44 protein-coding genes and 1 tRNA gene (1 of these 45 running past the window's edge) are annotated in these 57671 nt (G+C 28.0%); 30 read left to right on the plus strand and 15 right to left on the minus strand.

Features of this window, described 5'->3' with window-relative positions; translation table 11 throughout:
• Window positions 1-14: 14 nt before the first annotated feature.
• Entirely contained in the window at window positions 15-623 is a 609-nt protein-coding gene (locus QIA00_RS02810) for a BAPKO_0422 family outer member beta-barrel protein (protein WP_316257350.1), read from the minus strand.
• A gap of 211 nt (window positions 624-834) precedes the next feature.
• Between QIA00_RS02810 and QIA00_RS02815 the strand changes: the two genes are divergently transcribed.
• From QIA00_RS02815 to QIA00_RS02840, 6 genes are read left to right on the plus strand one after another with little or no spacing between them, the layout of a single operon-like run.
• A complete protein-coding gene (locus QIA00_RS02815; protein WP_316257352.1) occupies window positions 835-1377 on the plus strand; it encodes a chemotaxis protein CheW in 543 nt (180 codons plus the stop codon).
• A gap of 12 nt (window positions 1378-1389) precedes the next feature.
• A complete protein-coding gene (locus tag QIA00_RS02820; RefSeq protein ID WP_231014209.1) occupies window positions 1390-1701 on the plus strand; it encodes an STAS domain-containing protein in 312 nt (103 codons plus the stop codon).
• Between the two features lie 15 nt (window positions 1702-1716).
• Window positions 1717-3861: a chemotaxis protein CheA gene (locus QIA00_RS02825; protein WP_316257354.1), complete on the plus strand. Its 2145-nt coding sequence runs from the start codon at window positions 1717-1719 to the stop codon at window positions 3859-3861.
• Window positions 3862-3918: 57 nt separating this feature from the next.
• Complete coding sequence (locus QIA00_RS02830) at window positions 3919-5076, plus strand: CheB methylesterase domain-containing protein (protein WP_316257356.1); 1158 nt, start codon at window positions 3919-3921, stop codon at window positions 5074-5076.
• A gap of 2 nt (window positions 5077-5078) precedes the next feature.
• Window positions 5079-6854, plus strand: a complete 1776-nt coding sequence (locus QIA00_RS02835; RefSeq protein WP_316257358.1) for a BB0569 family chemotaxis protein — start codon at window positions 5079-5081, stop codon at window positions 6852-6854.
• 39 nt (window positions 6855-6893) lie between these two features.
• Entirely contained in the window at window positions 6894-7268 is a 375-nt protein-coding gene (locus QIA00_RS02840) for a response regulator (protein ID WP_002557158.1), read from the plus strand.
• Window positions 7269-7545: 277 nt separating this feature from the next.
• Here QIA00_RS02840 and QIA00_RS02845 read toward each other — a convergent pair.
• A tRNA-Leu gene (locus QIA00_RS02845) sits at window positions 7546-7629 on the minus strand.
• A gap of 8 nt (window positions 7630-7637) precedes the next feature.
• Entirely contained in the window at window positions 7638-8327 is a 690-nt protein-coding gene (gene pyrH / locus QIA00_RS02850; RefSeq protein WP_316257359.1) for a UMP kinase, read from the minus strand.
• A 199-nt stretch (window positions 8328-8526) separates the two neighbouring features.
• Between pyrH and QIA00_RS02855 the strand changes: the two genes are divergently transcribed.
• From QIA00_RS02855 to pyrG, 4 genes are all read left to right on the plus strand, one after another.
• Window positions 8527-9603: a glycosyltransferase family 2 protein gene (locus QIA00_RS02855; RefSeq protein WP_316257360.1), complete on the plus strand. Its 1077-nt coding sequence runs from the start codon at window positions 8527-8529 to the stop codon at window positions 9601-9603.
• Between the two features lie 61 nt (window positions 9604-9664).
• Window positions 9665-10474 carry an ATP-binding cassette domain-containing protein gene (locus tag QIA00_RS02860; protein WP_316257361.1) on the plus strand — a complete coding sequence of 270 codons (810 nt, stop codon included), beginning with the start codon at window positions 9665-9667 and terminating at the stop codon, window positions 10472-10474.
• 3 nt (window positions 10475-10477) lie between these two features.
• The gene (locus QIA00_RS02865) at window positions 10478-11329 is read left to right on the plus strand and encodes a hypothetical protein (RefSeq protein ID WP_316257362.1); all 852 of its coding nucleotides are present in this window, start codon (window positions 10478-10480) and stop codon (window positions 11327-11329) included.
• A 186-nt stretch (window positions 11330-11515) separates the two neighbouring features.
• The gene (gene pyrG / locus QIA00_RS02870; RefSeq protein WP_316257363.1) at window positions 11516-13117 is read left to right on the plus strand and encodes a glutamine hydrolyzing CTP synthase; all 1602 of its coding nucleotides are present in this window, start codon (window positions 11516-11518) and stop codon (window positions 13115-13117) included.
• Window positions 13118-13133: 16 nt separating this feature from the next.
• Here pyrG and QIA00_RS02875 read toward each other — a convergent pair whose 3' ends face one another.
• Entirely contained in the window at window positions 13134-13658 is a 525-nt protein-coding gene (locus tag QIA00_RS02875) for a DUF1761 family protein (protein ID WP_316257364.1), read from the minus strand.
• 139 nt (window positions 13659-13797) lie between these two features.
• Between QIA00_RS02875 and QIA00_RS02880 the strand changes: the two genes are divergently transcribed.
• The 5 genes from QIA00_RS02880 (at window position 13798) to recG (ending at window position 22021) form a co-directional block, all read left to right on the plus strand.
• On the plus strand, window positions 13798-14385 hold the full coding sequence (locus QIA00_RS02880; RefSeq protein ID WP_316257365.1) for a hypothetical protein: 588 nt from the start codon (window positions 13798-13800) through the stop codon (window positions 14383-14385).
• 240 nt (window positions 14386-14625) lie between these two features.
• Window positions 14626-15792 carry a methyl-accepting chemotaxis protein gene (locus QIA00_RS02885; RefSeq protein WP_316257366.1) on the plus strand — a complete coding sequence of 389 codons (1167 nt, stop codon included), beginning with the start codon at window positions 14626-14628 and terminating at the stop codon, window positions 15790-15792.
• Between the two features lie 83 nt (window positions 15793-15875).
• The gene (gene dnaE / locus QIA00_RS02890; RefSeq protein WP_316257367.1) at window positions 15876-19361 is read left to right on the plus strand and encodes a DNA polymerase III subunit alpha; all 3486 of its coding nucleotides are present in this window, start codon (window positions 15876-15878) and stop codon (window positions 19359-19361) included.
• 11 nt (window positions 19362-19372) lie between these two features.
• Window positions 19373-19951: a YggT family protein gene (locus tag QIA00_RS02895; protein WP_316257656.1), complete on the plus strand. Its 579-nt coding sequence runs from the start codon at window positions 19373-19375 to the stop codon at window positions 19949-19951.
• A gap of 9 nt (window positions 19952-19960) precedes the next feature.
• Entirely contained in the window at window positions 19961-22021 is a 2061-nt protein-coding gene (recG, locus tag QIA00_RS02900; RefSeq protein ID WP_316257368.1) for an ATP-dependent DNA helicase RecG, read from the plus strand.
• Here the strand turns inward: recG and QIA00_RS02905 are convergent.
• Window positions 22018-22806 carry a M15 family metallopeptidase gene (locus QIA00_RS02905; RefSeq protein WP_316257369.1) on the minus strand — a complete coding sequence of 263 codons (789 nt, stop codon included), beginning with the start codon at window positions 22804-22806 and terminating at the stop codon, window positions 22018-22020. The two genes, recG and QIA00_RS02905, sit on opposite strands and share 4 nt — an antisense overlap.
• Before the next feature lie 118 nt (window positions 22807-22924).
• Here QIA00_RS02905 and QIA00_RS02910 point away from each other — a divergent pair, with 118 nt between their 5' ends.
• The 3 genes from QIA00_RS02910 to murD all read left to right on the plus strand — a co-directional run bounded on the left by QIA00_RS02910 (window position 22925) and on the right by murD (window position 27158).
• Window positions 22925-24274: an MATE family efflux transporter gene (locus tag QIA00_RS02910; RefSeq protein WP_316257370.1), complete on the plus strand. Its 1350-nt coding sequence runs from the start codon at window positions 22925-22927 to the stop codon at window positions 24272-24274.
• A gap of 163 nt (window positions 24275-24437) precedes the next feature.
• Window positions 24438-25784: an MATE family efflux transporter gene (locus QIA00_RS02915; RefSeq protein ID WP_316257372.1), complete on the plus strand. Its 1347-nt coding sequence runs from the start codon at window positions 24438-24440 to the stop codon at window positions 25782-25784.
• Between the two features lie 18 nt (window positions 25785-25802).
• A complete protein-coding gene (gene murD, locus QIA00_RS02920) occupies window positions 25803-27158 on the plus strand; it encodes a UDP-N-acetylmuramoyl-L-alanine--D-glutamate ligase (RefSeq protein WP_316257373.1) in 1356 nt (451 codons plus the stop codon).
• Here murD and QIA00_RS02925 read toward each other — a convergent pair.
• Window positions 27155-28198, minus strand: a complete 1044-nt coding sequence (locus QIA00_RS02925; protein ID WP_316257374.1) for a lipid II:glycine glycyltransferase FemX — start codon at window positions 28196-28198, stop codon at window positions 27155-27157. The two genes, murD and QIA00_RS02925, sit on opposite strands and share 4 nt — an antisense overlap.
• A 9-nt stretch (window positions 28199-28207) precedes the next feature.
• On the minus strand, window positions 28208-30412 hold the full coding sequence (gene metG, locus QIA00_RS02930; protein ID WP_316257376.1) for a methionine--tRNA ligase: 2205 nt from the start codon (window positions 30410-30412) through the stop codon (window positions 28208-28210).
• 154 nt (window positions 30413-30566) lie between these two features.
• On the opposite strand from metG, the gene QIA00_RS02935 reads away from it, so the two are divergent.
• Together QIA00_RS02935 and pta are read left to right on the plus strand one after the other, a co-directional pair.
• Window positions 30567-31364, plus strand: coding sequence for a 5'-methylthioadenosine/adenosylhomocysteine nucleosidase (locus QIA00_RS02935; protein ID WP_316257378.1), 798 nt, complete (start codon window positions 30567-30569; stop codon window positions 31362-31364).
• An 86-nt stretch (window positions 31365-31450) separates the two neighbouring features.
• Window positions 31451-32506, plus strand: a complete 1056-nt coding sequence (pta, locus tag QIA00_RS02940) for a phosphate acetyltransferase (RefSeq protein ID WP_316257657.1) — start codon at window positions 31451-31453, stop codon at window positions 32504-32506.
• Here the strand turns inward: pta and rsmA are convergent.
• Together rsmA and QIA00_RS02950 are read right to left on the minus strand one after the other, a co-directional pair.
• Entirely contained in the window at window positions 32489-33334 is an 846-nt protein-coding gene (gene rsmA / locus QIA00_RS02945) for a 16S rRNA (adenine(1518)-N(6)/adenine(1519)-N(6))-dimethyltransferase RsmA (RefSeq protein ID WP_316257379.1), read from the minus strand. The genes pta and rsmA overlap by 18 nt on opposite strands.
• A gap of 26 nt (window positions 33335-33360) precedes the next feature.
• Window positions 33361-34620, minus strand: coding sequence for a ComEC/Rec2 family competence protein (locus QIA00_RS02950; protein ID WP_316257381.1), 1260 nt, complete (start codon window positions 34618-34620; stop codon window positions 33361-33363).
• 116 nt (window positions 34621-34736) lie between these two features.
• Between QIA00_RS02950 and QIA00_RS02955 the strand changes: the two genes are divergently transcribed.
• On the plus strand, window positions 34737-35450 hold the full coding sequence (locus QIA00_RS02955; RefSeq protein ID WP_316257383.1) for a CPBP family intramembrane glutamic endopeptidase: 714 nt from the start codon (window positions 34737-34739) through the stop codon (window positions 35448-35450).
• A gap of 25 nt (window positions 35451-35475) precedes the next feature.
• Window positions 35476-37413, plus strand: a complete 1938-nt coding sequence (locus tag QIA00_RS02960; RefSeq protein ID WP_316257385.1) for an AMP-binding protein — start codon at window positions 35476-35478, stop codon at window positions 37411-37413.
• A gap of 28 nt (window positions 37414-37441) precedes the next feature.
• Here the strand turns inward: QIA00_RS02960 and argS are convergent, their stop codons facing one another.
• The 3 genes from argS to QIA00_RS02975 are packed head-to-tail and all read right to left on the minus strand — an operon-like array spanning window position 37442 to window position 41987.
• The gene (gene argS / locus QIA00_RS02965; RefSeq protein WP_316257387.1) at window positions 37442-39199 is read right to left on the minus strand and encodes an arginine--tRNA ligase; all 1758 of its coding nucleotides are present in this window, start codon (window positions 39197-39199) and stop codon (window positions 37442-37444) included.
• Window positions 39192-39818, minus strand: a complete 627-nt coding sequence (locus QIA00_RS02970) for a hypothetical protein (RefSeq protein ID WP_316257389.1) — start codon at window positions 39816-39818, stop codon at window positions 39192-39194. Before QIA00_RS02970 ends, argS begins: the two co-directional genes overlap by 8 nt.
• Window positions 39819-39839: 21 nt before the next feature.
• Window positions 39840-41987, minus strand: coding sequence for a methyl-accepting chemotaxis protein (locus tag QIA00_RS02975; RefSeq protein ID WP_316257391.1), 2148 nt, complete (start codon window positions 41985-41987; stop codon window positions 39840-39842).
• A 277-nt stretch (window positions 41988-42264) separates the two neighbouring features.
• Between QIA00_RS02975 and QIA00_RS02980 the strand changes: the two genes are divergently transcribed.
• Entirely contained in the window at window positions 42265-44472 is a 2208-nt protein-coding gene (locus QIA00_RS02980; protein ID WP_316257392.1) for a methyl-accepting chemotaxis protein, read from the plus strand.
• A 9-nt stretch (window positions 44473-44481) separates the two neighbouring features.
• Here the strand turns inward: QIA00_RS02980 and murB are convergent, their stop codons facing one another.
• Window positions 44482-45390, minus strand: a complete 909-nt coding sequence (gene murB, locus QIA00_RS02985) for a UDP-N-acetylmuramate dehydrogenase (RefSeq protein ID WP_316257394.1) — start codon at window positions 45388-45390, stop codon at window positions 44482-44484.
• A 51-nt stretch (window positions 45391-45441) separates the two neighbouring features.
• Here murB and QIA00_RS02990 point away from each other — a divergent pair, with 51 nt between their 5' ends.
• The 4 genes from QIA00_RS02990 to QIA00_RS03005 are packed head-to-tail and all read left to right on the plus strand — an operon-like array spanning window position 45442 to window position 50475.
• The gene (locus tag QIA00_RS02990; RefSeq protein ID WP_316257396.1) at window positions 45442-46884 is read left to right on the plus strand and encodes a cysteine--tRNA ligase; all 1443 of its coding nucleotides are present in this window, start codon (window positions 45442-45444) and stop codon (window positions 46882-46884) included.
• A gap of 3 nt (window positions 46885-46887) precedes the next feature.
• Window positions 46888-48444: an IPT/TIG domain-containing protein gene (locus QIA00_RS02995; RefSeq protein ID WP_316257397.1), complete on the plus strand. Its 1557-nt coding sequence runs from the start codon at window positions 46888-46890 to the stop codon at window positions 48442-48444.
• Window positions 48444-49697, plus strand: a complete 1254-nt coding sequence (glyA, locus tag QIA00_RS03000; RefSeq protein WP_316257399.1) for a serine hydroxymethyltransferase — start codon at window positions 48444-48446, stop codon at window positions 49695-49697. The genes QIA00_RS02995 and glyA overlap by 1 nt, the downstream gene beginning before the upstream one ends.
• Before the next feature lie 25 nt (window positions 49698-49722).
• Window positions 49723-50475 carry a J domain-containing protein gene (locus tag QIA00_RS03005; protein WP_316257401.1) on the plus strand — a complete coding sequence of 251 codons (753 nt, stop codon included), beginning with the start codon at window positions 49723-49725 and terminating at the stop codon, window positions 50473-50475.
• Window positions 50476-50533: 58 nt separating this feature from the next.
• Here QIA00_RS03005 and QIA00_RS03010 read toward each other — a convergent pair whose 3' ends face one another.
• Together QIA00_RS03010 and QIA00_RS03015 are read right to left on the minus strand one after the other, a co-directional pair.
• Window positions 50534-52393 (minus strand): integrin-binding adhesin P66, encoded by a 1860-nt coding sequence (locus QIA00_RS03010; protein WP_316257403.1) that lies wholly within the window; start codon window positions 52391-52393, stop codon window positions 50534-50536.
• A 249-nt stretch (window positions 52394-52642) separates the two neighbouring features.
• A complete protein-coding gene (locus QIA00_RS03015; protein WP_316257404.1) occupies window positions 52643-54148 on the minus strand; it encodes an L-lactate permease in 1506 nt (501 codons plus the stop codon).
• Between the two features lie 69 nt (window positions 54149-54217).
• On the opposite strand from QIA00_RS03015, the gene QIA00_RS03020 reads away from it, so the two are divergent.
• The 3 genes in view from QIA00_RS03020 to QIA00_RS03030 are tightly spaced (at most 4 nt apart) and all read left to right on the plus strand, a layout consistent with a single transcriptional unit that may run on beyond the window.
• Window positions 54218-55435: a D-alanyl-D-alanine carboxypeptidase family protein gene (locus tag QIA00_RS03020; protein ID WP_316257405.1), complete on the plus strand. Its 1218-nt coding sequence runs from the start codon at window positions 54218-54220 to the stop codon at window positions 55433-55435.
• Window positions 55436-55439: 4 nt separating this feature from the next.
• Window positions 55440-55931 carry a chemoreceptor glutamine deamidase CheD gene (cheD, locus tag QIA00_RS03025; protein WP_316257407.1) on the plus strand — a complete coding sequence of 164 codons (492 nt, stop codon included), beginning with the start codon at window positions 55440-55442 and terminating at the stop codon, window positions 55929-55931.
• A 2-nt stretch (window positions 55932-55933) separates the two neighbouring features.
• Window positions 55934-57671, plus strand: the 5' portion of a protein-coding gene (locus QIA00_RS03030) for an ATP-dependent helicase (protein ID WP_316257408.1). 242 nt of this gene lie beyond the right edge of the window; 1738 of the gene's 1980 nt are visible here — the first part of the coding sequence; its start codon is at window positions 55934-55936; its stop codon lies beyond the right edge, outside the window.

Here is a 57671-nt window from a genome sequence, read left to right on the forward strand (position 1 = left end):
CTAAAAAGTGAAAACTATATCTTAAGAGAGCCTTTTATTCCAATAGAAAAGTTACCTTTTATTGGAAAAATTAAATTTCCGTTAGGCATTTGTCCAATAAAAATTGATGGTGTTGTTTTTATTATTATTTCAATAATGTCATAATAAGCTTCATATATTATTCCTAAGGGCAGACCTACTCCGATTTTATAGGTAATCCCAGAAGAAACATTTATTGAATTTGATGGGCTTGTAATTTTGCCTATTTCAAAAAATAGGCCAGATCCCAAGAAAAAGAAAAAATTTGAATCTTTAATTCTTGAATTTAAAAATATATAATCACAATATGTTTTAAATAGCAATGCTATTGGTGATTTTGGAAAAAATTCTGAGGCACTCAATATTGTTACTCCTACCCCAATGTCAAAGTTATTAATGCTGAATTCTATTGCAGTAGGGTAAGGCAGAATAAAACCAAATTTTATTTCAGTTTTTGTTTTTAAGCTTTCTATTTTTGGAGCAGGTATACTGTTTTGATCAGTTATATTGTTTTTAGATTTTTCGTTTGTGAAAATATTTTCAACATTGAAAAATAATGTAGTAATAATTATTAATAATCTGATTAGTTTGTTTTTACTTTGCATTGTTAACTTTTTTATCTGAAATTTAATTTAAATAAACCACAACTTTCTACCTTAAATTATAAGATAGAATTCTTCTAAAATTATATTTTTTATTGTTTTTGGGAAATTAAATTTTATTAACTTCTAATTTGTATTTATGAATATATGAGGTAATATTAATTTTGATATTAGCATTCTATTTGTGATTTAAATTACATTTAAAGGGGCGTTTATGGGCATAGATTCAGATTTGCAAGATTCTTTAAGCCAGTATCTTTTATTTAGTTTGGACGAACTTTATGCTATTGAGATTAAATATGTTGTTGAGGTTTTAGAATATACTAAGATATCAAAAATCCCAAGAACTCCCAATTACATGGCAGGAATAATAAATAATAGGGGTAAAATCGTTCCAATAATTGATATTCGAAAACAATTTGGAATGAGAGATCGTGCTGTTGATGAGGATGAGAAAAAGAGAAATAAGGGAGTTAACATTTCAAATATTATTATATTAAATTTAGTTTACGAGGGAGATGAATTTAATCTTGGAATTTTAGTAGATTATGTCAATGAAGTTCTTGAATTAGATCCATTTAGTATTGATGATGCTCCCAAGATTGGATCAGGGTTTAATTCAAAATTTATTTCAGGAATTGGTAAAAGTAATGATAAGTTTATTATTATTTTAAATGTAGAAAATTTATTTGATGTTAGGGAGCTTTCTAAATTTAGAAATACAACAATATATGATCCTGAGTATCAGCAGCAATAGGAGTTTTTAGTCATGATTTATAGGCCGGAAGGAGAGCTTGTAATAAATAGTATTTTTAAGGTAAAAGAAGATTTGTTGCATATTTTTAAAAAAATGAAAGAAGGGGATACTCTTACTATTGATCTTTCAAATGTTGAAAAAATAGATATTACCTTTATACAAATTTTGTATGCATCTAATAAATATGCTAAGAATAGAAATTTGTTTGTAAAAATTGAGTATCCATCCGACGAGGTTTTAAGTTCATTAATATATGGTGGGTTTTTAGTCGATATTGAGGATGTTGATAGCTTTGATTTGGGACTTAATTTAGTTGGATTTTAGATTTAAGGAAAGCTTATGGATAGTAGTGATGTTATTGACAAATTTAAGAATTCCTTTAAGGAAGAATCAATAGAAAATATTTCAGATATTGAGCAAGCACTTCTTAATCTTGAGGTAAGCTCAGATCAAGATATTATTAATTCTATTTTTAGAAATTTACATACCATAAAGGGAAGTTCTGGTATGTTCGGCTTTAATTTTACAGCATCGCTTGTCCACGAAATAGAAACAGTTCTTGATGTTATAAAAAATGGTAAAGCCACTTTTAATCAGGCTGCTATTGATGCTACCTTAATGTCTGTTGATTTTATTAGAGAGCTTATTGAAGGTGATGAAGTAATTTCTGAGATTGACTTTGATAAGCGCAAACAGTTTTTGGTAAATGAAATTAAAAAGGGTTTTGAGAGTTCTAATGATGTTAAGGGCGCTTTTCAAGAAGTTTTAGAAAATGATTTTTCAAAGTCTGATAACAGTTTGGTTTTAGAAGAATCTGTTAAATTAAATTCAGAGGATAAATTTGATGATGAGGCTTTGCGGTCTGAATTTAAGAGCTATAAAATTCTTTTTTCTCCGGCTAAGGGTATTTTGTTTCATGGTCACAAGCCTATAAATTTATTGAGCAAGTTGATTAATTTAGGTAGTGGTTATGTTAGGGCCAAAGTAGATAACATTCCTGATTTAGAGCTTATCTCTCCTGATAATGTTTATGTTGATTGGGAAATAAAGCTAGATACAGAAGAGAGCAGAGAGAGCATTGAAGATATTTTTACATTTTTAGATTCTCAATCAAAAATTGATATTCAAGAGTTGGATAAATGTTTAGAAGCAGATGAAGGCAATAATATAGAGTCTAAAAATTTTAATTTATTAGGCCTAGATAGAAGCAGCAAAGATTCTGCTAATTCTTCATTGGAAAAATCGGAATTTGTTGGGAAATCCTTTTTCAATGGAGATAAAAATAGGTCTAATGTTCAAGATGATACTGCTAGAAGCAAGGTTAATATTGCTAGTATTAAGGTGGATTCTAAAAAACTTGATCATTTGGTAAATCTTGTTGGAGAACTTGTTACAATACAATCAAAACTTTCAAAAGAAGCTGAAAATAGAAATAGCAATATTTTAAATTCAATATCAGCAGAATTTTCTTTGCTTATTAATGAGCTTAGAGATTATACAACAGGGCTTAGAACAGTTCCTATTGAAATTTTGTTTGTAAAATTTCAAAGGATAGTAAAAGATTTATCTACTAGTCTTGGGAAGTCAATTCTTTATCATTCTTATGGAGGCGACACTGTTCTTGACAAAAGTATTATTGAAAAGCTAAATGAACCTTTAGTTCATTTAATTCGCAACTCAATAGATCATGGAATTGAATCGTCTCAAGAGAGAGAAAGCTTAGGCAAAGACCCTAAAGGCATTATTAAGCTTTCAGCGTGTCAATCTGGAGATTCTGTTATTGTTATTATTGAGGATGATGGAAGAGGTCTTGATAAGAATAAAATACTTAAAAAAGCTATAGAGCGCAATATAATTTCTGATTCAGTTGCTAAAACTTTATCAGATATTGATGTTTATAATTTAATTTTTGAGCCTGGATTTTCAACTGCAAGTTCTGTTACTGATATATCAGGTCGTGGAGTTGGCATGGATGTTGTTAAAAAACAGGTTGAATCCTTAAGAGGAAATGTTTTACTTGAAAGTGAATTTGGCAAATATACTAGAATTAAGTTAATTTTTCCATTGACCTTAGCTATTATTGAGGGTTGGCTTGTCAGAGTAAAAGATGAGCATTTTATTGTTCCTCTTTCTAATGTTGAGTCTTGTTTAGAATCTAATAAGCTAATTTCTCAGATAGATGGGATTGAGACTAAAAGCAATGTAATGAATTATAGGGGCAGTATGATTAGTTATATTAGGCTTAGAGAGTTTTTTCAGGTTTCTAGTGAGAAAAATTTAAATGAGCAAGTTGTTGTTGTAAATACAAATAGCGGGAAAATGGGCATTGTGGTTGACGAAGTTTTAGGGCAACATCAAACTGTTATAAAATCTTTGGGAAAAATTTATTCTCGAGTAGAAGGGGTTTCTGGAGCTACTATACTTGGTGATGGAAGTTTGGCTTTAGTTGTTGATATAGATGCAATAACTAAACTTATAAAATAAAGAAAATAGAAAATGCAGATTTTTGGTTTTAAAGGTTAAAAATATTAAAATATAATAATGAAGATATTGGTAATTGATATTCAAGGTCTTATAAAGCAGGTTTTTGTTAGAGCTTTTTCTAAAGATAATGATGTTGAGATATTAAATGCTGGTTTTAATTCTTTAAATCTTATTAATGTATTTTTACAAAAGTTCCCAGATTTAGTTATTATTGATGAGAATACTGCAAGATCTAATTTTGGGAATTCTTTAAACAATGTTCTTAATAACATATCTCTTCCGGTTGTATTTATTGCACAAAATGAAATGTTTCCAAATTTTGGATGTCTTGAGCAAAGCAAGGAAAAGGTTAGATTAATAATAAATAAGCTTAATTTTAAGCTTACAGTTAATTTATTTCGCAGTAAGTATTTAGCTTTAATAAAGCTTGAGTTGAAAAATCTAGGCAAAAATAAATTTATATCTTCTTTTGAAGTTAAAAGGATTCAAGCACCCGATTTTTCTAGTAATTCTAAAGTAGAGCTGGGGGAAAATAGTTTAAATGATTCAAGTATAAGAAAAAGTTATAGAGTTTCTGATGTTATTAATTTTGCTCCCAAAAATGATCCGGATGTTATTATTAAATATCAAGGGCTTATCAATAAGCATAAAACCGGTAAAATTATTGTTGTAGGCTCTTCAACGGGTGGTACAGAGGCTTTAAGAATTTTTTTAAGGTCTTTTAAAAAAGATTCTCCCCCAATTATTATTGTCCAGCATATGCCTGGAGGATTTACAAAATCTTTTGCGAAAAATCTAAACAATGAATTTAATATTGATATTAAAGAAGCTGAGGATGGAGATATTCTTCGTCCAGGTCTTGTAATAATTGCTAATGGAAGTTATCATTTGATTGTAAAATATAGTAGCGGAAATTATTTTGTAAACCTATTAGATGGACCTCTTGTTAGTAGACATAAACCTTCTGTGAATGTACTTTTTAGGTCTGCTGCAATGTATGCCGGTTCTAATGCTATTGGAGTTATCCTTACAGGCATGGGAGATGACGGTGCTGTTTGTATGCTTGAAATGAAAAAAAATGGCGCCTATACTATTGCTCAAGATCAAGAAACCTCTGTTGTTTTTGGTATGCCAATGGAAGCTATAAAAATAGGGGCTGTAGACAAAATCCTTCCTTTAAGTGCAATAGCAGATCATGTTCTAAGGAGATCTTAATAATGGATAATGACAATAATGGTTTTTTTGATGTCAACGGTTATTTGGCAACCTTATTTCATAAACTTGAAGCTTTTGATGAGAGCACAAGGCATATTTATTCAAATTTAAGTAAATTAATTCCTAAATTAATAGAAAAAATTTCTAAAGATTCTAAGGATTTATCTTTTAGCATTGATTTGATTTCCAATCTTGATCTTGATAATGATGCTTCTTTGAATAATTTTATAGCTAAAATTATAGGAGCATTAGATGATTTTGTTGCTTACTTTAATTCTTCAACAACTTCTCTTGAATCTCAATTTAGCATAATACAGAGCAAGGTTAAAGATATAGAAATACTTGAAAATGTGATTGAAAGAATGAAAAAAAGCTCTCTTGATATGGAAATAATGTCTATTAATACACTAACAGTTGCTATGAGAGCGGGTAAGGCTGGTGGAGCCTTTTCTTATATTACAAGTGAAATTAAGGTTTTAACCCAATCTATGATCAAACAGGCAGACCAACTTACAAGCAAAGGGCGCGAAGTTAAAATTGGTTTAGATAGAGCTAAAAATCAAGTATATGAAAGCAATACGGCTGAAAATAAAATTCTTGAAGAATTTAGAGATAATTTAATGAAAAAAATAGATGCTTTTTCAGATGGAATAGGAAGCGTTATTGCTCTTTACGATGATATTTTAAAAGTTTTATCTGAATTTAAGTTTAAACTTGTAAATTCTATTTCTTATCTTCAGTTCCAAGATAGGCTAACTCAATCTTTGCAACATTTAAATATTATGTATTCTAATATTGATGTTTTTAAATTTAGAGATATAAGTGAGATCCAAAAATTAAAAATTTTATCAGTTTTTACTGATACGTCAAAAGTTATAGTAAAAGATGTTCTTGAAAAGCTTGAAAAAAATTATACTGTTTTTGAGAAATTTATTGATTCCTCTCTTAGTTCTATTCAAACTATTAACGATTTAAGGTCTGATAATTCTTTATACATAGACATTCCTAAAATAATAGAACAATTTTCTAGCATTTTGTCTGATTTGCTTAGAAGAATTGATGATGTTGAGAAGAATAATTCTAATTTTTTGAATTTATATTATGAACAGGTTAAGCTTATAAAATCGTTAGAATTAATGTTTTCAAATATTTCAGCTATTTCTTCTAGGTTTCAAAATATTAATATAGCCTCAAAGATAGAAGTTGTTAAAAGATCAGAACTTAAAGCTATGGAGGGGAATATTTCAGAAATGTCTAAGATTATAAAAGAAATTGATTCTAATATTACTAAGGGAATAGAATTTTTAGATCAAATAATCTTTTTTCTTGAAAAAGTTGTTAAAGATTATGACAATAGATTTTATCTTGAAAAGAATTATTTTAATAAATTTAAAAAATTATTTATAGAAATTAAAAATGATATTCTTGATATTAAGAATATAGCTATTGATAATATATTGTCTTATGAAGTTTTTTCAGTTGAATTTATGGAAATATTTGAAGAAATGAAATTAGAAGTCTACAATGTTAGAAATTTAAAAAATTCTCTTTTAGATATAGATAACTTTTTAAGCAATATGGAAAGTAAAATAAATTTTAATCTTAATCTAGAATTATCTAAAATTGGAATTCAATCTATTGAGATTGAAGATAAAGAATTTGTCAATAGAATTGCTAATCGATTTACTTTATTTGTTCATAAAAAACACTTATTATCTTTGATAGAGGAAGCTGAGGATGTTCATTCCTTTGATGAGGGTAGTGTAATTTTGTTTTAATTCTTATATACTTTTGGGAGGGTTTTAGGAGAAAATTAGATGAAAAAAAGAATTTTGGTTATTGATGACAATAGAGCAATAAGGCAAAGCGTTGCTTATATTTTAGAACAAAACGGTTTTGGAGTCTCAGAAGCAAAGGATGGTTTAGAAGGGGTTTTAAAATTTAAAGAAGCAGTTGGACAAGGAGATAAAGATTTTGACCTTGTTATTACAGATATCAATATGCCCAATTTAGATGGCATTGGGGTTATTAAGCAGATAAGAGAATTTGGCAGCTTTGTTCCTATACTTGTTCTTACCACCGAATCTGAGCAATCTAAAGTTGATGAGGGTCGTAAAGCGGGTGCTACTGGTTGGCTTGTTAAACCTTTTAATCCTGAAGCTTTAATGAAAACAATCTCAAAGATATTTTAAGTTTATATTTGCAATTAATCTGTAGACTTTAAAGTTTTATTATTTTTATTATAATTAAAATGATTTTCAATATTTTATTTTAAGATAAAGATAACATATTGAAAGAGATGTTTTATCTTTATTTTAATAATATTTAATTTCATTAACCACAAGGTTTATATGTAAATTTTTATTAGTATAAACAAGTAATTTATGAAAGAAAATTTTGTTTAAAAGAAGCAATTATTTTATTAATAATGCCTAATAATTTTGAAGTTTCTAAAAAAATCAATTAAAATACCGGTAGTCGGAGTCGAACCGACACGAAGTTGCCCTCACCAGATTTTGAGTCTGACGCGTCTACCAATTCCGCCATACCGGCACTAACTTTTATTTTACTATAACAGTGCCAAAAAAATCATTATTTTTGTTAAAAACTTTTTCTAAGTTTTCAATGTTATTTCCATTTACTATGTAAAGGGTAAGTCCAAGTTTTGAAGAGAGTTTTGTTGCTATTGGATCAAAAGGTAAATTTAAGCCTGGATTCCACTTTTGTCCCACAATGTTTTGTAATTGTTTCCAATTTAATTTGTTAAAAGCCGTTGCGTTTTTAAATTTTTTTGGATCTTTATCATAAACTTGATTTACGTTTGTTATATTTATAATATCTTTTTTATTAAATTTTTCTGCAAACTTTACGGCAATGTAATCTGTTGAAAATCCCGATTTCCATCCGGAAGCAATTAGTATTTTCCCTTTAAAAGAAAAATTTTTTAAGGGATTGGTAACAATTTTGTCTTTACAAAGGGGATTCATTACTTTACACAGAAATTCTGCGTTTAACTTTGTTGACATTATTCCAATCTCATCAAGTTCATGAACTTTAAAATCAGGATTGATTTTTTTATAAGCGTCTTGGTATTCTCTTGCAACTCTTCCTCCACCAACTATTAAAATGATTTTTCTTTTTTCATTTTCTAGTAGCCATTTAAAAATGAAGCTTTTAAAGTTTTTGATAAATTCTATGTTAATTTGGTTTGAATTTATTACTCCTCCTCCAAGACTTATTATTTCAAGCATTCAAGCTCCTTATTTGGGTTGATGTTTTTTAAATTTTTTACTTTTAATAATATAGCAATTTCTGCTAAACTTTTCATTAAAATAAGTTTGAAACAATACAAACTTGTTAATTATATATTACAATTTAATTGTTATGCAAAAAATTAAAAGAATTTATTGTGAAGTGTTTTAGCGTTGATTTTGCTTAGCAGTTTTTATTTTGGAGGATATTGTGCATAAGTATAAAGTTTCTGTTATTATTTGTTTTTTTAATTCGGCTGAAACTCTTGATGCAATGATAAAGGATGCTGTTAATCAAACATTAAAAGATAAAGAAATTATATTAATTGATGATGGTTCTTATGATGGTAGTTTAGAGATAGCAGAAAAATATGCCAATAAGTATAGCTTTATTAAGATTTTTAGTCAAAAAAATATGGGTCTTTCTGCTTCTAGAGACAAAGGACTTTCTGAGGCTCAAGGGGAATATGTTATTTATTGGGATGGTGATGATTCTGTAGAGAGCACCATGCTTGAAGTTCTATATAACAGAGCAAAAGCAGATAATTCTGATGTTGTTTGTTCTCAATTTTATATTTATTTTCTTGCAATAAATGTAAAAAGAAAATCTCTTCTTCCTTTTCCCAATTACCCATTAACAGGCAAGGAGGCGTTTAAAAATTTGCTTTTTACTGTTTATGCGACTTTTGGAAGGAAAAATTTTGTTGTTGGAACATTATGGGATAAATTGATTAGACGGGAATTAATCTTAAAGAATAATATTCGTCAGCAAAATGTAGTATTTGAAGATATAGTTTTTGTTATGCAAATTTTTTTAAAAGCTTCTAAAGTTTCTTTTGTAAATAATTATTTTTATACTAATTTTCAAAGAATGGGAAGCATGAGTTCTTCTATTAGTGTTTTACATAAATCTAAATTATCTCTTAATACAATGGAAACTTTATTAAAAAGAGAAGGTATTTTTAACGAATGCGAACATTTGTATAAAAGATTTTTTTTGCAATTTTATTATTTTATTTCTTTTAAGCAAATTTATATTATTAGTTGGAATATTCCCGATAAACTTGTTTATAAGGCTTATAAAGAAAAGCTTATTTCTGTTCTTGATGAGATTAAAGGGTTATCTGAATTTCAAGATTGTTATGAATATGCAAAAAGTTTTGGATTTAATGAAATTCAAATTTTACCTAGAATTATGCTAAAAGTTTGGAATTTTAGTTCAAGACTTTATGTAAATTTTTCTATATTTATTTATAGGTTTTTCATAAAAAATTGAATTTATATTTTTAATTTAATTATTTTTTATGTTTTGATTTTTAATTTATTAAGGAGTGTTTATGGCTATTGAGGCTGTTAATGTAAAATTTTCCTATAAGAAAAAAGAAGTATATTCGGATTTAAATTTAAACATTAATACTCCTCAAGCCTATTTGCTTCTTGGGAAAAATGGGGTTGGAAAAACAACTTTGCTTAAACTTGTAAGTGGATTTTTGGAGCCTCTAAAAGGGAAAATTTTATTTAACTCTTTGGCAACTTTTCCAAGAGATCCTTTGAATTTAGTAAATTTGTTTTTTATTCCTGAAGAATTTTCACTTCCTAGATTGTCTTTAGCCGAATATAGTAAAGCTTTATCTATATTTTATCCAAATTTTAATAAAGCAGATTTTAAAAAATATTTATCGAATTTTGATCTTGACATTTCTCTTGATCTATCTTCAGCTTCTTTTGGACAGAAGAAAAAAAGTATTATCGCATTCTCTCTAGCTTCAGATGTTTCTTGTTTGTTGTTTGACGAGCCAACAAATAGTCTTGATATTGTTTCAAAAAATGTTTTTAGGAATATGCTTTCTAATTTAAAAGATAGAATCATTTTTATTACGGGCCACAATGTAAGGGATTTGGCAGGAGTTGTGGATCATTTAATTATTGTTGGGGAAAAATCAATTCTTTTTTCCAATTCAGTATCTTATATTAATAAAAATTATAAGATTAAAATTATCAGTGAACTAAACGGAAATGAATTATATTATGAAAAAACTAAGGATGGATTTAAGGCACTTTATTTTGAAAGCAGTAATGGAACTGAAGCTGTTGATATTGAGTTTTTCTTTTTGTATATTACTGAAAATAAAAGGGAGAAGCAATAAAATATGTTTAGCTTAAAAAGATTTTTAAGTTTATTTTATTTTGATTTTATTTATAATAAAAAATTCTATACTTTGTTGATAATTCAAATTTTAGGAATGATATTTATATCTTATTTACTTGTTAGATTTTATTGGAATTTTTCAGCAATTGATTTTTTAAAATTTTTTGCTCCTAAAATTTTCATTTTAACCTTGATTATATCAATTTTTACTATGTGTGATTATTACAAAGTAATTCACGATCCGTTTAGAAATATTCTTTATTTATCTTTACCTGTTTCAACTTTTGAGCATTATTTTTTCAATTTAATTAAATATTTATTTGCACTACCTTTGATTTTAATATTTATTTATTACTTTGGGGTTAATATTTTTTTATTCCTAGATAATGTCTTCTTTTTAAGGGGCGAGAATACTGTATTCTTAGAATTAAGATATTTTTCTGATTTTTTATTTTTTCGTTATTTTAATTTTTTATCTATTTTTCCAATCTTTATGTTTTTTAGAATAGCTTTTAAAACGCATCCTTTTGTTAAGATTTTGATATTCTTTTTAGGGACCATTGTGTTATTGTTTTTTTTTACCTCTTTTTTTTATTTGGGTTTTAAATATGTTCCATGTTCTTCAGATTTAATTTTTTCTTTTGATAGATTTTTATTTGACCTGTTTTTTAAAATAGTTTATAGTTTGGGATTTTTTTTGTATTTAGCTTCATATTTTAAGATAGTAGAGCTTGGAAGTATTAGGAAAAAAAGCAATTTGTTTGCTATTATTGGGTTATTGGTTTTTTTGGCAATGTTTAATTATTACTATTTAACCAAAGGTTCATTATATTGTTTTGTTGATTATAACTAAAATAGTTCAAAAGATTTAAAACAATGGCTTAGAAATAGCTTTGTAGCCAGGCATTAATAATTTTTATTTTAGTTTAATGTTTTTGTTTGTTTTAATGCGGGTAAGTATTTTTATTATGATTTGTGAGCTCTTCTTAAGTGTAAGTTTATTTGGATTGAAATTTAAATTTTTAATTTTGGGGTATACATGAAAAAAAACTTAAAGATTTTAGTAATAACAGGAGGCGTGATCTCTGGAATTGGCAAGGGAGTTACATCGGCAAGTATTGCAAGGTTATTTAGATATGATTTTAGAGTTACTCCAATTAAATGTGATGGGTATTTAAATACTGATCCTGGGACTATTAATCCTGTTGAGCACGGAGAAGTTTTTGTGCTTGATGATGGAGGAGAGGTTGATATGGATTTTGGTCATTACGAGAGGTTTTTAAATCTTAATGCGAAGTCTAGTTGGAACATTACAATGGGCAAAATATACAAAAAAATACTTGAAAATGAGCGAAAGGGCAAATATTTAGGAAGAACAGTTCAGCTTATTCCTCACGTTACTGATGAGATCAAGTCTACAATTTTTCAGATTGCAAGTTCTGAGAATAGTGACATGTTGATAATTGAAATTGGTGGAACTGTAGGAGATATGGAAAATATTTTATTTATTGAAACAGTAAGGCAAATAAGACAGGAGATTGGAAGTGGCAATATTTCTTTTATCCATTTAACCTATGTGCCAAGTCCAGCTGGAATTAATGAGCAAAAGTCTAAACCCACTCAACAGAGCGTTAAAACCTTAAATAAAGCAGGTATTTTCCCCGATTTAATTATTGCTAGAAGTTCGCAAGTATTAACAGATCAAATCAGAAAAAAAGTGGCAATGTTTTGTAATGTTGAGAGTACCTCTATTATTGATAATGTTGATGTTTCTACTATTTATGAAATTCCTATATCTTTTTACAAGCAAGGCGTACATGAAATTTTAAGCTCTAAGTTAAATATTAAGGTTGATCCAAAAGTAGAAGAGCTTTCAAAGCTTGTAGGAGTTATAAAATCCAATTTTTTTGCGCCTAAAAAAATTATTAATATAGCTGTTTGTGGTAAATATGCTGAACTTGACGATTCTTATGCATCAATTAGAGAGTCCTTGGTTCATGTTGCAGCCCATTTGGACTTGCTTATTAAAAGCACTTTAATTGATTCTAATGATTTAAATGAGAGCTGTTTAAAAGAGTTTGATGGCATTATTGTTCCTGGTGGCTTTGGAGGTAAAGGATATGAAGGTAAAATTATGGCCATTAAATATGCTCGTGAGAATAATATTCCCTTTCTTGGAATTTGTCTTGGTTTGCAACTTGCTGTAATAGAATTTGCTCGTAATGTTTGTGGAATACTTGATGCTGATACGGAGGAAAATTTAGTAAAAGACAAACCTTTAAAACATCCTGTTATTCATTTACTTCCTGAGCAAAGGGGAATTAAAGATAAGGGCGCTACAATGAGGCTTGGGGGATATCCTGTGATTCTTAAAAAGAATACAATAGCTTTTAAACTTTATGGCCAAGACCGAATAATTGAAAGATTTAGACATAGATATGAAGTTAATAATGATTATATAGATTTATTTGAAAAAAATGGGCTTATAGTATCTGGATTTTCAAGTGATTTTAAAATGGCAAAATTAATAGAAATTCCTAAAAATAAATTTTTTGTGGCTTGTCAGTTTCATCCAGAACTTATTACAAGAATAGAAAATCCAGCTAAGCTTTTTTTAGGACTAATTAAAGCTTGTATTTGAGTGTGTATTTGGTTATTTAGTGAGTAGGCAGGTTCTCAAAATTAATGTTTGTAGCTTTCTCAAATTGTAATATTTTGTAGCTTAAAAATAATTTAAAAAATATGGTTAGTAATATTATTATTAAAAGGTCAAAAAAAGCATTAGCTATTGTTAAATTAAATGGTCTTTTTTCATAGATTATATCGTTTATTACTTTGGGCAAGCTAAATGCAAGCCAAGTTATGCTAGATATTAGTATTGCAGATAATATATTGTAATTTAAGCCCGTTAAGCTTCCAAGAGAGTTGTTAGTAAAAATTATTAAATTGTTGAATAAATTGATAAGAGCATTTATTAAAAAACTTTGTAATAAATGATTTAAAGCTAAAACAAAGATAACAATTATTTTATATTGTTTTTTTTGAATATTTAATGTGTCAGCGCCAGTAATTATTTTTCTTAATAATATTTTTCGGTATATTATTTCTAATAATATTTTAAATAAAGTCATACTGACTATTAATATTAGATTAATATTCGAGAACATAATTTTGATTAACATAATTTTTCCTTTCATTTTTGGCAATGATTTAATTATAATTAGTATATAATAAAATATTTTGATTTCTTTAATAAGATTTGGATTTTATTATACTTATATAATAGCTTTAATTTTTGGCAATTTTTGTTAGGAGGATTGAATGAAAGAAGAAGACATTAGAAAAACAATTTTAATTAAAAGGCTAGTTAAATATTTTTTTGATGAACTTAAGTATAGAATGAAGATTCCTTGTCTTAGAATAAACAATAAAGAGATGAGTACTAAGTATATACTTCTTAATCTTTTTAGGAAAATTGCAAATCTTCCCTTTAATAAGCAATATGAGATAGAAGAGCAGTTTGCTCTTGAAGTTGGCGAGAGAGTTGTGCTTACAGATGCTGTTTTGATTAAAAGAATTGGTCATGAAAGATGTGTTATTGTTGGAATTATTGAAGCAAAAACGGACCAAGTTGATCTTGATTATGAATTTAATAGATTTTTTATTCAGGACAAAAAAACCAACGTTCTTTTTTGGCAGCCCAAAAAAGTTATCCTCAAGCAAGATGATAAATTATTTAAAGCAGAATCAGACGATATTTTTAATTTTGACAATGATTTTAACTTGCCAAAAGTTAAGGCTAAATTAGAAGAGTTTATAGATATTTTTTTATGCTTTTTTTCTTACAGAGATGTTCTTTTTGAGTATAATAAGGTTAGTGGGCGTTATTCTTGGGTAAAAAGAAAGTAACTTTAATTTAAAGTTAGTTTTAAATTTTATTAAATGAGGAGAATGATTTGTATCTTTAGATGGTTTTATGGTTTAAGATGAAAGCTTAAATTTATTTCAAAGTGGTTAATTTTTACCATTTAAATGTAAAAATATTTTTTGTTTATTGAGTATTTGATTTGATATTAAAGTTGGAATAATGTGTCAAATTAAGTACTGGAGACTCTATTCAAAAAAAAAAAAATATGATAAAATCCCTTTATGAAAAAATTTTCGTTTTTTAAAAAAAAGAAAAAAGTTGTTGATTTAAATCTTTTAAATGTTGTTGAAAACAAAAAAGATTTGAGTACTTATGAATATAAGGCTCCTGTTAAGGAAATGCTAAAGGGATTTTATCATACCAAAGCTTCCATTTCTACTCTAAAAGTAGGATTTGAGTCATTACAAAGAATTTTGTTTTCTGGAATAGAAGATTTTGATCGGATATTTTCCACTCTTGTTGAGATGACAAATAATGCTCGTGATCAGATAAGCGTTATTTTTAGTGATCTTGGTAAAAATAATAAGGAAAAATTAAATCAAATATCTTCTGTTATTGTTGGAATTCAAGGCAGCTTAGAAACAATAAGTAATTTTTTGGGTGCTACTAATATGATCTCTCTTAATGCAAAGCTTGAGGCTGCAAGAGCTAAAGAATATGGTAAAGGATTTTCTGTTGTTGCAGATGAGATCAAGCGACTTTCTGATCAGGCAAAAGGTGTTATGAATATGATTTCTGTAAAGGAAATTGAGGAGGTTTCTAAAGATTTAATTTCTCATAACCTTAAGGATTTGCAGATTGATATTGATAAGTTCTTTGCCGAGATTCTTGAACAGCTTAATTATCTTGAGGGCATATTTAAGCGCTTTTCAAAAAGTCAAGAGGAATTTTCTTCTTTGATTGAAAGTCTTGAGAGTATAGATACCAATATGGCTTATTATTCAAGAAATTGTGATTCTTTGATTGGTTCTGATACTTTTATGCTGTCTAATGATGAATTTTTAAAAACGCTAGAATTTATCATCTCAGAGCAATTTTCTTGGATTAATAATTTAAGATTACTTGTTGAGGGGCAAAGGACAATATTCATTCAGACGGATGCTTCCAAGTATGGGTTTGGATTGTTTTATAAAGCATTGTCTCCCAAGAATGATGCTATTAGGCAGTTGTGGGAAGAAGTATACATTCCTTATTTAAATATTAATAAGCTTGCAGCTGAAATTTTGATTATATTTAGGGCAGAGAATCGTAATGATAGCAGTTTAAGGCAAGCTAAAGATTTTTTGTCTCAAGCTGAAAATTTATCTGAAGAAATTGTTAGAAAGCTTGAGCACATTAAAAAGATGGTAATTGAATTAGATAATCAAGGAATTAGTATTTTTTCTTGATTATTTTAATAAGATTTTTTGTAAAAATTTAAATTAGAGATTTAAAATTATGATAACTTTTTAAGTATTTATTTAACTAAGGTTTGTTAAAAATCAAGTTTTATTTTGATAAAATAATTTTAGGTATGAGTTTTAGGGCTAGATTTATTCATCTCCATGTTCATTCAGATTATTCTCTTTTGGATGGAGCTGCAAAAATATCAGATATTATATCAAAAGCAAAAAAATGTAATATGTCGCATATTGCATTAACAGATCATGGCAATCTTTTTGGGGCTATTAAATTTTATAAAGAAGCTAAAAAAGCAGGGATTAAGCCAATAATTGGCATTGAAGCCTATATGGCAAAGACTTCTAAGTTTTTTAAAAAACAGGATGATCTTGGAAAAATGTCTTACCATTTAATTTTGCTTGCCAAGAATGAGCTTGGTTATAAAAACTTATTAAAGTTAACAAGCATTTCTTATCTTGAAGGGTTTTATTATCGTCCAAGGATAGATAAAGAGGATCTTGAAAAATATTCAGAGGGTTTGATTTGTACTTCAGCTTGCATTGGGGGACTTATTCCAAGACTTATTTTGGCCAATAGATTTGAAGATGCTAAGAATGAAATTCTTTGGTTTAAAAAAATTTTTGGCAATGATTTTTATCTTGAGCTTCAAAGGCACGGCATTAAAGATCAAGACATTGTAAATGAAAGATTGATTGAGTATTCTAGGGAGCTTGGACTTCCTTTAACAGCAGCTAATGATTCTCATTATGTTAACAAAGAAGATGCAGCTGCTCAAGACATCATTGTTTGTATTGGTACTGGTGCTAAGAAAAGTGATGAGAATAGATTAAAAATGGAAACCAATGAATTTTATATTAAATCTCAAGAGGAAATGTGTGAACTTTTTAGTGATTTGCCTGAAGCTTTAGAAAATACCGTAAGGATTGCAGAAAAGTGCGATGATTTTAAAATAACTTTTCCAGGCCCTATTTTGCCTGATTATCAAATTCCTGTTGAATTTAATACTCTTGGTGAATATTTGGAATATCTCACTCTTGAGGGGTTGAAATTTAGATATAAAAATTTGACAAGCAAAATAAAAGATAGAGCTTTTTATGAATTGAGTGTAATAATTGGAATGGGTTTTGAAGGGTATTTTTTGATTGTTTGGGATTTTATTAAATTTGCTCATGATAACGATATTCCTGTTGGAGCTGGGCGTGGTTCTGGTGCTGGTTCAATTGTAGCTTATGCTCTTAGAATTACTGATATTGATCCTTTAAAGTATAATTTGCTTTTTGAGAGGTTTTTAAATCCTGAGCGTATTTCTATGCCCGATTTTGATATTGATTTTTGTTTTGAAGGCAGAGATGAGATCATAAAATATGTTACCAACAAATATGGAGAAGATAAGGTAGCTCAAATAATTACTTTTGGAACTTTAAAGCCTAAGGCTGTAGTTAAGGATGTGGCTAGAGTTTTAGATATTCCATTTGCTGAATCAAATGAACTTACTAAGTTTATTCCCGATGGTCCTAAAGTTTCTTTAAAAGAGGTTTTAGATGACAATTCTTTAAAAGAGTATTTTACTAGCAAGCCTGTTTATAAAGAATTAATGAATGCTGCATTGGTTCTTGAAGGAATGAATAGGCATGCTTCAACTCATGCTGCAGGAATTGTAATTTCTAAAACCCCTTTAACCGACTATGTGCCTCTTTATAAGGATTATAAACAAGGTTCTGTTTCTACTCAATACACAATGGATTTGCTTGAAGAATGTGGGCTTGTTAAGATGGATTTTCTTGGTTTGAAAACATTAACGTTAATAAAAAATGCGGAAAATCTTATTAGAAATGTAAATCCAGATTTTAAAATAAAAAATATTCCAGACAATGATGTTAAAACTTTCAAGATGCTAGGAGAAGGGAGAAGTGCATCTGTTTTTCAGTTTGAATCTGAAGGAATGCAGCAAATTCTAAAAGACGCAAAGCCTGACAGCATTGAAGATTTAATAGCCTTAAATGCTCTTTATAGGCCAGGCCCTATGCAATTTATTCCTCAATTTATTGCTGCTAAAAAAGGTGTTAAGAGAATTAAATATCCTCACCCAGATTTAAAGGAAGTTTTAAGGCCAACTTATGGGGTTATTGTTTATCAAGAGCAGGTAATGGAAGTCGCAAAAATAATTGGGGGCTTTTCTCTTGGCAAGGCCGATATTTTAAGACGCGCTATGGGTAAAAAGAAAGAAGACGAGATGGATGAAATGAAAGTCGATTTTTTAAGAGGTGCTATTGAGAAAGGATATGATAAAGAAATTGCTAGTGAAATTTTTGAACTTTTAAAACCTTTTTCGGGGTATGGATTTAACAAATCGCATGCGGCGGCGTATTCTTTAATAGCATATCAAACTGCTTATCTTAAGGCTAATTACCCTGAATATTTTATGGCTGCCAATTTGACTAATGAAATTAATAATAATGATAAGCTTTCTTATTACATTGAAGAGTCAAAAGCCATAGGTATAAACGTACTCAAGCCCGATATAAATCGATCATTTAGGGAATTTCGTGTAACTGATTCTGGAATTTCTTATGGGCTTAATGGGATTAAAAATCTTGGAGGAATTGTTGTTGATTTAATAATTGATGAGAGAGAAAAAAATGGCAAATATAGTTCTTTTGAAGATTTTATAAGACGTGTAGATGATAAAGTAATTAATAAGAAATTTTTAGAATCTGCAATAAAATCTGGACTTTTTGATAGTTTGGGTCAAAATAGAAAGACTTTATTTGAAAATCTTGATCGTTTGATTGAAGTTGTTTCAGAAGATAAAAATAATAAAAAACTTGGTCAAAACAGCTTATTTGGTGCTCTTGAAAGCCAAGATCCAATTCAGCAAAGTTTTAATTATCAAACTTTTAAAGAGTATTCTTATTCTGAGCTTTTAGGATTTGAGAAAGAGCTTTTAGGATTTTATGTGTCGGGCCATCCTCTTGATCCTTATAAAAAGGCAATTGATAGTTTTTCTAGTTTAAATATTTTAAAAGATCTTGCTGCCAAAAAAGATAACATTGTTCAATTTGCTGGCATTTTAAATTCAGTAAAAGTTATTCAAACTAAAAGAAATAATGCAAAAATGGCTTTTGGTATTATAGAAGATTTTAAGGGTGCAATAGATATTGTAGTTTTTACAGAAAGCTATGAAAGGTATAGAAATTTTTTACTTGAAGGCAATGTTATTGGGGTTGTAGGTAGGCTTACGTTTAACAGAGATAAATTTTCAATTGTAGTTGAAAAAGTTGTAAATATTGAGAGACTTTCCGAAGATAAAATAAATAATATTCATATTAAATTTTTAAATAATAAATTAAATGACCTACAATTACTTAATTCTTTAAAGGAAAGTATAAGTAATTTTGAGGACAATTCTGGATTTTCAAATGTTTATTTTTATTTAAGGGAAAATGGTAAGGATTTAAAGTTAAAAATGAATTCAATTTTAAATTTTGTGCCAGATGAAGACAAGCTTGATAAGCTGAGAAAGTGTGTGATAGTTGAAGATGTTTGGGTTGATTAGGAGGTGCTGTGTTGGTTGTTTTAATAGAAATTTTGATGGTATTTTTGCAGATTTATAGGATTTTAATTTTAATTAGGATTCTTCTTAGCTGGCTTGTGTCTTCAGGGATTAATACTAACGTATTTTTCAGATTTATACATATTGTCACAGAACCATTTTTATCTTTTTTCAGAAGAATTCCTTTTTTTACATTTGGTATGTTTGATTTTTCTCCAATTGCAGCTTTAATAACTTTAACTATTTTTGAAAGAATGTTGGCTTATGGGAATTATAAGCTTTCCACATTTATTATTTTATTCATTGTTGAAGTTTGGGGGATATTTAGAAGCATTTTTATTGCTATAGTTTTCTTTTTATTGTTGAGATTATTATTGTTGCTTTTGAATTTGTTCCAAGGCTCAGACTTTTTAAAAACAGTCGATTCATTTTTACTTCCTTTATCCACCAGGATAAGTGGTGTGATTACTGACAAATATATGTCTTATGCTTTACGTTTGATTGTTGGGAGTGCTTTAATGGTAGCATTTATAATTATTATTGAACAGGTTGTATTTGCTATTAGAGTTTTAGGAACATATTTGCCTTTTTAGGAGATTAAAATGTTTTTACATGAGTTTGAATATGAGCTTAAAGGGATAGGTGGGCTTGGTGAAAAAGGGGTTGAAAGGTTAAATAATCTACAAATTTTTAATGTTAAAGATCTTATTGAATTTTTCCCTGTAAAATATGAAGATCGTCAAAATATACAAACTTTTCCGGATTTTTCTAAGGTGAAAAGTTGCGATATGATGACGGTGTTCACTGTTGTGGGGCATAAAAAATTTGGGGATAGTTCTAAAAAAAATTTAAAGCTAACTGCTATAAGTGTAAATGATGAGTCTTTTGAAATTTTACTTTTTAATAGGGCTTTTTTAGAGAATGTTTTTAAAATAGATAAAAAATTCTATATTTACTCTAAATTTACTTATAACGATTATAGTGGTTTGTGGAGTTGTTCTAATTTTGACAGTGAAGTTTATAGTGACAAACCCGAAAGGTTTAAAAAAATTCTTCCTGTTTATTCTTTGACAGAGGGATTAACATCAAAGAAAATTTCATTATATGTAAGAGAAGCTCTTGAATATTTTTTTAAGTTTGGTCAAACAGATATTCCTAAATTTTTAATAGAAAAGTATTCTTTATTATCGTTAAGTGATGCTTTAAAAGAGATTCACTTTCCAAGTTCATTAGAAATGCTTGAAAAGGCAAAAAAAACTTTAATTTATAGAGAAATTTTCTTGCTTCAGTTTTTTTCAAGGTACAGATCATCCAAGGTTCTTTTTCGAGAAAAAAGGCATTTATCAAAAAATTTGCTTGAAAGGGTTATTTCGAGTTTGCCCTTTGAACTTACAGAAGATCAAAAAATTTCTGTTGATGAAATATTCTCAGATCTTAACTCTTCTAAGCCAATGAATAGGTTGCTTCAAGGTGATGTTGGAAGTGGCAAAACCCTTGTTGCTTTACTTTCGGGGCTTCCTTTAATTGAAGCTGGATATCAGGTAGCGTTTATGGCTCCTACCGATCTTTTGGCTCGTCAGCATTATGATAATTTATCTAACATACTGTTGTCTTTTAACATTTCAATGACTCTTTTGACTGGCAGTTTGAAAAAGAAGGATAAGGAGCAAGCACTAGAAAGCATTAAAAATGGTGCTTCTGGCTTAATAGTTGGAACACACGCTATTTTTTATGAAAGTACAGAATTTAAAAGACTAGCATATGTTATTATTGACGAGCAGCATAAATTTGGAGTTGTTCAAAGAGAAGAGCTCAAGAACAAAGGAGAGGGGGTAGACATGCTTTTAATGTCTGCAACGCCTATTCCTAGAAGTTTTGCGTTAACACTTTTTGGCGATCTTGAAGTTTCTTTTATTAAAACCTTGCCTAAGGGTCGATTGCCTATTACTACTTATTTAGCAAGGCATGGCAATGAAGATAAAGTTTATGAGTTTTTAAGAAAAGAGCTCTTAAAAGGGCATCAGGTTTATTTTGTTTATCCATTAATTTCATCTTCAGAAAAATTTGAATTAAAAGATGTTAATAATATGTGTTTAAAATTAAAAGAAGTATTTAGCGAATATGTTGTAGATATGCTTCATTCCAAGTTGCCATCCGATTTAAAAGAAGAAATTATGAAAAATTTTTATTCAAAAAAAGTAGATATTTTGGTAACTACTAGTGTTATTGAAGTTGGAATTGATTGTCCAAATGCAACTTGTATGGTGGTAGAACATGCTGAGCGTTTTGGACTTTCTACTTTACATCAAATTAGGGGTCGTGTTGGTAGAAGTAATTTACAATCTTTTTTCTTTTTACTTTATAAAGAACCTTTGACAAGTGCTGGAAAATTTAGATTGAAAACTATAAAAGAAAATTTGGATGGATTTAAAATAGCAGAAGAAGATTTAAGGTTAAGAGGGCCCGGTAATTTATTTGGACTTGAACAAGCAGGATATTTAAAATTAAAAATAGCTAATTTTGTTGATGATAGAGATGTTATAGTATTGATTAGAGAAGAACTCGATTTATTTTTTTATGATAATTCTGCTTATGACAAGCTTGATATTGATTTACTAGATAATCTTTTTTGCTCTTATTTGAATGTCGGACGAAGTATTTAGTTTGCGTATTTTTCAATTAGGTTAATAAGATTTGTTTTGTTATGGTGCCAAAATTCAAGAAGTTTATGTTGTAAGTTATTAAAATATTTTTGCTGAATCAAGCATGGCTTAGGCCCTATGTATAAGTAGTGCCAAGGCTCTGCTTTATATCCGGTTTCTATTTCATATCCTTTTGGGTATGAAATAGAAAATCCATATTTTAAAGAATTTTCATAAAGCCATTTTCCTTCTTTTGTGTTTAGTAAATTATCATCTAGATTGATAAAATCTATTGCTGTTCCCATATGATGTTGAGAATGGCCTGGAATTGCTGATTGAGTTTCTGCAACTTTTTTGCCATAAGTTTTGACATTGTAATCAAATAAAAAATTTTGGTATTTTTGTGTTCTGTAAGCGGATTTAATTTTAATTTCAATTCCAATTTTTTTTGCATCTTTTATTAGTTGAATTAAATCTTCTATTAATATTTTTCTTACTTTAATAGTCTTTGTTCCAATATTTTTAAGATCTTTAAAATCATCAATATTTACCAGATCAGGTATTGTATAATTTATAGGAATTGGTATTTTTTTATTTATTAGAGTTAGAAGGTTATTTTTTTCTGCATCTACTAAGGGTTTTATTTCTTTTAAGAACTGAATAGGATTTTTTTTAATAAAATTTTTGCATTCCTTATTCATTGTTTGGACAATCTTTAGCAGTATTTCTAAATCTTTTTTTGAAATGTTGTTAGCTAACAAAGATAGGTTAATAAATAGAAGTAGTAAAACATAAATTGATTTCATATTATTTAATTATAATATATTTTAGTATAATTAATAGTTGATTCTAAATATATACATATTCTATATTGGATTAAATTTAGTTAAAAGTAATAAATAAAGGAGACTGTATATACGTAATATGATCAAAAAGTTTAAAAATTATAATCAGATAATAAAAGAGTTATTTATTATAGCTATTCCCACAGCTTTTGAATCGCTTTTATTTCAAATGGTAACTTTTTTTGATAATTTTATGATCTCCTATTTGGGCTCTTTTCACGTTACGGGAGTTTCTTTGGCAAATAGAGTAACTTTTCTTTTTTTTATTATTGTATTTGGACTTGGTACAGCTTTAAGCGCGTACGCGTCCCAAGCAATTGCAAAAAAGAAGTTTCTTCAAGTAAGACAATCTTTTGCTTATATATTGTCAATTGGAACTGTAATAGGAATAATTTTTTTTATATTTTCATTTCTTTTTCCAAGAAACATTATAAAGCTATTTACAGCTAATCAAACTTCTTTAAATTTTGGATCAGAGTATTTAAAAATTATTTCGTGGTCTTACTTGTTAATGGCATATTCTTTTTTATCGGCTATGGGTTTTAAGAGTGCCAAAGAAGTAAAAATACCCTTATATGTTACTTCTATTGTTGTTTTAATAAATATTGTTTTTAATTATATTTTGATTTTTAGTTTTAGTATGGGAATAAAAGGTGCTGCATATGCTACTGTGCTTTCTAGAATTGTTGAGTTTGTTTTTTATTTTTTATATAGTCTGATAAGCAGTAATTCGTATTATAAGGTTAAGTTTGGCGATTTTTTTGCTTCAAAGGTAGTTACTAGGGCTAATTTAAAACTGATTATACCTGTTTTGTCTCACGAGATTTTTTGGGTCTTGAGTATAACTATTTTGCATGCATTTTATGCTCGTGTTGGGAGCATTGAATACGCTTCATTTGCTGTTGCATCAAATCTTTTTGACATTTGTTTTGTATTGCTTCATGGTATGGGACTTGCAACAGGGGTTGTTATGGGGCATTTAATGATTTATGATAAAAAACATGTCAGATCGGTTGGATTTTTTTTATCTTTTTTGGGATTTCTTTTGGGCATTTTTGTAGTTATTTTGCTTATTGGAATATCGAGATTTGCACCTTATATTTTTAGTAATTTAGATTCTCCCGAACTTGTTAGCGTGTTTATTTATGTTTTTGCAAGCATTGTAGTTTTTAAAGCTTTTACGGCACAAGTTCTTGTTGGGGTTTTTAGGGCTGGGGGGATACCAAATGTTTGTTTTTTTATTGAATCGGGAGTAATTGTTTTTTATACGCTTCCAGTTGCTTATTTATTGGTGTTTTATACAAATTTAAGTTTACCAATAGTAATTTTTATTGTAAATCTGGAAGAGATCATTAAAAATATATTTATCATAATTGAATTTTTTCACGATGATTGGATACGAGAGATTGAGTATGAAGAACTTGCTTGAGTATGGGGCAGCGTGATATATTTAGTGTTAATATAAACTTTAATAATCTTGGTGAATCTAAATTCATTCTGATTATGCTGATTTAAAAGTAATTCCTTTTGTTTTATTATAGGTCCTTGTATTTGTCTTTTTAAAAATATTGATTTTTTATTTGGAGAATTTTATGTATTCATTAAGTGCATCAAAAAAGGATAAAATTTATAAAGATCTTTTAAAAATCGCAATTCCAACTGCCATTGAGTTTTTTTTATTTAATTTTATTTCTCTTACAGATAATGCCATGGTTGCATATCTTGGTGATTATCCTGTTGCAGGAGTTTCTCTTGCAAATAAATTTTTTGAACTGTTTGTTACTATTGGGTTTGCTATGGTAGGAGCTTACAATATAATTGCTACAAGGCAATACAATCAGGGCGATTTTAAGAGCTTTAGAAATACATTTTTTATTAGTATATTAATTATTATTTTATTTTCTTTTCCATTTATAGTTATTTCTAGATTGAATCCCCTTTTTTTACTCAGATTGATTTCTAATGATGCGAAGGCAGTTTATTATGGGGCTATATATTTAAACATAGCTATTTTTTCTTTCGTATTTGCAATTATAAAAGGGCTTGTTGCTAATGCTCTTAAGGTTATTGAAATTGTTAAATTCCAAGTTTACATTTCTATTTTTGCAGTTTTTTTAAATTTAATATTAAATTATATTTTTATTTTTGTTTTTAATATGGGGGTAGTTGGGGCTGCTATTGCAACAACAGTTGTTCGTACTGTAGAGCTTATTGTTTATCTTTTTTATACAGTGTTTAATAAGAATTCGATTTTAAACCTTAAGCTTGATGATTTAAGTGTTAATGTTAATTTGTTTTTTCAGCTAATTAAATTTTTTATTCCAATTATTTTAAATGATTTTATTTGGTTTTTTGGCTACCTTGTACTGACATCAATTTTTATAGGAATTGATGTTCACAGGTATGCTGCTTACAGTATATCTTTTTCTGTTTATTTTATTATCTTTAATATAATTAATTCCTTTTGTATTTCTTTGAATATTATGATGGGCTATGAAATGCATAATAGTAAAAAAGAAGTTATGAAAGTTGCAATTTATTTAGGTAGAATTGGCTTAAAGCTTGCTTTTTTAACATCTTTTGTATTGTTTGTGTTTTCATTTTTTGCTCCATATATTTTTTATACATTAAAATATTCGCACCTTATAGGAATTATTTTAAGGTATTCTTCTGTTTCTGCCTTTTTTATGGCTCTTGCTTTTCAATATCTTTTTGGATTTTTTCGCGCAGGAGCATCTCCAAGTTTTGGCGCTATTATGGAAGGCTCTGTAACTTTTATTTATACTATTCCTATTGCTTTTGTTTTAGCAAATTATACAAATTTGCCTTTTGAAATTGTTGTTTTTATTCCAGCTCTTGAGGATGCAATCAAACTTGCTATTTCACTTCCTTATTTTTATAGTGAAAGGTGGATTAAATCTATTAAAACAGGCTGGTAAGTTTGATATAATCTTATTGTGCGTTTAGACGAAATTAAAGATTTAAAATTTTTAGTCATGGGTTTAGGTATTAATGGGGGAGGAGTAGCTCTTTCTAGATTTTTATTAAAGCATGGGGCAAAGTTAGTAATTACTGATCTTAAAAGTGAGGCAGAATTAGCTTTAAGCATTGATTCTTTAAAAGATTTTGATAATCAAATTAGGTATGTTTTGGGCAGACACGATATAAACGATTTTAAAAGTGCTGATATTGTTGTGAAAAATCCCAGTGTGGAACCCAATAATAAATATTTAAAGCTTGCAAAACGAGTTGAAACGGATATTAGCTTATTTTTGATGTTCAACAAGAATCCTATAATTGCAGTAACAGGCACCAAAGGTAAATCTACTCTTGTGTCTCTTTTGTATCAAGTTTTGAAAAAAAAATATCCAAAAACAAAGCTTGGAGGAAATATTGGCGTGTCTCCTTTGAGTTTTTTTGATCAACTTGACGGAAGATTTCCTGTGATTTTAGAGCTCTCTTCTTGGCAATTACAATCTTTAGATAATTTTAATCCTATTCTTAGCATTATTACAAATGTTTATAACGATCACCAAAACTATTATATAAATTTTGATGACTATATTATCGACAAGTCAAAAATTTTTGTAAATCAAACTTCAGGAATTGTGATTATTCAGGACAGGGCTTATTACAAATATTTTTCAAAATTCAAATCAAAAGCCAAAGTTGTTTTATTTTCCGAATCCAATCCTTATGATCTTGATCAAGATATTTTTTATTGCAATAAAGGCAAGGTATATTTTAATGACAACCTGATTGGAAGTTTTTCTGATTCACAAGTTGTTTTTATGATTCCCAAATTTATTTCTTTTTTTGTTTCATATTATTTAAATATAGACCTTAATCATACGTCTCAGATTTTAAATAATTTTAAAGGCATTGAGCATAGATTAGAGTTTGTTAGATTAGTTCAAAATGTAATGTTTTATAATGATACAGCTTCAACTATTCCTGAGTCTACGGTTTTATCTGTTAAAAGTTTAAAAACAAAAGATAATCACATTAACTTAATTGTTGGAGGAACCGATAAAGAACTTGATTTTTCAAGTTTTAGTAAGATAATAAATATTGTGAAAACTTGGATCTTAATAAAAGGTAGTGCAACTGTAAAAATTATTAAAATTTTAGAAAAAAGTAGCATACAATATTTTGTATTTGATTCTTTAAAAGACGCAGTAAATTATTCTCTTAAAATTTCAAATTCAGGTGACATTGTATTATTTTCTCCTGCTAGTGCTTCTTTTGAGCTTTTTAATAATGAGTTTGATAGAGGCTTGCAATTTAAAAATTTAGTTAATATGCTTGGTTAAATTTTTTTCCTTAATACTTTGTAATAAAAGTATCTAAGTTTTTCAAGATTTGCATAAATTTTATAAATAAAATTTTTGTAAGTAAAATCATAGCATCCAATTCTGTGAATAATATTTCCTCCAAATCCTGTTTTAAAACCAAAAAGACCATATAAAGGATGTTTTTTATTTGCAATTGGGGGAATTCCTAATAAATCATATTCTTTTATTCCTAATTTTTTTAAAATTTGTATTGCTTTAAATTGTACTGCGTAATTGGGCATTAAATTTCTATGTTCTTTGCTTGAAGCCCCGTAAAGATAGACGGCTTTTTCTTTGTAAATTCCCACTATTATTCCAGAAATAATTATGTTGTTGTAAAATGCAATTATCAATTTTATTTGGGCATTTTTATCTTGTTTGAATATTTGAACGAGGTTTTGTATATATTCTTCTGAGTGAATAGCAAATTTATCTCTTTTACTAGTTTCTTTATAAAGTGTATAAAATTCATTTAAATGTTTGAATTTATCATCTATTAATATGTTTAGATTTTTTTTTGTGCTGAGCTTTATGTTGTATCTTGTTTTTTTTTTCATGTTAAGCAAAATATTCTCAAGAGAATTATTTAAGTTTAATATTGTTGTGTTTGAAGGCTGTATGTCATCAAATGATTTTTTTAGGTATTTGATTTTAATTTTTATTGGAAAGTATTTGTCATTCAGTTTTCTTTGATAGTAATACATTAAATCAAATCTTAAAAAGATTGTATTTTTATGTAAGTAGGGTTTTATTTTTATGCTAAATTCTTTAATACTTTTGCTGATTTTATCAATATTAATGTTGTCAAGAGTTTTGTTTGAAAACTCTGGATGTGGAATATATGCTAAGTAAAAATTTTTAAACAGCCTTCTTTGCATTACAACAATTTTACCAAGGACATCACTCTCAAATGCTATGGCTTTCCAATTGTTGTTTTTTGTTGTTTTTATTAATGTCCACAGCTCGCTTTGAAGATAATTTTCTTCCATTTCTTTTGTTTTTATTTTTTTAATGGTCATTAATAGCTCTTAGCAAACTGTTCCGTTTGTAATATCTTTAGACAAAATTTTTTTCTTAGAATTTTCTAATATTAAATTTATTCCGTTTATTTTAAGTTCTCCGTTTTCTGCTACTATATTTGCTTTTAAAAATTTATTTATGTCAATTCTAGGCGGACAGGCAAGATCTTTATTCTGATCATTTTCAAGGATTACTCTCTCTCCAGCAATAGGATTTTGTATTGAATCTTCTACAATTATGACTTTAAAATTTTTATTTTTGTCCTCAACAGCTATTAGCATTCCTTCAGATTTTATTCCCCTAAACTTTGCGGGCTTTAAATTATCTACTATTATTATATGTTTTCCTAAAAGCTCTTCTTCTGTATAATACCCTTCAAGGCTGCTTACTATTTGTTTATCCTTTCCAGTTTTGTCATCCAGTTTTAATATGAATAAGTTTTTAGCTTCGGGGTTTCTTTCTATTTTATTTATTTTTACAACTCTTAAGAGCACTTTTTCTCTAAACAAGTTTTCCGGTTGCTCTTTTTCTATAGGCAAGGTTTCTGCTTGTTCGTTTTCTTTCATGTTTTTCTCTCCTGAATATTTTAGCTTTAAATTGGTGATTTTTTTTTGCTCTAGTTTATTGAATAATATTTCTGTAAATTCAATTTTTTTAATTCCCGATTTAGTTCCAAGAATTTTGGTTGAAAATTTATAACTGTTGCCAAAGAATTTTTGTATCTTTTTGCTTGTTTCAGGAATAAATGGCATCATTAAAATAGATAAGTCTCTGATTAGGTATATTAGGTTTGAGATTAGTGCTTTTGTTTCTTGTGGAGAGCTGTCTTTTCTTTTCCATGGTTCGTTATCTTGAAATATTTTGTTTCCAAGGGATGAAATTTTAAGTATTTCTTTGAGTGCAGATTTTAGTTCTGTCTTTTTGAAAAGATTTAATATTTTACTATATTTCGGTGTTATTTGTTTCCAAAATTTATTTTGAATTTCTATTTTTTCTATTACATCTCCAAAGAATTTTCTTTGAAATGTTAATACTCTGTTTACAAGGTTTGAAAAATTATCAATAAGCTCTGTATTTACTCTTTCCATGAGATCTTGCCACATGAATTGAAAATCAGATTTTTCAGGTCTGTTATAATAAATATAAAATCTCCAAATATCAGAGGGGATTCCTGTAGTAATAGCATCGTTTCCAAAAATTCCTGTTCCTTCTGATTTTGAAAATTTGAGATTTTCATAATTTAAGTATTCGCTTGATGAAAGTTGATTTAATATTGTCCAATTTTCTTCGCTTCCAATTTCTATGCAAGGGAATATAATTGTATGAAATAATATATTGTCTTTTCCAATAAATTGTACAAGGTTTACTTGATCATTGTTTTTCCACCAAGATTTCCAATTTTTGACAATGTTTTTGGTAATTGAAATGTATCCTATTGGAGCATCAAACCACACATAAAATACTTTATTTTCATAACCCTTTTTGGGTACGGGAATTCCCCATTTAAGGTCTCTTGTAATTGCTCTTTCTTTAAGGCCATCTCTTAAAAAAGCTTTTGTCATTTTAAGAGCATTGGTATTCCAATTCTTGTTAGTATCTGGATTTTTTATCCATTTTTCAAGTTTTGTTTTTATTTTGGGAAGATCTAAATAAAGATGATTGGTTTTTTTTAAAATAGGTTTGTTTTTGCAAATTATGCATTTTGGATTTATTAGGTCTGTTGGATTTAGAAGCTTAGAACAGTTGTCGCACTGATCTCCTTTAGCCATGCTTTGGCATTCTGGGCATTCTCCTATTACATATCTATCAGCTAAGAACATTGAATCTTTATTGCAAAAAAACTGTTCAGTTTCTCGTTCTTTTATATATCCGTTTTTTTCTAATTGTAGGAAAAATTTTTGTACAATGTCTTGATGGTGCTTGTTGGTTGTGCGACCAAAGATGTCAAATTCAATATTGAACCATTTGTAAATTGATTTATGTATTTCATAATATTTATTGCAAAGTTCTAAAGGGGTAGTATTTTCAATTAAGGCTTTGGTTTCTGTGGCTGTTCCATATTCATCTGTTCCACAGATATAAAGAGTTTCAATTCCTGACATTTTCGAATATCTTGCAAAAGCATCAGCTGATAGTACTTGAACTAAATTTCCAAGATGAGGGATGTTATTAACATAGGGTAGAGCAGCTGTAACTAGATTCATTTTTTTCATTTAGTTTCCCCTTTTTATGCTATTAATATTGTAATATGGATAAGATATTTTTTTTCAATTTCTTTTACAAAAATTCTTTTAAAAGTAATTAAGTTTTGATTTTTTTTTGTAAAAAATGATATAAATATTCTTTTACTATAAGGAGTGTGAGTTTATGAATAATTGTTTCATAAAATTTTTTATTTTTTTATTAGTTTTTTCAAACGGTTATGTTGCTTTTTCTAAAAATGTCAATGTTTTAATAGTAACTGCTATGGACTCTGAGTTTGATCAGATAAATAAGCTCATGTCTAATAAGGAAGAAATAGTTCTCAAGGAGTATGGTCTTAATAAAAAGATTTTAAAGGGAAAGTTGTCCAATCGCAATGTTATGCTTATTATTTGTGGTGTTGGTAAGGTTAATGCGGGCTTGTGGACTAGCTACATTTTGTCAAAATACAATATAAGTCATATCATTAATTCTGGCGTTGCTGGTGGTGTTGTTAGTGCTAAATACAAAGATATTAAAGTGGGAGATGTGGTGGTGTCTTCAGAGGTTGCATATCATGATGTTGATTTGACTAAATTTGGATACAAGGTAGGACAGCTTACAGGAGGATTGCCTCAAAAATTTAATGCCAATAAAAATTTAATTAAGAGTGCCATAGAAGCCGTTAAATCAAAGGTTGGAGGTTCTAATGCATATTCAGGATTAATAGTTTCAGGAGATCAGTTTATTGATCCAACTTATATTAACAAAATTATAGGAAACTTTAAAGATGTAATAGCCGTTGAGATGGAAGGAGCTGCAATAGGGCATGTTTCTTATATTTTTAATATACCTTTTATAGTTATTAGGTCAATATCTGACATTGTAAATAAAGAAGGGAATGAGGTTGAATTTAGTAAATTTACTAAAATAGCTGCTTTCAATTCAGCCAAAGTTGTGCAAGAAATTTTAAGAAAACTTTAAGAAATATTTAATTTTTATAATTGAAAATCATGTACGAAAAAGATTTTTTATTTTAAAATGTCTTTTTTTATGCATTATCAATTGTGTTGTATTCTTTTTATAAGGTGTTTTGTTTAAAAGATTATGTTTTTAATAAGGCAAGGATATTTGTAAAAGAGAATAAACTTAGAGCCAATGTAGTTTTTCCCGAAAGTAGTGATCCTAGAGTTTTAAAGGCAGCTATTGTTGTTTTGCAAAAAAATCTTGCAGATTCAATTATTTTGATAGGGAAAAAAGATCCTGTTATTAATTCTTTAAAAGAATTTTCCAATTGTAATGATATTTTAGAAAGAATAGAAGTTATTGACCCCAATTTTTTTCCAGATATTGAAATGTATTTGGATGAATATTGGAGTTTGCAAAAATTAAAAGGAGTTACGAAGCAAAGTTTAAAGGCTCAAGTTTTAGATGAAATTACTTTTGCTATGCTTATGGTAAGATTTGGTTATGCTAAATCTTGTGTTTGTGGGGCTGTTTCAACTTCTGCTAAAGTTTTGTCTAATGCTTTAAGAATAATTCCCAAGTTGGAAGGTGTTAAGATTATATCATCTTTTATGATTATGGATACTTTATGCACTGCTAGTAATGTTGATTTTTGTTTTGGACATAATGGAATCTTATTTTTTGCAGATTGTTCTGTAGTAGTTAATCCCAATTCTTTAGAGCTTGCAGAAATTGCATTGCAAAGTGCTAAATCTTTTAAAGATATTTTAAATGCAAAGCCCAAGGTTGCTCTTTTGAGTTTTTCAACAAAAGGGTCTTCTTGTGTCAAAGAAGCTGAAAAAGTAAAAAATGCTTTAGATATTGTTAAGAATAAAGAGAGTGATTTACTTATTGATGGCGAGCTTCAACTTGATTCGGCCATAATAAAAGATGTTGCAGAAAAAAAATGTAGAGAATCTTTAGTAGCCGGTTCTGCCAATGTTTTAATATTTCCCAATTTAGATGCAGGTAATATTGGTTATAAATTAGTAGAGAGACTTGCTTTTGCCAAGGCCTACGGTCCCTTTTTGCAAGGTTTTTCCAAGCCCATTAGCGATCTTTCAAGGGGTTGCTCTGTTGATGAAATTGTATTTGCAAGTGCTTTAATGATAAGCAGTTAAAGTGTTGGAAATTTGTATAAATTCCTCAACAGAAATGTTTTCAGGTCTTTTGTTTAAATATTTATTTAGAAAATTTTCTCTCAGAATAGCTTTATTGGCAATGAAATTAATAATAGTGTTTTTTAATTTCTTTCTTCTGCTTGAAAATACAGTTCTAACTAATTTGTTAAATTCTCTGAAGTCTTTTATGTTGTTTTTTTTAGGAATTAATTTTAGTGTTGTAGACTTAACCTTGGGTGCAGGATAAAAATTGTTTTCCCCTATATCTAATATTTTAATTACCTTGAAGTGTGATTGTACTAGGACTGTAAATGAAGAATAGTTTTTGCTATTTATTTTTGCAGTTATTCTGTCAGCTAATTCTTTTTGTACTGTGAATACCATTTCTTTTAAAAAATTTTCTTCAATTAATTTAGATATTACTTTTGATGCAATATTGTATGGCAAATTTGAAAATATTTTATCAATGTTTTGATTTTCGTTTTTGTATTTTTTTAAAAAATCCCCTTTTATCAATTTAAAGTTTTTTAATTTTCCAAATTTTTCATTTAATATTTCTGAATATTTTAAATCAATTTCAAATGCGGTTAAAAGATTGGTTTTTTTTAATAAAATCTCAGTCATTGCGCCAAGGCCTGGGCCAATTTCCCAGATTTTTTCATTTTCTTTTATATTTAAGCTTTCTATTATTTTTTGCCTTATGCTTTCATTGATTAAATAGTTTTGGCCCCACAATTTTCTTGGAGCAATTTTTTTTTCTTTTAATGTTTGTTTTATGCTCGCTATGCTATTATAGTTGATATTCATAGATAAAAGAGATAGTACCATATTATTCTTTATAATGGCAGCTATTTTTAAATTATTTTAATTTTTTTAGTTTCGTTATTATAAATAATGTAAGTTATAAGAAGAATACTTAATATTAAAAATATAGGTATTTGATGGTGCTTGACAATGAAGAATTTGCTAAAAAATACCGCTGCAATTTTTATTGTTTGAAATATATAGGCATTTATAAGGTCAAGGGGAAAAAATAAATTTAAGCTTGAAAAGTAAGTTATTAAGCTTAATATTGTTATTGCTAAGAAAATTGATATTAATGGAATAGCTATTAAATTTGACAATACTGAGATTGGCGTTAGATCAAAATTATTAACATAAATTACTGGCGAGGTGAATATTTGAATAAAAAATGTTGTAAGCATTGACGATGTTAGTATGTTAAGACCATATCTATTTTTTAGATGAACTGATACTGATATCCCTATTGTTGCAAGATAGGAGAGCTGAAAACCTATTGAATTTAGCGTTTTGGGGAATATAAGAGCATTTATTATAAAACTAATAGATGTGCAGCTTATTAAATTAATTTTGCCATAAATTAGTTTATATATTATAAGAGATTCTGTCATTAAAAATGCTCTTAGTGTTGAAGGTGCAAATCCAGTTAATATTAGATAATTTAATAAAATTATACTTAATATTAAGTATTTTAATTTTTCATTTGTGATTATTAAAAGCAAATAATAACTTATTAAACTTATTAGATAAAAATGCAGGCCAGATACTACTAAAATATGGGCAATCCCTGCATTTTGAAATAATGTTTTTTCATATTTTGTTATTTCTGATTTGATATTCAAAATTATTGCTTTTGAAAAATGGGAATAACTAAGATTTAATGCAGCAAAAAAATTGTTTAACGTGTTTATATATTTTTCTCTAAGCTTGGCAAGAAAGGGCCTTTTAATAAGGTTTATTTTTTGATTTTCAATGTTAATAATATCTCCTATTTTGTAAATATTTTCAATATTTTTGAAGCTATATTTGTATATATTTGATTTATTGTCAATTACTTCTATAATAGTTTTTGAATCTTTTTTAAAATTTTTAATGTTTGTTATTTGGTAAATATTTTTTTTAAATGTTTTACAATTTAATCTAGCCTGAAAGCTTAATAGCAATATTGTGCAAAAAATAAAACTAAGTGCTAAGTGTTTGTTATTTTTTAATATAAAAAATAATGCTAGTATTGTGTTAAAATAAATTAAATTGAATTTTAAATAATATTGAATCACTAAATTAAGTGAAATAAGGACAAATATTAAAATCATTTTATAATATTCTTATTTTTATTTATAAATAATTATATTTTAAATTTTAATTCGTTTTGATTAATCAATCAATAATCATTCGTTGACAATTAATAATTATTTAATTACAATACTTTATGCAATTGTTAAAAAATAAATATTCATTCAAGCGGGCTTTGCTTGATATTTTTTTGGTCTACATAATTATTTATTTGGCATCTCCTTTTGTAAATGTTGATTCAGAATTTTGGAATATTGATAAAAATCATTTTTATTTTTGGATTTCAAGATCTTTTTTAATTATTTTTATAATTTATTTTTTTAAACTTACTAGTTCTTATGATGATTTTAGAGTAGAGTTTTTTATTCCTAAATTTAAATTTATTTTTATTTGGGATTCTGTTGTAATTTTTATTAAAACAATATTGCTTGCAATGATAGTCATTTTTTTAATAGCTTTTTTGCTTGAATATCTGTTGCCAGAATCGGTACTTGTCTATTATTTTCAAAACAATGCTGGATTTAATTGGAAAATTAGCAGTAAAAAAGCATTTTTTTTAATGACTTTTACCTCTTTTTTTACAGGAGCTTTTGAAGAACTTTTTTACAGAGCTTTTGTTATTGCTAAGTTTACACAAATGGGATTTCCTGTTGCAGTTACCGCCATTCTTAGTAGTATTTTTTTTGCTTATGGGCATTTATATTATGGAATTTTAGGATTTTTGGTTACATTTATATTAGGGATATTGTTTGCTTTTACTTATTTAAGGTATAAAAATGTATATTATGTGATTTTTATACATAGTTTTTATAATATTATTGTTAGCAGTTTGTTGCTTTTTTTAAATTAATTTTAAATTGTTCTGAGGGGGATTTATGAGTGATACTGTGCCTAAACGTTTTAAAGATGCGGTAGCTCTTTATAGTGAGCTTGATATTTTTATATATAAGGAAGGGGAATCAAAAAGTTTTAAGAAGCAAATATATGCGGATTTTTGGAATGAAACAAAAAGAGTAGCTTCTGGGCTTTTGCATTGTGGCATTAAAAGGGGGGAAAAAGTTGTAATTATTTCTGATTCTAGAAGAGAATGGATAATAATCGATGTTGCTACTTTGGGATTAGGCTGTGTTGATGTTCCTAGGGGAAATGATTCTTCTGAGGATGAATTAACTTATATTATTAGCCATTCTGAATCTACTTTTATTTTTGTTGAAAACAATAAGCAACTTCACAAGGTTTTATCTAAAAAACACGATCTTAGATTTGTAAGATGTATTGTTGTTATTGATGATGATAAATCTTATGAAGAAAAAGTAGGAAATATTACTGTATTTTCTTATAAAAAATTACTAGAACTTGGAACTGAGTATTTAAGAGCTAATCCAAAATCATTTGATATGGAGATTGAAAAAGGTTCTTCAAAAGATATTGCAACTATAATATATACTTCTGGTACAACAGGCATGCCAAAGGGAGTAATGTTGAGGCATGAATCTTTTATTTTTCAATTAGATAGACTTTATGATTATCTTCCAACACTTAAACCCGGCAAGATGATGATTTCTATTCTTCCTCTTTGGCATTCTTTTGAGAGGGCTTGTGAATATATAGTTGCTTTAAAGGGCATAGCAATTGCATATTCAAAGCCCATAGGTCCTGTTTTGTTAAAAGACTTTTTACTTTTAAATCCTCAAATGATTATTTCTGTACCTAGAATTTGGGAAGGTATAAGAATAGGTATTATTAAAAAGGTGTCAGAATCTTTTATTAAGAAGCTTGTGTTTGGGGGGTTTTTAAAAATTGGAATTATTTATGCAAAGCTTAAGGAGAGATTTTTAGGACTTTCTCCTATTTATAAAAAACCCAATTTGTTTATTTCGCTTTTTTCAAAATTATTTTTATTTGTGGGGATTGTTTTAATTTTTCCTATTAAATTATTGGGTGATATTTTAGTGTTTAAAAAAATAAAAAATGCCCTTGGACAAAATTTTGAATTTGGAGTTTCTGGTGGTGGGGCATTGGTTGATTACGTTGATTATTTTTTTAAGGCTGTAGGAATTAAAGTTCTTGAAGGTTATGGTCTTACTGAAACGGGTCCCATCTTGAGCGTTAGGCGTCTTAAAAGCCCTGTAGCAAGAACTGTAGGGCCTATTTTGCCAGATGTTGAATACAAAGTAGTTGGAATTGATGGAAAAGTTTTGCCCTATGGAGAAAAAGGTGAGCTTTGGATTAGGTCGCCACAAATAATGAGCGGCTACTTTAAGGATAAAGCCAAGACCAGTGAGGTTTTAACAGAAGATGGTTGGTTTAACACCGGTGACTTGGTTAGATTAACAATTAATAATGAAATTTCAATTGTTGGTAGAAGCAAGGATACAATTGTTCTGAGGGGAGGGGAAAATATTGAGCCTGAGCCTCTTGAGAGAGTTTTAGGCAAATCTTTGTTTATTGAAAATATTATGATTGTTGGCCAGGATCAAAAATTTTTGGGTGCTGTTATTGTGCCTAATTTTGATAATCTTGAAAAATGGGCAAATTCTAGTGGAGTGTCTTTTTCTTCCAGAAGTGATTTATTGACCAATGAGGACGTTAATAAGCTTTATTCTAAGCATATTTCAGATACTATTAATACTAAATTGGGTTTTAAAAGTTTTGAAAAAATAGTAGGCTTTGTTTTACTTCAAGATTCTTTTTCGATTGGGGAAGAGCTTACTAATACTCTTAAGTTAAAAAGATATTATATATCCAAAAAGTATGAAGATAAAATAAAATTAATTTTTAGCAAAAGTGACTTAGATTTAAACGGATATTAGACAAGAAAATTTTGCAAAATTTTCTTGTCTACATCTTTAACATATAAGGGATATTAAGCAGGTACATGCAATTTTTTATTGTTTGTAATATGGCTTTTAAAAATTCGATTCTTGTGGCTGTTAAATCAATATTGTTTATATCTATTACTTTAACTTCTTGATAGTATGCGCTAAAATGCTTTGCAAGTGAGTATGAATAGCTGGTAAGTATTGAAGGGTTTAAATCTTTTGCTGCCTTGATTATATTTTCTTCTAATTCCGATATAATTTTAGTAATTTCCCATTCTTTTTCATGTTTTAAAAGGTCAAAATCAATTTTCCCCATTACAGGAATAGAAAGTGCGTTATATTTTTCAAGAATGCTATTAATTCTTGCTCCAACATATTGGATGTATGGACCAGAATTTCCTGTAAAAGATAGGCTTTCTTTTTTATTAAATACAATATCTTTATGTATAGCTGATTTTAGTAGATAATAGTGAATTGCTCCTAATGCAATGTTTAAAGCATTTTTTTTAGCACTCTCTTTGTCCTCAATTTTTTGTGTAATTTCAGGTATTATTGATTCTATTAGGTCTGATATTAAGTTATCCGCATCAATTACATTGCCTTCTCTTGATTTCATTTTTCCATCAATAAGATTAACCATTCCGTGCGACAAATGAATAAGTTTTTTGTTTTTGGAAAGACCTAATTTTTCTGCTACAAAAAATAAACTTTTGAAGTGCTGAATTTGTTCGCTTCCAACTACATAAATCATTTCTTCAAAATTAAATTCTTTTGTTCTTACTGCTATATTTCCTAAATCTTGGGTAAGATAAATAGATGTTCCGTTGGATCTTATGAGTACTTTTTGTTTTACGTTAGGATCTTCTTTTTCATCTGAGTCTGAGGGCAAGTCAATACATATTGCACCATCTTCTCGCTTGTAGCAAAATCCTTTTTCAAGCCCTTCTAATACGACATTTTTCCCAATTTCAAAAATTTCACTTTCAAGGTAAATTTTATCAAATGAGGTGTTTGTAATTTTGTATGTTTCTTTTATTCCTTCAATTGCCCATTTATTTAACTTTTTCCAAAGTTCAATTGTATTTGCATCTTTTTGTTCCCATTGTAAAAGTAGATCTTGAATTTCTTTTTCAGCGTTTTCATTTTCTTGTGAGTATTTGTTGTATTTAACATAAAAATCGCCAATTAAATGATCTCCTTTTTTAAAAGCTTTTTCGGGGGTAATGTCATTTCCAAATTTTTTGTATGCAAGCATTGATTTGCAGATGTGAACTCCCCGGTCATTTATTAAGTTTATTTTTGTTATTTTTGCACCTACAGCCTTTAATATTCTTGACAGACTTTCTCCTATTACGTCATTTCTAAGATGTCCCACATGTAGTGGTTTGTTTGTATTTGGTGATGAAAATTCTAATATTATTTTTTTATTGTCTAGATATTTGCTTGTTCCATAGGCATCTTTTTGGGAATTTACCATTTGTATTGTATTATTAATATATTCTTTTCTAGAAATTTTGATGTTTAAGTAAGGTCCCACAGCTTTAATTTCATATTTAGCTTTAAGATTTTTTATTATTTCTTCAGAGATGGTTTCAATAGGAAGTTTTAAGGTTTTGCTAATTTCAAACATTAATATGGAAATATCTCCTAGATCGCTTTTTGGAGGTTTTTGAATATTTATATTAATTTTATCTAGCTTTATGTTATTTGATAATGCTAGATTATTGACTATAACATTAATTTCGTCTTTAATCTTTTTTTTAACACTTTTATTCATTTTTTTCCTCTTTAAAACTTTTAGTAATTTTTTCTTCTTTAATGCTTGTTAAAATATTGATTAATAGTAAAATTAAGGACGCTAAAATAAAAATGTTTGAGCTGTGGGCTGACATTTTTGTATTTATAAGCTCCTTTATTATGGGTATTTCGTTGTTAAAAAGTTTTAAATTGCCAGTTTTTAATATTTCCCTAATAAGTGAGGTTGTTGAGCTTAGTGCAATAAAAATTAAAATTGGAATTTTAGAATATTTAATTATCATTGACGGGGTTTTTAGCATTTTAAAAGGCTCGTTTTTATGAAATGATATTATTATGGCTATTAAAATGGGTATTGAAAATTTAAATTCTTTGTATAAAGTTGGTGTTAAATAGAGCATGAATAAGTAAGTTAGACTAGTAAAAATTCCTATTATTAATAGATATATCCCTAATATATGGCTTTTATGCTTTTTTAGTTCTATTTGATTGATTATTAAGGCAGGAAGTATTATACATATTGAAATCCAAATAGATACGATAATAGCATCTAAAAAGTTTTTTGTATAAGCAAAAATGGGAAATAACATTAAATGGCTTTTAAGATATTTTTCAGTATTATAAAATGTCTTTTTTTGCATATTATTTCCTTTTAATCTAGTTTATTTGGTTTTAAATTGATTTGTACTTTCACTAATTCCAGAAATATGGCTTGAGTTTGTAGTTCCTAAAACCTTAATACGCTCAATTGCTTCTACCAGTTTATTAATCTCTTCTTTTAAACCTTTCATGGAGTTTGAGACCGTAATATTGATTTCTCCTAGCAGTTTAATAGTGCTAATAATTTCTTTGTTGCCTCTAAACATATCATTTGAACCAATTTTTACTTCATATGTTATTTCCCGCATTGTATTTAAAGCCTTTAAAATTTCTTGGCTACCTATTGATTGCTCTTGCATTGTATGATTTATTTCTTCTATTACTTGAACAACTAAATTGATCGAATCAAATATTTGGTTAAAAGCTTTATTTGTTAATTCAGAGGTGTTTACGGTTTTGGTTATTGAATCCATTATTTCGTTAATTGATGAGGCAACAGATTCTGATTGTGATGTCACTTGTTCTGCTAGGTCTTTTATTTCTTCTGCAACAATTGCAAATCCTTTTCCGGCTTCACCAGCATGAGATGCTTCAATTGCAGCGTTCATTGATAGTAGGTTGGTTTGACTTGCTATAGATGAAATTAAAGAGTTTGCTTCTTGTAATCTTGTTGAGTTTTTGAAAATTTCTTTGATTTGAGTAATAACTTCTTCTTGTTTTTTTCGTCCATCGTCAGAGAATCTTTTTAGTTCTTCTGTGCTTTTTGCAGCTTTTTGAGTTATTTCTGTTATTGACTGTATTCCTCCTATCATTTCTTCGATAGCCGATGAGGATTGTTCAACGCTTGCGGCTTGAGTTTCAATTGAATTGTCAAGAGATGAAATATTTTTTGAAAGACTTTCAATTATATTTGTTGTATTGGAGATGAATTCTACCTGCTTTTCTACTTCTTCTTGTGTTTTTTCTATGTATTGATTTGAATTTTTTATTGTATTGTGGGTTTTATTTATTTCGCTAAATAAATGGTCTCCGTTTTCTTTAAGCAGCTTTACTCGTTCTTGTAGTGAATTAATTACATTTTTTAGATTTTCAATAAAATGACCAAAAAGATTTATTGTTGAGCTTATAGAATCTTTACCTTTTGATTCGATTTTAAATGTTAGGTCGCCATTTTTAACTTTTGGAATTACAACATTGAGTTTATCTATTTTTGATATTATTAAAGTTTTTATGGTTGATATCATTATTAATATAAAAATTATTACCAAAATAAATATAATAGAAAGTGAAACTAATCTCATATTTTTAAATTCTTTTGAAAATATGTTATTATAATCTATTTTTATTCCTAAGTACCAATGGGATGTTGTAATCCTTGCTAAGGAGATTATTTCATTTGAATTGCTTGTATTGTAATTTGCCTTTCCTTGAGATAATACATTTAGTATTTCAGTTAATGTTTTTAGGTTAAAGCCAAATATGTGCTTTATGTTTTTTAAAACCTCGTCTTTTCCTCCAAATGCATCGCCATTGTTGTTTATTAAGTATACATTAAAGTATTTTGATGAGTTTTTGCTGCTTGCATTTTGTTCTAGTAATGAGTTTTCCAAAAGCAGTAAAAGATATTCTTTTAGTTCGGCAATTTTTTCTGAAATGTCAGCATATAAAATAATATATCCAATATTAGATTTTTTTGAATCTGTTATTTTATATGCTATTGGAATATAAAAATTGTTATTTATTTTTACTAAACTGTTGTGAAGAATTGAAATTTGAAATGTAGTTATAGATTTGCTTAGAAGCAATTCTTTTAAGCTCATATATTGACCGTTTCTTTTTTTTTCGCTTGATGCTATTATATATCCATCTTTGTTTGCATACTCTATTATTTTAATAAAAGACGGTAGTGTCATTAAAATCTTGTCAGATACTAAGTACTCTTCATTTTTGTTATTTAGAATTGCAGATTTATAATCATATCTGGTTGTTAATACGCTTAAAGCTTTTACTATTTCTTTAGATTCATCAGAAAAGCTTTTAATCATTGCTTGGTTAATGAATTTTGTAAAGTCTTGTAGCTCTTTTGTTATGATTTTTTTATAGCCCTGATCTAGTAGTAAAAAGGTTGTTGCAATAATTATTATTGTATATGCCAGAATTATAAAATTGAATTTATAAAAAAGGTTGGAGTTAAGTTTCTTTCTTTTCACTAAGTCCCCTCAAAAATTTTATTTTTTCATAATTTTCATAAAATTTTTAAAACATTAAATTTTTAGTATTCTACATGTTTTATTATATAATTATATATGCATGTAGCTAAATAATAAAATAATTATTTGCAAATATTTGAAGGATTTAATCTTTAAGATTCGGAAAGAAAGGTTTAATTTGCCAATTGTTATTAGTAATTATTTGTATATGATTTATGAAGGCAAAAGTTTTGTTTTAAGATTTTAATCATGCTAATGTTATGTTTGGAGAGCTTTTATGACAGATGAGAATTTAATCGATGTTAATCTGAAAAATACTAAACGATTTCTTTATCTAGTTTTATTTGGATTCCTTTTTTTAAATTTTTTATTTATAGGCTATGCTTATATGAATCATAAAAATGAATATTTGGATCGCTTTAAATTCGATTCTAAGTTGTTTTTAAACAGTGTTTCTGCTGTAATTAAAGCCAAATATTCGGAATCCTCTAGGTTTCTTGAGGAGCTTATAAAAGATAGTTATAGGTTTGGGATATTGGTGAATTCTTCAAAAAGCTTTCTTTTGTCTTCAAGTTTAAAATTGGGTGATAATTTAGATGAAAATAGCGATTTATTTTTAAAGTCAAGAGAATTTAGTTCTATAGATAAAATTTTTAAGACTATTCCTTTAGCAAACGATTCACTTGAAGGCATATTTTATATTCCTATAGGAAAAAATGTTTTAATATCAAATTCAAATTTTTCATCTTTAGGCTTAAAAGATATTAGATTGGATCCAATTTATTCTGTTCCTGTAGAAAAAAATTCTAAGCATTATTCAAGATATATGCAAATAGATGGGAAAATTTATTCTGTGGTAAGTTTTCCGGTTAGAGATTCTGTTGCAACATTGGGCGTGATAGGGATTTTATTATGCTTTGATGAGTCGTTAGATATTATTGAAAATCAGTTGTATTCTTCTCTTAAATTTGGCAGTAAGAATTATAATTTTTTTATGCTTGACAGAAATTATATGCCCATTTTTTTAAATTTTAATAATCTTCAGGCCAAACCTTTTTCTACGGCTTATGGTGAGAATTTTTTAAGTAAAGTTATAGCTTATGTTAAAAAAGATTCTTCTGGTTCTCAGTATACTTTTAATTATGGAAGAGATTTTTATTCTTTGAACTTTGTGAAAACCGATGATTTTTTGACTCAAGGGCTTATTTTAAATGTTAATTCTATTCCTATTATGTTTAAATCGAATTGGGTTATATTTTTTATGCTTTTATTATTATCTTTTTCAATTATGTTTTATTTGTGCAATACTTTTGTTTTTTCATTAATTAATGATTTTAACAGAATTGTTGCTTATCAAAAATCAAAAAGCGATCCTTTTAGTCTTGAGCCTCCCTTAAAGGTTAAGTATTCTTCGTCTATTATTTCTTATATTAGTTCAAAGCTAGATAATCTGTCTTCTAAGAGTAATGAATCTTTTGAAAAAATAAAATTTTATTCTGAAGATTTGAATGAATATTTGGAACAAATAGAAACTGCTGTATCAAATACTGAGAGTATAGATTCTAGCATTTTAGTTTACGAACAGCTAGGAGATACTTTTTCTAGATTTGAAAAATCAATTGCTGATATTTTAAAAGGCTTTGAGTCTATTACTGATCCGATCAATGACCACAATAAGTACATATCAGAAATCTCTTCAAATTTTGAAGAGAATGTTAGTTTTTTCTATAGTATAGATAAAAATTTGGAAATTTTTAATAAGGTTGCTACGATAAATTCTACTGATATTGAAAATATTAAAAGCAAGGTTTTTGATTTAAATATTGTTTTTGAAAATGTGAATAAAAATTTTGCAGATCTTTTGTCTCAAACAAATAGTTTACAAAGTGTAAATAAGCTTTTAGTTTCAATTTCAGCTCAGACTAATATGCTTGCTATGAATGCAGCAATTGAAGCAGCAAAAGCAGGTGATGCAGGTAAAAGTTTTGCAGTTGTTGCTGAGGAGATTAGAAAGCTTGCTATTAATTCTGGAAAATATTCTAAAACCATTAAAGATGAACTTAAAACGGTCGACAGTATTATTGCAGTAATTAATTCAGAGATTGATACAATTTATAAAAATTTCATAGACATTCAAGATAATGTGGACAACAATTTTTCAAGACATGAGAAAGTAGATCTTACTCTTGCTAAGCACTTTAAAGAAATTGGTGAGTTTAAAGAAAGGTATTTGTCTCACGATACTAAGATCAGAGATGCTAAGAATATGTATAAAGAAATATTTAATAACCACTATTTTATTAGTAGCAAGTTTAACAACTTTAGCCAAGATTTAAAAGAGTTTAAAGTTTCTAAGATGAATTTAGATGCGGTAAGTTCTCTTCAAGAATATTCATCTTTAGTGAAATCCTCTAAGGATAAAATATTAAAGACAAAGCAATTGATTCAAAAGATTAATGATGAGATTAAAGATATTCTTTTTTAATTTTTTTGATTATTTGAATCCTATGTAAATAACTTCTTCTTCAAGCAAAAACCCAGTTTTTAAGTAGACTTCAGCTTTTACTTTTTCAATTAAGCTTTTTATGTCGTTGGAAGTGGCATTGTTAATATTAATGATAAAGTTTCCATGATATTTAGCTACTGTAGCGCCTCCAATGCTTAATCCTTTGAGCTTGCACTCTTCAATTATTTGTCCACTAGGTTTGAGAAATGCTTTATTGTTTTTAAAAGTGCTTCCACTACTTGGAAATAAATAGTGCCCCCTCTTTATTCTTGCTTGTTTATTTTTATTCATTTTTTCTTCAATAATTTTCTTATTGTCTTTTTTTAAATTCAATTCAATTTTTAATATAAAAAAGTTTTTATTTTGAAAAGGTGATCTTTTATACTTAAAGTCTTCTTTTTTAAATTCTTTGCAAATAGTTTTTCCTTTATCATTTATAAATGTAATTTTTTTTAGTATCTCAGATATTTCATTTCCAAAGCATCTAGCATTCATCCATACAGCGCCTCCCAGTGTTCCGGGTAGTCCATAGATAAATTCTAGTCCACTTAAGCTGTTATCAAGCGCAATTTCACATAAATTCTCAAAATTAGCACCACATTCGCCAATAATTTTATTTTCGCTAATTTCTATTTTGTTTAGATATCCAGTGTATATTATTGGAAAATCAAGCTCTTTATCGTCATTGACTAAAATATTTGATCCTCCCCCAAGAATAAATAGTTTTATTTTTTCTTCTATTGCTACTTTGAAAATATTTTCGGCTTCCTTAATATTTTTAGGGGTAAGAAATAATTTCGAAATGTTTCCAATTTTATATGTTGTATAGTCAGCTAGATTTTTTGTTTGAGGCTTAATATTGATTTTTTTAAGAAAATTATTTAGGCTTTTAGGCATACGTACTTAATAATAAATGAGATTTTTTATTTTTTCAATTTTGAGAAATGTATGATTTTAAAGTTATATAATACTAGAACAAAGGATTTTTCAGAATTAACAAATTTTGAAAATGTTAAAGTGTATGCTTGCGGGCCCACTGTTTATAATTATGCGCACATCGGAAATTTTAGAACCTATATTTTTGGAGATTTATTAATTAAAACTTTAAGGTTTTTAGGGTATAAAGTTGATTATGCGATGAATATTACAGATATTGGTCATTTAACAGGTGATCTTGACGATGGAGAAGATAAAGTTGCCAAGACCGCAAGAGAGAAGGGCCTTACAGCTTATGAGATTAGTGAATTTTTTACAGAGGCTTTTTTTAATGATTGTAGAAAATTAAATATTGTATATCCCGATAAAGTTCTTGTTGCAAGTAAACATATTCCCATTATGATAGAGGTTGTTAAAATTCTTGAAGAAAAAAAAAATACTTATTTTTCTAATGGTAATGTGTATTTTAATACTTCTTGTTTTAAAAGCTATGGCGAGATGGCCGGTATTGATCTTATTGATAAAGATATGACCTTACCTAGAGTTGATATTGATAAATTTAAAAGAAATAAAACCGATTTTGTTTTGTGGTTTACTAATTCTAAGTTTAAAGATCAGGAGATGAAATGGGATTCTCCTTGGGGATTTGGTTATCCAAGTTGGCATTTGGAGTGCGCTGCTATGAATTTGGAGTATTTCAAAGATACACTTGATATTCATTTGGGAGGAGTTGATCATATTGGAGTTCACCACATAAATGAAATAGCAATAGCAGAGTGTTTTTTGAATAAGAAATGGTGTGACATCTTTGTTCATGGAGAATTTTTGATTATGGATTATAATAAAATGTCAAAGTCAAGTGGAAATTTTATTACAGTTAAAGATTTGGAAGATCAAAATTTTTCCCCTCTTGATTTTAGATATTTATGTTTGACATCACACTACAGAAATCAATTAAAATTTTCATTGGGTAATCTTCAAGCAAGTAAAATTGCTAGAGAAAATTTGATAAACAAGCTAAGGTGTTTTTATGAATCTTTAGATCCAGTTGATTTAAATATACTTAATAAGGATTTAAAAAATTTTGGTTTTAGCAAAGAAAAAGAATATTATGACTCTTTTGTAGAAAAAGTTTCTTTTGATTTAAATGTTTCTCAAGGATTGGCTTTGCTTTGGGAGATGATTAAATCTGAAAATCTAGGCTTTGTTTCAAAGCTTAGATTAGCTTTTATTTTTGATGAGATTATGTCACTTAATCTAAGAGAAGAAATTTTGAAAAATTTAGAAAACCACGATGTAGTTATTGATGAGAATATGAGGGTTTTGATTGAAGAGAGAAGAATGGCTAAATATGAAAAAAATTTTAAGCGTGCTGATGAAATTAGAGACTTTTTTGCCAAAAAAGGTTTTGTTTTGGTTGATACTAAGGAAGGAACTAAGGTTAAAAGAGGCTAATATTTGGCTATTTTTTTAAAAAACAAATATTTTTATTTAAGCTTAATTTTTATTATTTTTTTAGTTTTATTTGTTTTTTCTGGATTTTTATTTTATTCAAAGCCAATTATTTATGATATATCTCCAATTCCCACTTCGCACAAGGATATTATTGTTATTAAGGGGAATAATTTGGGCTACAGTACAGGAGAGATTAATATCAACAATAATTATTTGGTTAAAAGTAGCATTATTAGCTGGAATAATACGGAAATAGTTTTTAAAATTACAGACGAAGTGAATTCTGGACTTATTTTTATAAAAGGAGAAAGGGGTACTAGCAATGAGCTTTTTCTTGTTATTAGTAGGCAAGTTCCCGTTAAACTTAATAGGAAAAATATACCTTTTATTTTTGCAGAGGATAAAATAATTTTAAATGCAAATTCTTCAACCTTATTGCAGGGTATGAATTTGTTTTCATATTCTAGTGCTATCAAAATTTTTTTTGAAACTAAGGATAAACTTTATACAATTTTACCTCAAAATATTTTAAATGTTTCTGAGAATAGCTTAGAATTTATTTCTCCTAAAACTTTAAATTCTGATGGGAAACTTTATGTTTTATTGGACAATATTCAAAGCAATAAAGTTCCATTTTCTGTTAAAGATAATTTTTTTAAGTGGACTTTGAATGATTCAAAAGAGTTTACAATAATTGAAGAGATTTATTTTAATCAAAATATTAGTAGTAATTTTGATTCAACCCCCGAAGATATTAATTTTAATATCTTCTATTTAAGACCAATTGAGAATGAGCGTCAAAAAATTACAGATTTCAGTAATGAGCATCTTGATTTTAATATTGATAATTTATTTTTTGAAAACCTTAAGACAAATAAATTTGTTTTTAAGACTAGGGTAAAAACTTATAAACTTAATTTGGAATTTTTAGATGCGAAATATTTAGAAAGCATTGAGGTTAATAGAGATATTAACAAACAAGAGCACAAAAAGTATGTTCAAGACAAAAAAAAAGATTATTTATCTTACATCTCTGTTGATTTAATGTCGTTAGATTCTCTAATTTTATCCAAAACCGCTGGCAGTAATTCAGTTTATAAGTTGGCTAAAGCAATTATTGATGTTTTGACTTCAAATTTTAAAATTATTGAGAATAATTTAAGTTTAAAGGATTCTATTAAAGAAAGAAAAATTTCGTCTAGCAATTTAATAGTTCTTACGAATTTATTATTTTTAAAGTACGAGATTCCACTGAGAAATATAGTCGGGCTTTATTATGATTCTAATTCTCTTAAATTAAAAGAGCATTTTTGGTTTGAATTTTTTTTATCTGAGGTTGGTTTTATATATTTTGATATAATAAATGCAGTATTATTTAAAGATAGCTCTAAGTATTTTTTGAATATGTCTCATAACTATATTCAATATGGATGCAAAGAGGATTATGATAAAAATGAATTTTTTGACGGATATTTAGATTCTAAATTTTTAAAGTATAAAAGCTTGACAAACGGATCATATTCTTTAATGCATAGATTTGTTTTGGAGGATAATTTTTAATGAGAGATGATCAAATATTTAATTTAATTGAGAAAGAAAAATTAAGAGAAAGAGAACATATTGAGCTTATTGCTTCTGAAAATTTTACATCTTTAGAGATAAGGCAGGCTGTTGGTAGTATTTTGACTAATAAGTATGCCGAAGGCTATCCTTTGAATCGATATTATGGCGGGTGTTCTTTTATTGACGAGATTGAAACTTTGGCAATTTCAAGAGCAAAAGAGCTTTTTGGTGCAAAGTATGCCAATGTTCAACCGCATAGCGGATCTCAGGCCAATATGGCGGCCATAATGGCTCTTATTGGTCCAGGTGACAAGATTCTTGGTATGCAATTATCCCATGGAGGACATTTAACTCATGGCAGCAGGGTAAATTTTTCTGGTATATTTTTTAATACCTATTTTTATGGTGTTTCTAGGGATTCTGAGCTAATTGATTATGATGAAGTTCTTAAAATAGCTAGAGATTGCAGACCAAATTTAATAATAGCTGGAGCTTCTTCTTATTCAAGAGAAATTGATTTTAAAAAATTTAGAGAAATAGCAGATGATGTTTCTGCTTATCTTTTGTGTGATATTGCACATATTGCAGGTCTTATTGTTGCTGGTTTTCATAATTCTTCAATTGATGTGGCGCATCTTACTACAAGTACTACGCATAAAACGTTAAGAGGACCAAGGGGCGGAATAATACTTTCTGGAAAGGATTTTGATAAATTAATAAACTTTAATGGAAAAGAGAAACCCTTATTTAATGCTGTAAATTCTAAAGTTTTTCCTGGAACTCAAGGGGGTCCTTTAGTTCATGTTATTGCAGGTAAGGCTATTGCGTTCAAAGAGGCTCTTCAAGAAAATTTTAAAGAATACATTGCTAACGTAATAAAGAATACTAAAGTTATGGCTGAATATTTCAAGTCGGAAGGATTTCGTATTGTTAGTGGGGGCACAGACAATCATTTGTTTTTGGTTGATCTTAGTAGTTCGGATTTTACTGGTGCTGATGCTGAGAAATTACTTGAGAGTGTAAATATTACTTTAAATAAAAATGCTATTCCTTTTGATAAAAAAAGCCCTTCTTTGGCTTCTGGTATTAGAATTGGGGGTGCTGCTATTACTTCTAGAGGCTTAAATGAAAGCGATTCTTTAAATGTTGCTAAATTTATTGTTAGAGCTTTAAAGGCAAAGTCGGATATTGAATTAAAACAAATAAAAAAGGAAGTTGTAAGATTTATTAAAGATTTTGACATGCCCTGATTGCGTTGGAGGTTATGATCAATAAATGCCAAGTCCAATTAGAGTGTTTTTTTTAGTGTTGTTGTTTATTTTTATTTTTAATCCTGTTTTAATAGCAATGCTTTTTATTTTATTTCCTTTTGTGTTGATATTATTTAGTTTTTTAGGTGTTTTTAGAATATACTTTACAAGAGATTACTCATATTCTAGATCTAGAGAGTTTGAATTTTATAAACTTTCTTTTTTATTAATGGCTAAATTGCTATCTATTTTAGGAACTGTAACTGGAGAGCAGCTAAATTATGTCAATTTTATTATCAATTCTTTGAATTTATCTGAACGTGGTAAATCAGAATTGTATACTATCTTTCATTCTGCTATTACTAAAAATAATAATGCTGATAAAATTTTATATACTCTTAAGCTTGGCTATTTTCAGCATAAAGATCTTTTTATATGGCTTTTTGCTTCCCTTAAAGAGATTAATAGGCTTTCTAGGTATAAAAATTTAGAAGCTGAAAAATTTATTTCTTATGTTGGTGTTTTTTTAGAGCTTGAATATGATGGTTATGAAGCCTATAAAGATATTAATATTAAAATTGTAAATCCCTATAGTGTTTTGGGGTTAACATATAGTGCTAGTGATGATGAGATTAAAAAGGCGTATAAAAGCCTTGTTATAAAATATCATCCTGATAAGTTTGCAAATGATCCTGTAAGGCAAAAAGATGCAAATGATAAATTTATAAAAATTCAAGATGCTTATGAAAAAATTTGCAGGGAAAGAAATATAAGGTAATCAATTAATTAATTGTTTTTAAAGATAGAAAAGAAGGGCTTTAGCCCTTCTTTTGCTGTTAGCTTCCGCTGTAGGCTATTTTGAATTGCAAGAAAGCACTTCCAATAGCAGCATTATTTGTGTTTTTATTAGCAAGTTCTATAATGTTATTTGAATCCCATCCAAGAGAAATTGTTGTAAATCTTATTAGTTTTTCAAGGCTAAGTCCTGTTTTTAAATAAATTTTTGTAGCATCGCTTGAGAGTTTATTAGGAGGCCCTAAAATGTATGCCCCAATATATGGTACTACATATGCTTCTGTTGAAATGGATGTTATTGGAATTGCATAATCAAGATATAGAGCCAAGCCGAGTTTCATTGCATCTTCAAATGTCAGATCAGGGGTTGTAGTCTTTGTGCCTGCTGAATTTTTTTCAGCTTGATTGTTTTCATTGGTGCTTGGAGCTACTGTGGGATAGTTTTCTACAGATTTTTGTCTTAAAATATCGTAAAGTCCGATAGATGTTATCCATCCTAGTCCATTTATAATTCCCTTTTTGTTGTCTTCATAGCTTGAAATTTCAACATTTAAGCTTTGAAATGCATTTTCAGATATGGTTTTTAATCTTTTTTCGGTATCTTTAGATCTGTAAAGGTTTTGTCCATAGCTTATTCCTAATGCAATCCCAGATTTTTTGTCTTGTTCTCCAAATAGTCTTGTACTGTAGGAATCAGATCCTTTAACTGCCCAGGATTCTTTTTCGCCAGTATCTTTATTCCAAGCAAATCCTATGCTTGCTCCTGTTGAAAATGCAATACCCAATTCTGTATTTTTACTGAAATTAAGAGCATTGCCATTTGGATCAAATATATTTTCAGCTTTTTTATTAGGATCTGAGGATGTTTCTTGTTTAAAATTTGCTGCTTTTGAGATGTGCCCAAATACAGAAAAATCGCTTGCAAAAGGATCTATTCCAAAATCAGTTCCCATTTGCAAAATAAGATAAGTATTTTTATCATTGATTTTTGTTAATCCAAGCTTATATTGAGCTCCAAAAGATGCTAAAATTGCAGAATTTGATAAAGTTGGACTTAATAAATCGTTACCAATTACGGATTTATCTTTTAAAGAGTATGTTATTGATGACTTATTGAATGTTTCATTTCCATAGGCTCCTGATAAGCCAAAATTTAATTCCAAAGGTGTTTCTGCAATTACAGATTTAGTATCTTCGTTTTGATCAAGTAGATTTTTTATTGGCTTCCATGTTGCTTGAATTCCATAAAGGATTCCCTGATATGTTTTATTGTATGGAGTGTCTTTGTCATTTTCTTGATTTCTGTTACCAGTGCCTGTTCCCCCTATTGCAAATGTAAGGTCGAGTTTTGGGAGTTTGTATCCCAATTGAATTGTTCCTATGTTTTTAGAAGTACCTCTTGCAAGAATTGTCCCCCTTACTATTCTATCATTACTTGGGAATCCATAGTAAGTGCTTTTAAATCCAGTCATAGGTGCAAAACTAAATAAAGACTCTTTATTAAAGTCAAAATCTGTCATAGTACTTATTTTAATAAAAAAATCGTACATATTGATTTGTGCTGTAATGTCTCCTACGTCAATTTTAAATTGATCGCCTTTTTTGCCATCCGCTTTTAATGCAAGATCGTCTACCTTAATGTAAGCTGAGAAAGGATCGTCTTTGCCTAATTCGGGATTAGCTTCAAATGGTTTAAGCTTAATAGTAATTTTGCTTTTGTTTTCAAACCCAGGAACAAGCTCGTCCATATCTAATCTGAATTCACTTGTGTTTTCAAATCCGAATGTCGGTATCCATGGGTTTATTTTAAATATATCTTTTTCCTTTAATGCGTCTGCTGCAAATATTGCTGCAGATGTGGTTAAAAATATAATTAATTTACATAAAATTTGGTTTTTCATAATTATACCTTCCTGTTGTAATTATAAATTTTTTTATTAGTTCTAGTTATTAATTAAACGTATTAATAAATATATTATAGACATGCTATTATGTATAATATATTAACATATATATAACATCTATATAATATTAAAATATTAGTTAAAAATTCAAGGCCATATTATTATTTTGTGATTTTTATATTATTCAAATTTATAAATAAGATTAATTTTAGTATAAATTAATCTTATTTATTTTAAATGATTAATTTATACTAAATAAACTAGCAATCCTGTTATTAAAATGTAGCATAAAGCATAAATTATTGTTTTTGATAAAAGCTTGCCTTCTTGTCCAATTAATCCGGCAGTTGTTGTTGCTATTGTGATGTTTTGAGGAGAAATCATTTTTCCTCCAGTTGCTCCTGTTGTATTTGCTGCTGCAAGCCAGTAAGGATTTGTTCCAATATTTTCTGCCATTTGTGTTTGTAAAGGGCCAAAAAGTACATTTGAAACTGTATCACTCCCTGTTAAAAATGTCCCAATAGCTCCAATTAGCGGACTAAATAATGGTCCAAATTTACCTGTTATTATTGAGATTCCATTAGCAAGATCTCTTATCATTCCGCTATGTGTCATTAATCTTGATATTGCAACGATGCATATGATTATGAATGAAGATAATGCCATTTTTTTCAAAGTTAGTGTAAATATTTTTAGCTGTTTTAACATTGGAACCCCTCGTATTGAATAGGATATTATTGTTGCAAGTATAATTAAGAAGCCCGGAGAGATAATCCATTTAAAGTGTAGGGGATTTGCCTCTGGATAAATACTAACAGTGCTTTGAAAAGTTTTTAGGTATTCGTGAATTCTGTTAAAAAGAGGAGATACAAGCACTATAAATGTTACTATTAAAATGTAGGGCGAGCAGGCAATAATACCTTTTGATAAGGATATTGTGTTTTTGCTTTGGTGCTCAGCAGTTTCTTTTTTTTCTCCAAAAAACTTTGCATAAACTATTGTTATTGTCATAGAAAGAATGCTTCCAAGGATTGCAGGAAGTTCTGGTCCCAAAGTTTTTGATATAAATAATTGTGATATTACCATTGACATTCCTGAGAGTAGGGTAAGAAGGAATACCCCCTTTAATCCTTTAATGCCTCCTTCTGTAAGAATTACCAGCACAAAAGGTATTGTTAGGGTTGGAATTATTAGTTGGAATGCAATCTCAGATGAAACAATATTAACATCTAAATTGGTTGCTTGAGCTAAAGATATTATAGGAATTCCTACAGATCCATAGGCGGTTGATGAGGTATTCATTATTAAGCAGATTAAGCAGGCAAAAAATGGTTCAAATCCCATTGCTATTAATATTGATACAGGGATTGCAACAGCAGTTCCATATCCAGCAACGCCTTCTAAAAAATTTCCAAATCCCCATGCTACTAGCAAGACTATAATTCTTCTATCAGAAGATACGTTTGATAAAATATTTTTGATAGTTTCTATATCTTTTTGATCTTCTGACATTTTGTATGTAAATATGGCAGCAATAATTACAGTTGCTATTGGCCATATTCCCATTAGGGCGCCTTCAAGCATTGCAAGACCTGTGTTTACTATTCCCAAGTTTTTATAAAATATAACTATAGCAACGGTTGCTATTAATGATATGGGTATTACATAGTAAGCTGGTTTTTTTATTATGCCAAGACCAATAATTATTAGGACTATTGGTACCAAAGCTGTTACAAAATCATAAGAATTCATAAAAATGGCTCCTTTTAAATTGTATTGTAATTAACAATCAATAAATAATATATAATTTAATATTACAACATGAATAGTATCTATGTTATTGGGAAATTGTTATTAATTTTATTTTTCTTTTTTTTCCCGCTTTGTGATGATCTTTTTGCAGTTAATTTAGATGAGATTAATAAATTATCAAAGTATGCAAAATCAATAGTTTTAATGGATTTTGATACTAAGAGAATACTTTATTCTAAAAAGCCCAATTTAGTTTTTCCTCCAGCATCGCTTACAAAGATTGTTACAATTTATACAGCTTTAATTGAAGCTGAAAAGCGAAACATAAAATTAAAAAGCATAGTTCCTATTAGCGATTCTGCTTCATATTATAATGCACCCCCCAATTCTTCTTTAATGTTTTTAGAAAAGGGTCAAATTGTTAATTTCGAAGAGATTTTAAAGGGACTTTCAGTTTCTTCGGGCAATGATGCTTCTATTGCAATTGCTGAGTTTGTAGTAGGCAATTTAAATAGCTTTGTTAATTTAATGAATATTAATGTTTTAAATTTAGGACTTTTTAATATGCATTTTGTTGAACCTTCTGGATATAGTAGTGATAATAAGATTACAGCATTAGATATGGCTTTTTTTATAAAATCTTATGTAGAGAAATTTAAATTTATGCTTAACATTCATTCTTTAAAGTATTTTGTTTATCCAAAGCGTAAAAATTTAGGAACTGCTTTATCATCAAGATTTTTAAACTTAAAACAAAGAAATGCTAATTTATTAATACATGATTATCCTTATTCCGATGGTATTAAAACGGGATATATTAAGGAATCAGGCTTAAATCTTATTGCCACTGCTAAAAAGGGCGATAGAAGGTTGATAGCGGTTGTATTGGGGGTTGAAAAAGGAATTAATGGATTTGGAGAGAAAATGAGAGCTTCGATTGCAAAAAATTTATTTGAATATGGATTTAATAAATATTCTAAATTTCCTTTAATAGTAAAATTAAAAGAAAAAGTCTATAATGGTACGGTGGATATAGTTGCTCTTTTTTCTAAAGAGCCTTTTTATTATATTTTAACTAAAGATGAATTTGATAAAATTAATATAAGCTATACTGTTGATAAGTTGGTTGCTCCACTTAGTGGGGATATGCCTGTTGGGAGGGCTATGATTTTTTTAGAAAATGAAAAGGTAGGTGATGTTGATTTATTTAGTGAGAAGGTAAATAAATTAAGGTTTTGGCAAAGCCTTTATAAGAGTTTTATAAATTTTTTTTCAAGAGAGTATTAATTTTATGTTGAATCATTTTAATTTTAAATTAAAACGCGATGTTACGATAATAGTTCCTGGTGAAGCTTTTGTTTCAAATAAAAGAGTGATTTCCACAATTCTTGGTTCTTGTGTTGCTGTTGTGCTTTTTGACGAAGTAAACAGTTTAATTGGGATGAATCATTATGTTCTAGTTAAGTCAGATCTTGACATATCTCCTGAGCAAAGGGGAAGATATGGAATTTATGCTATTCCTATGTTAATAAATGCAATGCTCGAAAATGGAGCTAATAAAAGCAATCTTAAGGCCAAGCTTTTTGGAGGAACTAATTTTATGGCAAAAGGATCGGTTAAGGTTGGACTTGAAAATTCAGAGTTTGCCGTTAATACATTGAATAAGTATCGTATTCCAATCTTAGTCAAAGATTTCGATCAATCTAAGTCGCGAAAGATTTTTGCTTTTCCTGAAAACTTTAAAGTTATTGTGGAATATCCAGACGGAACAAGGGTTTTTTAATTTTGCCTAATGATGATTTTTTTAAAAATTCTCTTAATCAATTTCAATATGAAGCAGTTACTACTATTGAAGGTGCTCTTTTAATTATTGCTGGTGCTGGTAGTGGAAAAACAAGGGTTGTTACTCACAGAATAGCCTATTTGCTTTTAAAAGGTATTGCTCAGAGAGAGATTTTAGCTTTGACTTTTACCAACAAGGCTGCTAATGAGATGAAAGACAGAATTAAAAAAATTTTAAAAAGTCCTCTTAGCAATCTTATGGTTTCAACTTTCCATGCTTTTGGACTTTTCTTTTTAAAAGAAAATTATAAATTATTAGGATATAGAAAAAACTTCAGCATTTATGATGACAATGATAGAATTTCTCTTCTTAAAGAGATTTTACTTGATGAAGGTCTTTTTAATAAAAAAATTTCTTTAAATTCACTTAGTAATGTTATCTCGTTTTTAAAAAACGGTATTCTCACCCTTGATGATTTAAAGGAAGAAGATTTGAATATTTACAGGCTTTATGAAGATCGATTAAGGCTTTATAATTCTTTTGATTTTGATGATTTGATTTTAAAACCAAAAGAATTGTTAAGCAGTAATTCTGATATTAGAAATAAATATTCTAAAAGATATAAGTATGTTTTGATTGATGAGTTTCAAGATACTTCTTTGATTCAATATAATTTTATTCGTCTTTTGATAAATCATAGTAATTTGTGTTGTGTTGGGGATGATGATCAGTCTATATATTCTTGGCGCGGGGCTAATTATAACAACATGTTGCAGTTTGAAAAAGATTACAACGTTAAAGAAATAAAGCTTGAACAAAATTATCGTTCTGCAAAAAATATTTTAGATGTTGCCAATTCTGTGATTTTAAATAATAAAAATAGAAAAGAAAAGACCTTGTGGTCTTCAAAGATTTGTAGCAAAGTCATAGATGTTTTTATATTTGAGGATGAAATTCAAGAATCTGAGTTTGTTGCAAATAGAATCATGCAGCTTTCAAGGCTAGAAGGCTTTAAGTCTAAAAAGATAGGAGTTCTTATGAGAACCAATGCTCTTTTTAAAAACGTTGAAATGATTTTTAGAAGACAGGGCATAAAATATAAAGTTTCAGGGGGAACGTCTTTTTTTCAGAGAAAAGAAATAAAAGATATTATTTCTTATTTAAATGTAATAATAAATCCTAAAAGTGATTATGATCTTCTTAGAATTATTAATGTTCCAAGAAGGGGGATTGGCAAGGAATATTTGAAAAAAATTAGAGATATAGCAGACAAGAAAGGCTGTTGCATTTATGATGCTCTTTGTGACATTACTTTTTCTTTTACAAATATTTCTAGTTATGATAAAGCTTTGAATAAGCAGGTCATTGAAAGCATAGAAGATTTTGTATCTTTTATTGAAGAGTATCAATATAAATTTAGTATAACAAAAAACACTTATTCTAATATAATCAAAGAAATGATAGAAAGTATTGAATATTGGGGATTTTTAGTTAGTGAAAATCCTAATTCAATCAAAGTGGCTGAATATAAATATCAAAATATAGAAGGGTTTTTAAGCATAATTAAAAATTGGGAATCCAAACAATTTGGTGAGTTGAGAGATTTAAGCAGTTTTTTAAATTACATAGTTATTCAATCTAACGAAGCAAATGAGGAATCTGAAAATATTAATATTAATTTAATGACAGTGCATTCTGCTAAAGGTTTAGAATTTGATTATGTATTTTTTATTGCTGTTG

This window comes from Borreliella americana (genome assembly GCF_032595795.2).
Classification (GTDB): Bacteria; Spirochaetota; Spirochaetia; order Borreliales; family Borreliaceae; genus Borreliella; species Borreliella americana.

What these genes read in the sequence shown, in the direction of transcription:
- QIA00_RS02810 (WP_316257350.1), bottom strand. Translation starts at nt 623, where the DNA reads ATGCAAAGTAAAAACAAACTAATCAGATTATTAATAATTATTACTACA.
- QIA00_RS02815 (WP_316257352.1), top strand. Translation starts at nt 835, where the DNA reads ATGGGCATAGATTCAGATTTGCAAGATTCTTTAAGCCAGTATCTTTTA.
- QIA00_RS02820 (WP_231014209.1), top strand. Translation starts at nt 1,390, where the DNA reads ATGATTTATAGGCCGGAAGGAGAGCTTGTAATAAATAGTATTTTTAAG.
- QIA00_RS02825 (WP_316257354.1), top strand. Translation starts at nt 1,717, where the DNA reads ATGGATAGTAGTGATGTTATTGACAAATTTAAGAATTCCTTTAAGGAA.
- QIA00_RS02830 (WP_316257356.1), top strand. Translation starts at nt 3,919, where the DNA reads ATGAAGATATTGGTAATTGATATTCAAGGTCTTATAAAGCAGGTTTTT.
- QIA00_RS02835 (WP_316257358.1), top strand. Translation starts at nt 5,079, where the DNA reads ATGGATAATGACAATAATGGTTTTTTTGATGTCAACGGTTATTTGGCA.
- QIA00_RS02840 (WP_002557158.1), top strand. Translation starts at nt 6,894, where the DNA reads ATGAAAAAAAGAATTTTGGTTATTGATGACAATAGAGCAATAAGGCAA.
- pyrH (WP_316257359.1), bottom strand. Translation starts at nt 8,327, where the DNA reads ATGCTTGAAATAATAAGTCTTGGAGGAGGAGTAATAAATTCAAACCAA.
- QIA00_RS02860 (WP_316257361.1), top strand. Translation starts at nt 9,665, where the DNA reads ATGGCTATTGAGGCTGTTAATGTAAAATTTTCCTATAAGAAAAAAGAA.
- QIA00_RS02865 (WP_316257362.1), top strand. Translation starts at nt 10,478, where the DNA reads ATGTTTAGCTTAAAAAGATTTTTAAGTTTATTTTATTTTGATTTTATT.
- pyrG (WP_316257363.1), top strand. Translation starts at nt 11,516, where the DNA reads ATGAAAAAAAACTTAAAGATTTTAGTAATAACAGGAGGCGTGATCTCT.
- QIA00_RS02875 (WP_316257364.1), bottom strand. Translation starts at nt 13,658, where the DNA reads ATGTTAATCAAAATTATGTTCTCGAATATTAATCTAATATTAATAGTC.
- QIA00_RS02880 (WP_316257365.1), top strand. Translation starts at nt 13,798, where the DNA reads ATGAAAGAAGAAGACATTAGAAAAACAATTTTAATTAAAAGGCTAGTT.
- QIA00_RS02885 (WP_316257366.1), top strand. Translation starts at nt 14,626, where the DNA reads ATGAAAAAATTTTCGTTTTTTAAAAAAAAGAAAAAAGTTGTTGATTTA.
- recG (WP_316257368.1), top strand. Translation starts at nt 19,961, where the DNA reads ATGTTTTTACATGAGTTTGAATATGAGCTTAAAGGGATAGGTGGGCTT.
- QIA00_RS02905 (WP_316257369.1), bottom strand. Translation starts at nt 22,806, where the DNA reads ATGAAATCAATTTATGTTTTACTACTTCTATTTATTAACCTATCTTTG.
- QIA00_RS02910 (WP_316257370.1), top strand. Translation starts at nt 22,925, where the DNA reads ATGATCAAAAAGTTTAAAAATTATAATCAGATAATAAAAGAGTTATTT.
- QIA00_RS02915 (WP_316257372.1), top strand. Translation starts at nt 24,438, where the DNA reads ATGTATTCATTAAGTGCATCAAAAAAGGATAAAATTTATAAAGATCTT.
- QIA00_RS02925 (WP_316257374.1), bottom strand. Translation starts at nt 28,198, where the DNA reads ATGACCATTAAAAAAATAAAAACAAAAGAAATGGAAGAAAATTATCTT.
- metG (WP_316257376.1), bottom strand. Translation starts at nt 30,412, where the DNA reads ATGAAAAAAATGAATCTAGTTACAGCTGCTCTACCCTATGTTAATAAC.
- QIA00_RS02935 (WP_316257378.1), top strand. Translation starts at nt 30,567, where the DNA reads ATGAATAATTGTTTCATAAAATTTTTTATTTTTTTATTAGTTTTTTCA.
- rsmA (WP_316257379.1), bottom strand. Translation starts at nt 33,334, where the DNA reads ATGGTACTATCTCTTTTATCTATGAATATCAACTATAATAGCATAGCG.
- QIA00_RS02950 (WP_316257381.1), bottom strand. Translation starts at nt 34,620, where the DNA reads ATGATTTTAATATTTGTCCTTATTTCACTTAATTTAGTGATTCAATAT.
- QIA00_RS02955 (WP_316257383.1), top strand. Translation starts at nt 34,737, where the DNA reads ATGCAATTGTTAAAAAATAAATATTCATTCAAGCGGGCTTTGCTTGAT.
- QIA00_RS02960 (WP_316257385.1), top strand. Translation starts at nt 35,476, where the DNA reads ATGAGTGATACTGTGCCTAAACGTTTTAAAGATGCGGTAGCTCTTTAT.
- argS (WP_316257387.1), bottom strand. Translation starts at nt 39,199, where the DNA reads ATGAATAAAAGTGTTAAAAAAAAGATTAAAGACGAAATTAATGTTATA.
- QIA00_RS02970 (WP_316257389.1), bottom strand. Translation starts at nt 39,818, where the DNA reads ATGCAAAAAAAGACATTTTATAATACTGAAAAATATCTTAAAAGCCAT.
- QIA00_RS02980 (WP_316257392.1), top strand. Translation starts at nt 42,265, where the DNA reads ATGACAGATGAGAATTTAATCGATGTTAATCTGAAAAATACTAAACGA.
- murB (WP_316257394.1), bottom strand. Translation starts at nt 45,390, where the DNA reads ATGCCTAAAAGCCTAAATAATTTTCTTAAAAAAATCAATATTAAGCCT.
- QIA00_RS02990 (WP_316257396.1), top strand. Translation starts at nt 45,442, where the DNA reads ATGATTTTAAAGTTATATAATACTAGAACAAAGGATTTTTCAGAATTA.
- glyA (WP_316257399.1), top strand. Translation starts at nt 48,444, where the DNA reads ATGAGAGATGATCAAATATTTAATTTAATTGAGAAAGAAAAATTAAGA.
- QIA00_RS03005 (WP_316257401.1), top strand. Translation starts at nt 49,723, where the DNA reads ATGCCAAGTCCAATTAGAGTGTTTTTTTTAGTGTTGTTGTTTATTTTT.
- QIA00_RS03010 (WP_316257403.1), bottom strand. Translation starts at nt 52,393, where the DNA reads ATGAAAAACCAAATTTTATGTAAATTAATTATATTTTTAACCACATCT.
- QIA00_RS03015 (WP_316257404.1), bottom strand. Translation starts at nt 54,148, where the DNA reads ATGAATTCTTATGATTTTGTAACAGCTTTGGTACCAATAGTCCTAATA.
- QIA00_RS03020 (WP_316257405.1), top strand. Translation starts at nt 54,218, where the DNA reads ATGAATAGTATCTATGTTATTGGGAAATTGTTATTAATTTTATTTTTC.
- cheD (WP_316257407.1), top strand. Translation starts at nt 55,440, where the DNA reads ATGTTGAATCATTTTAATTTTAAATTAAAACGCGATGTTACGATAATA.